Annotated in this window: 44 protein-coding genes and 1 other RNA gene (1 of these 45 cut by a window edge); 28 read left to right on the top strand and 17 right to left on the bottom strand. The window is 33.5% G+C overall.

Features of this window, described 5'->3' with window-relative positions:
- A protein-coding gene (locus C8P67_RS08620; RefSeq protein WP_245980403.1) for a putative LPS assembly protein LptD crosses the window boundary here: on the bottom strand, positions 1 to 2,065 show its 5' portion. It extends 620 nt beyond the left edge of the window; only the first 2,065 of its 2,685 coding nucleotides appear in the window; it begins with the start codon at positions 2,063 to 2,065; its stop codon lies beyond the left edge, outside the window.
- A 128-nt stretch (positions 2,066 to 2,193) separates the two neighbouring features.
- On the opposite strand from C8P67_RS08620, the gene C8P67_RS08615 reads away from it, so the two are divergent.
- From C8P67_RS08615 to bshA, 7 genes are all read left to right on the top strand, one after another.
- Positions 2,194 to 3,363, top strand: coding sequence for an N-acetylmuramoyl-L-alanine amidase family protein (locus C8P67_RS08615; protein WP_115812387.1), 1,170 nt, complete (start codon positions 2,194 to 2,196; stop codon positions 3,361 to 3,363).
- Positions 3,364 to 3,414: 51 nt separating this feature from the next.
- Positions 3,415 to 4,374 (top strand): MlaD family protein, encoded by a 960-nt coding sequence (locus tag C8P67_RS08610; RefSeq protein WP_115812385.1) that lies wholly within the window; start codon positions 3,415 to 3,417, stop codon positions 4,372 to 4,374.
- A gap of 4 nt (positions 4,375 to 4,378) precedes the next feature.
- Positions 4,379 to 5,710 (top strand): (Fe-S)-binding protein, encoded by a 1,332-nt coding sequence (locus tag C8P67_RS08605; RefSeq protein WP_115812384.1) that lies wholly within the window; start codon positions 4,379 to 4,381, stop codon positions 5,708 to 5,710.
- Between the two features lie 105 nt (positions 5,711 to 5,815).
- Positions 5,816 to 6,607: a (Fe-S)-binding protein gene (locus C8P67_RS08600; protein WP_100430929.1), complete on the top strand. Its 792-nt coding sequence runs from the start codon at positions 5,816 to 5,818 to the stop codon at positions 6,605 to 6,607.
- Between the two features lie 90 nt (positions 6,608 to 6,697).
- Positions 6,698 to 7,180 (top strand): ABC transporter ATPase, encoded by a 483-nt coding sequence (locus tag C8P67_RS08595; RefSeq protein WP_115812383.1) that lies wholly within the window; start codon positions 6,698 to 6,700, stop codon positions 7,178 to 7,180.
- Between the two features lie 18 nt (positions 7,181 to 7,198).
- A complete protein-coding gene (locus C8P67_RS08590) occupies positions 7,199 to 7,813 on the top strand; it encodes a phosphatase PAP2 family protein (protein ID WP_115812381.1) in 615 nt (204 codons plus the stop codon).
- A 296-nt stretch (positions 7,814 to 8,109) separates the two neighbouring features.
- Positions 8,110 to 9,243, top strand: a complete 1,134-nt coding sequence (gene bshA / locus C8P67_RS08585; RefSeq protein ID WP_115812379.1) for an N-acetyl-alpha-D-glucosaminyl L-malate synthase BshA — start codon at positions 8,110 to 8,112, stop codon at positions 9,241 to 9,243.
- 457 nt (positions 9,244 to 9,700) lie between these two features.
- Here bshA and C8P67_RS08580 read toward each other — a convergent pair whose 3' ends face one another.
- The 5 genes from C8P67_RS08580 to C8P67_RS08560 all read right to left on the bottom strand — a co-directional run bounded on the left by C8P67_RS08580 (position 9,701) and on the right by C8P67_RS08560 (position 12,819).
- A complete protein-coding gene (locus C8P67_RS08580) occupies positions 9,701 to 10,294 on the bottom strand; it encodes a hypothetical protein (RefSeq protein WP_115812377.1) in 594 nt (197 codons plus the stop codon).
- A gap of 196 nt (positions 10,295 to 10,490) precedes the next feature.
- Entirely contained in the window at positions 10,491 to 11,420 is a 930-nt protein-coding gene (locus tag C8P67_RS08575) for a hypothetical protein (RefSeq protein WP_147298210.1), read from the bottom strand.
- 179 nt (positions 11,421 to 11,599) lie between these two features.
- On the bottom strand, positions 11,600 to 12,001 hold the full coding sequence (locus tag C8P67_RS08570; RefSeq protein WP_115812373.1) for a DUF5958 family protein: 402 nt from the start codon (positions 11,999 to 12,001) through the stop codon (positions 11,600 to 11,602).
- Positions 12,001 to 12,282: a hypothetical protein gene (locus tag C8P67_RS08565; protein ID WP_115812371.1), complete on the bottom strand. Its 282-nt coding sequence runs from the start codon at positions 12,280 to 12,282 to the stop codon at positions 12,001 to 12,003. The genes C8P67_RS08570 and C8P67_RS08565 overlap by 1 nt, the downstream gene beginning before the upstream one ends.
- Positions 12,283 to 12,438: 156 nt before the next feature.
- Entirely contained in the window at positions 12,439 to 12,819 is a 381-nt protein-coding gene (locus C8P67_RS08560; RefSeq protein ID WP_115812772.1) for a DUF7668 domain-containing protein, read from the bottom strand.
- A gap of 668 nt (positions 12,820 to 13,487) precedes the next feature.
- Here C8P67_RS08560 and C8P67_RS08555 point away from each other — a divergent pair.
- From C8P67_RS08555 to C8P67_RS08540, 4 genes are all read left to right on the top strand, one after another.
- The gene (locus C8P67_RS08555; protein WP_147298209.1) at positions 13,488 to 14,075 is read left to right on the top strand and encodes a hypothetical protein; all 588 of its coding nucleotides are present in this window, start codon (positions 13,488 to 13,490) and stop codon (positions 14,073 to 14,075) included.
- 375 nt (positions 14,076 to 14,450) lie between these two features.
- Positions 14,451 to 15,512, top strand: a complete 1,062-nt coding sequence (gene aroC, locus C8P67_RS08550) for a chorismate synthase (protein WP_115812367.1) — start codon at positions 14,451 to 14,453, stop codon at positions 15,510 to 15,512.
- A 300-nt stretch (positions 15,513 to 15,812) separates the two neighbouring features.
- A complete protein-coding gene (locus C8P67_RS08545) occupies positions 15,813 to 17,069 on the top strand; it encodes a dicarboxylate/amino acid:cation symporter (RefSeq protein ID WP_115812365.1) in 1,257 nt (418 codons plus the stop codon).
- A 192-nt stretch (positions 17,070 to 17,261) separates the two neighbouring features.
- Positions 17,262 to 19,469 (top strand): tetratricopeptide repeat-containing hybrid sensor histidine kinase/response regulator, encoded by a 2,208-nt coding sequence (locus C8P67_RS08540; RefSeq protein WP_115812363.1) that lies wholly within the window; start codon positions 17,262 to 17,264, stop codon positions 19,467 to 19,469.
- A gap of 81 nt (positions 19,470 to 19,550) precedes the next feature.
- Here the strand turns inward: C8P67_RS08540 and C8P67_RS08535 are convergent, their stop codons facing one another.
- Both C8P67_RS08535 and C8P67_RS08530 read right to left on the bottom strand, forming a co-directional pair.
- The gene (locus C8P67_RS08535; protein WP_115812361.1) at positions 19,551 to 20,801 is read right to left on the bottom strand and encodes a DEAD/DEAH box helicase; all 1,251 of its coding nucleotides are present in this window, start codon (positions 20,799 to 20,801) and stop codon (positions 19,551 to 19,553) included.
- A gap of 110 nt (positions 20,802 to 20,911) precedes the next feature.
- Positions 20,912 to 21,952, bottom strand: coding sequence for a formimidoylglutamase (locus C8P67_RS08530; protein WP_115812359.1), 1,041 nt, complete (start codon positions 21,950 to 21,952; stop codon positions 20,912 to 20,914).
- A gap of 87 nt (positions 21,953 to 22,039) precedes the next feature.
- On the opposite strand from C8P67_RS08530, the gene C8P67_RS08525 reads away from it, so the two are divergent.
- A complete protein-coding gene (locus C8P67_RS08525) occupies positions 22,040 to 22,915 on the top strand; it encodes a hypothetical protein (RefSeq protein ID WP_115812357.1) in 876 nt (291 codons plus the stop codon).
- Positions 22,916 to 22,992: 77 nt separating this feature from the next.
- Here C8P67_RS08525 and hutI read toward each other — a convergent pair whose 3' ends face one another.
- A complete protein-coding gene (hutI, locus tag C8P67_RS08520) occupies positions 22,993 to 24,231 on the bottom strand; it encodes an imidazolonepropionase (protein ID WP_115812355.1) in 1,239 nt (412 codons plus the stop codon).
- Between the two features lie 94 nt (positions 24,232 to 24,325).
- On the bottom strand, positions 24,326 to 25,378 hold the full coding sequence (locus tag C8P67_RS08515; protein WP_115812770.1) for a glutaminyl-peptide cyclotransferase: 1,053 nt from the start codon (positions 25,376 to 25,378) through the stop codon (positions 24,326 to 24,328).
- Positions 25,379 to 25,465: 87 nt separating this feature from the next.
- On the opposite strand from C8P67_RS08515, the gene ffs reads away from it, so the two are divergent.
- The 3 genes from ffs (at position 25,466) to fsa (ending at position 27,326) form a co-directional block, all read left to right on the top strand.
- Positions 25,466 to 25,563: signal recognition particle sRNA small type (gene ffs / locus C8P67_RS08510), an RNA gene on the top strand.
- Between the two features lie 161 nt (positions 25,564 to 25,724).
- The gene (locus tag C8P67_RS08505; protein ID WP_115812353.1) at positions 25,725 to 26,528 is read left to right on the top strand and encodes an SDR family oxidoreductase; all 804 of its coding nucleotides are present in this window, start codon (positions 25,725 to 25,727) and stop codon (positions 26,526 to 26,528) included.
- 141 nt (positions 26,529 to 26,669) lie between these two features.
- Positions 26,670 to 27,326, top strand: a complete 657-nt coding sequence (gene fsa / locus C8P67_RS08500) for a fructose-6-phosphate aldolase (protein WP_115812351.1) — start codon at positions 26,670 to 26,672, stop codon at positions 27,324 to 27,326.
- Positions 27,327 to 27,580: 254 nt separating this feature from the next.
- Here fsa and C8P67_RS08495 read toward each other — a convergent pair whose 3' ends face one another.
- The 3 genes from C8P67_RS08495 to C8P67_RS08485 all read right to left on the bottom strand — a co-directional run bounded on the left by C8P67_RS08495 (position 27,581) and on the right by C8P67_RS08485 (position 31,106).
- Positions 27,581 to 29,056 (bottom strand): MFS transporter, encoded by a 1,476-nt coding sequence (locus C8P67_RS08495; RefSeq protein WP_115812349.1) that lies wholly within the window; start codon positions 29,054 to 29,056, stop codon positions 27,581 to 27,583.
- Positions 29,057 to 29,374: 318 nt separating this feature from the next.
- Positions 29,375 to 30,076, bottom strand: coding sequence for a LytR/AlgR family response regulator transcription factor (locus C8P67_RS08490; RefSeq protein WP_115812347.1), 702 nt, complete (start codon positions 30,074 to 30,076; stop codon positions 29,375 to 29,377).
- Positions 30,066 to 31,106: a sensor histidine kinase gene (locus C8P67_RS08485; protein ID WP_115812345.1), complete on the bottom strand. Its 1,041-nt coding sequence runs from the start codon at positions 31,104 to 31,106 to the stop codon at positions 30,066 to 30,068. Before C8P67_RS08485 ends, C8P67_RS08490 begins: the two co-directional genes overlap by 11 nt.
- Positions 31,107 to 31,387: 281 nt before the next feature.
- On the opposite strand from C8P67_RS08485, the gene C8P67_RS08475 reads away from it, so the two are divergent.
- From C8P67_RS08475 to C8P67_RS08450, 6 genes are all read left to right on the top strand, one after another.
- Positions 31,388 to 34,450, top strand: a complete 3,063-nt coding sequence (locus C8P67_RS08475; protein ID WP_115812341.1) for a SusC/RagA family TonB-linked outer membrane protein — start codon at positions 31,388 to 31,390, stop codon at positions 34,448 to 34,450.
- Between the two features lie 12 nt (positions 34,451 to 34,462).
- The gene (locus C8P67_RS08470) at positions 34,463 to 36,025 is read left to right on the top strand and encodes a SusD/RagB family nutrient-binding outer membrane lipoprotein (protein WP_115812339.1); all 1,563 of its coding nucleotides are present in this window, start codon (positions 34,463 to 34,465) and stop codon (positions 36,023 to 36,025) included.
- Between the two features lie 523 nt (positions 36,026 to 36,548).
- The gene (gene nagB / locus C8P67_RS08465) at positions 36,549 to 38,486 is read left to right on the top strand and encodes a glucosamine-6-phosphate deaminase (RefSeq protein ID WP_115812337.1); all 1,938 of its coding nucleotides are present in this window, start codon (positions 36,549 to 36,551) and stop codon (positions 38,484 to 38,486) included.
- 114 nt (positions 38,487 to 38,600) lie between these two features.
- Complete coding sequence (locus C8P67_RS08460) at positions 38,601 to 40,673, top strand: beta-N-acetylhexosaminidase (protein WP_115812335.1); 2,073 nt, start codon at positions 38,601 to 38,603, stop codon at positions 40,671 to 40,673.
- A gap of 188 nt (positions 40,674 to 40,861) precedes the next feature.
- Complete coding sequence (locus C8P67_RS08455) at positions 40,862 to 41,950, top strand: glycoside hydrolase family 18 protein (protein WP_115812333.1); 1,089 nt, start codon at positions 40,862 to 40,864, stop codon at positions 41,948 to 41,950.
- A gap of 108 nt (positions 41,951 to 42,058) precedes the next feature.
- Positions 42,059 to 43,678, top strand: a complete 1,620-nt coding sequence (locus C8P67_RS08450; protein WP_115812331.1) for an ABC-F family ATP-binding cassette domain-containing protein — start codon at positions 42,059 to 42,061, stop codon at positions 43,676 to 43,678.
- Between the two features lie 49 nt (positions 43,679 to 43,727).
- On the opposite strand, the gene C8P67_RS22095 is transcribed toward C8P67_RS08450, so the two are convergent.
- Positions 43,728 to 43,901: a hypothetical protein gene (locus tag C8P67_RS22095; protein WP_170141434.1), complete on the bottom strand. Its 174-nt coding sequence runs from the start codon at positions 43,899 to 43,901 to the stop codon at positions 43,728 to 43,730.
- Positions 43,902 to 44,124: 223 nt separating this feature from the next.
- Between C8P67_RS22095 and C8P67_RS08445 the strand changes: the two genes are divergently transcribed.
- The 7 genes from C8P67_RS08445 (at position 44,125) to C8P67_RS08415 (ending at position 49,785) form a co-directional block, all read left to right on the top strand.
- Complete coding sequence (locus C8P67_RS08445) at positions 44,125 to 45,321, top strand: DUF418 domain-containing protein (protein WP_115812329.1); 1,197 nt, start codon at positions 44,125 to 44,127, stop codon at positions 45,319 to 45,321.
- A gap of 145 nt (positions 45,322 to 45,466) precedes the next feature.
- Complete coding sequence (gene pyrR / locus C8P67_RS08440; RefSeq protein ID WP_115812327.1) at positions 45,467 to 46,006, top strand: bifunctional pyr operon transcriptional regulator/uracil phosphoribosyltransferase PyrR; 540 nt, start codon at positions 45,467 to 45,469, stop codon at positions 46,004 to 46,006.
- A gap of 46 nt (positions 46,007 to 46,052) precedes the next feature.
- Complete coding sequence (locus C8P67_RS08435) at positions 46,053 to 46,979, top strand: aspartate carbamoyltransferase catalytic subunit (RefSeq protein WP_115812325.1); 927 nt, start codon at positions 46,053 to 46,055, stop codon at positions 46,977 to 46,979.
- A 9-nt stretch (positions 46,980 to 46,988) separates the two neighbouring features.
- Entirely contained in the window at positions 46,989 to 47,321 is a 333-nt protein-coding gene (locus C8P67_RS08430; protein ID WP_115812323.1) for a ribonuclease Z, read from the top strand.
- Between the two features lie 155 nt (positions 47,322 to 47,476).
- The gene (locus C8P67_RS08425) at positions 47,477 to 48,382 is read left to right on the top strand and encodes a ribonuclease Z (RefSeq protein WP_115812321.1); all 906 of its coding nucleotides are present in this window, start codon (positions 47,477 to 47,479) and stop codon (positions 48,380 to 48,382) included.
- Between the two features lie 91 nt (positions 48,383 to 48,473).
- On the top strand, positions 48,474 to 49,118 hold the full coding sequence (pdxH, locus tag C8P67_RS08420; protein WP_115812319.1) for a pyridoxamine 5'-phosphate oxidase: 645 nt from the start codon (positions 48,474 to 48,476) through the stop codon (positions 49,116 to 49,118).
- Between the two features lie 160 nt (positions 49,119 to 49,278).
- Positions 49,279 to 49,785, top strand: a complete 507-nt coding sequence (locus C8P67_RS08415) for a CAP domain-containing protein (RefSeq protein WP_245980402.1) — start codon at positions 49,279 to 49,281, stop codon at positions 49,783 to 49,785.
- A 57-nt stretch (positions 49,786 to 49,842) separates the two neighbouring features.
- Here the strand turns inward: C8P67_RS08415 and C8P67_RS08410 are convergent, their stop codons facing one another.
- The 3 genes from C8P67_RS08410 to C8P67_RS22090 form a co-directional block, all read right to left on the bottom strand.
- On the bottom strand, positions 49,843 to 51,789 hold the full coding sequence (locus C8P67_RS08410) for an OmpA family protein (RefSeq protein ID WP_115812315.1): 1,947 nt from the start codon (positions 51,787 to 51,789) through the stop codon (positions 49,843 to 49,845).
- Between the two features lie 118 nt (positions 51,790 to 51,907).
- On the bottom strand, positions 51,908 to 52,819 hold the full coding sequence (locus C8P67_RS08405) for a PorP/SprF family type IX secretion system membrane protein (protein ID WP_115812314.1): 912 nt from the start codon (positions 52,817 to 52,819) through the stop codon (positions 51,908 to 51,910).
- A 123-nt stretch (positions 52,820 to 52,942) separates the two neighbouring features.
- Positions 52,943 to 57,671, bottom strand: a 4,729-nt coding sequence (locus tag C8P67_RS22090) for a DUF7507 domain-containing protein (RefSeq protein ID WP_211319898.1), incomplete at its 5' end; no start/stop codon positions are given.

The raw sequence follows: 57,671 nt of genomic DNA, 5'->3' as shown, positions 1-57,671 counted from the left end.
CAAAATTTGCACTCAATTTATTGTCGAAAAATTGTGTTCCGCCGCTTATTCTCACGGGTGCCCATGCAAGTGTTTTAGCATCGGCATTATAACTTGTTGAGAAATTCAAGTTATTCAGCAGCATTATTTTTTTTGCTTCAGTTTTGGTCGTGTCCTTGTCAGTAACTTTTGCTTCAAATGTATTGCTTAAATTGAAACCAATTGAATTTGACCTATTCTGCCCTGGTACGCCATACATTCCTCCTTCAAAACGGGTATAATATTTATCAGTCTGCATGTTACCGCTGCCATCTATAGCATATGTGTCATAATATTTTTCGAAACTGGGAGTGTAGCTATGAGAAACTGCTGGCCTCATCACGTGTCTGATAGATTGTATTTTTTTATCGGCGCCAAAATTAAATGTACCATAAATAGTTGTTCCGATACTGGTTGAAGAGCTATAAGTTCTAAAAGCATCAAAACCTTTTACATCGTTAGTTACAACAGTTGCTAGTTGATCATCATAGTGTTTTTCGATAGTTTTAAAATACCATACTTCATCATAGTTCAAAGATGTAGAGACACTAAAATGTTTAAAAACTTTAAAGTTAGTGCTTAAAGGAATAGAGTGCTGGAATCCAATATCAGCATCTTGAAACATTTCGGGTTTAAAAAATAATGAATCGGTCGTTATAAAGCTGTTTTTTCCATTTAAATTATACTGCAGGTTAATGTTCTTGAAAAAACCTTTTTTAGCACCATCATTTATTGCAAAAGGATAAATACGATCTACACTAAACTGCAGTGTAGGCAGTGTCATATTGATCACTTTAGTATTAGTATTTTGAGAGTGTGTTGCTGTAAGCGATAGTCTGCTTTCCGGTACCGAATGGAAGACTGTACTATAAGATATAGAGGAACTCAATGTATTGTTTAATGAAGATCCTACATTGACCTGATTAATAGTTTGTTTAAAATATTCACTGCTTCCTAAATTCACTGAGGCAGAAAATGTTGAATTTGGATTGGCTTTTGAGTCTTGTGAATGCGACCATTGAATGTTGTATATCCTTGTTTTAGAATAATCTGGATAGCCTCTTTCACTTATAATATTATTCTCAAATCTAATATTAACGTTTCCTTGAAAATTATATCTTTTTGCATATGATGACTGCATTCCTAAAGCATAACTTCCGTTGGTATAATAATCTCCGACCACGGTTAAATTATAATGATCACTTAATGCAAAGTAATATCCTCCATTCTGCAGGGAAAAACCTTTTGTATTTGAATCGTTGTATGAAGGAAGGATAATTCCCGAAACACTTGTTTCCTTTGATAATGGAAAATAAGCAAAAGGTAAGTATATTGGAGTTGGAACTCCTGCAATTACCATGTAAGTTGAGCCAGTAACAATTTTTTTGCCGGGAATAAATTTTATTTTATTGGTCTGAAAATAATATTCTGGGTTATCAACGTCTTTTGCAGTTGTAAATCGTGCCCCTTTAAGGAAGTAAACTGAATCATTTTCTTTTTTTGTAATTGCGGCTTTTACATTAAATTCGCCTTGATTTGTCCTGGAATTCCATATTAAAGCTTTTTTAGTTTTGAAATTAAAACGGATAGAATCTGGTTCAATAACATTCGAACCTTGCTTAAAATTCGGGAATTGGGTGTAATTACCAAGAGAATCTTTAATTCGGCCTGCATAGACCTCATTTTTTTCATAATCCATGACTATAATACCCGATTTTAATTCAACGTCCTGGTAATATAGTTCTGCTTTATCGTATAAAGTAATAAGTTTTTTCTTTTGCTGGATTTTAGCATAAGTCTCTGCTTTGTACTTTACCTGTCCGTTTAAGAAAGCTTTTTTTACTTTGATTGTATCTAATTTGACTGTGTCAGCTGGTGTTTCGGCAACTGGGTTAGTGTCGAGCGGTTTCTCAGCACCTTTCTTAACATCTTGTGTATTAGGAGTGACAGTCGGCTGTTTCTTTTTTATATCTTGGGAATATAAAGCAGAACAACCTAATGACAGGAAAATTGATATTAAAACGATATTAAATAAGTTTGTATGCAAAGGTTTAAATACTATTTTTGTAAAGTGAAGACTCGAATATATTTGGGCCAAAATTACTATATTTTTTTGGCAAAAATAATCAAAACATAAATTTATACTAGAACTCTTGTAATAAAATTAACTATTAGATGGATATATCTAAAAAAATAAAAATTGCATTAATATTTTTAATAGCAATGTCAATAGTCGATAGTTATGGACAATCCAATAATTTTAAAGTTACTTTAGATGCTGGTCACGGCGCTCATGATTTTGGTGCTGTTTACAGCGGAAGAATCGAAAAAAATATTGCCTTAGCTATTGTATTAAAAGTTGGAAAAATTTTGGAAGCATATCCTAAAATAGATGTTATTTATACTAGAAAAACTGATGTTTTTATAGATTTAGTCGAACGGGCTAATATAGCTAATAGAGCAGATTCACATGTTTTTGTTTCTGTACATTGTAATGCAAATAAAAATTTGGCTGCTGATGGTACTGAAACCTATGTGATGGGTATGAATAAAATTGCATCTAACTTGGAAGCTGCAAAAAAGGAAAATGCTGTAATTACTTTAGAGAAAGACTACAAGCAAAAATACGAAGGATTTGATCCTAATTCCCCAGAAACAATGATAGGCATGACTTTGATGCAGGAGGAATATTTAGAAAATAGTATTTCTCTGGCGACTAAAGTTGAAGAAGCTTTTGCTGTTTTAGGAAAAAGATTGCGGCAAGGCGGCGTGAAACAAGCTCCTTTTATGGTTTTGCATAAGGCCTATATGCCTAGAGTTTTAATTGAGACTGGATTTGTTTCTAATACGGTCGAAGGAGAGCAGCTCAATTCAGAACAAGGTCAGAATGATATTGCGAAAGCTATTGCCAATGCAATTATAAGTTACAAAAATGAATATTTTGGAGATGGCGGAGTAGAAACTTACGGAGAAAAACCTTCGGAAATACTGAAGGACAATCCAGTAAAGGGTGCCGAAACTCCTGTAAAAACTCCTGAGGCTCCTGTAAAAAGCCAAGAAACTAATAAGACAATTGAAAAGAAAGATACTTTAGGCCTGATTTTCAAAATCCAGCTTTCAGCAAGTAAAAAGAAGTTAGCTTTGGAACCCAAAAATTTTAAAGGATTAAAAAATGTATCTTCCGTTTATGAAGATAATATCTATAAGTACACTTACGGAGAAACTGCTGATTATGAAGCGGCAAAAAATCAATTGCAGGAAGTTAGATCCAAAGGATATGATTCTGCTTTTATGATAGCCTTTAAAAACGGCAAAAAAATAAGCATCCAAGAAGCAATCAAATAATTTCAGTTCGAATATTTTACATTAAATTTACACATTAAAAAAAGAAAAATTTTGAAAATTACAAGAGAAATAAAAACTGCTATATTAGTTATTACATCAATTTTATTATTCATTTGGGGATATAGTTATTTAAAAGGAAAAGATCTTTTTAATAGTTACAAAACTTTCTATTCAGTATATGAAAATGTAGAAGGACTTGCACCATCAGCTCCTATAACGATTAACGGACTTATTGTTGGGAAAGTAAAAACAATAACAATTACTGAAAATGGTACTTTACTAGTTGAGTTACAAGTTAACACCGATTTTCCCATATCTAAATCAAGTACAGTAGCAATTTATGATGCCAGCCTTATTGGAGGAAAGCAATTATCGATTCGCCCTAATTATAACGATAAAAATATTGCCGAAAGCGGCGATTATTTAAAAGGTGTCGTACAGGTAAGTCTAATGGACTCGTTAGGAGATAAAGTTAGTCCGGCTCTTGCCAAAGTCGAAAAATTAATGACCAGTGCTGATCAATTAGTTATTAGTTTCAATGAAGTTTTAGATGCCAAAGGAAAAGCAGATTTAAAAAAGAGTTTAGCTGAACTTAGTGCTACAATGGAGCAGTTTCATAAAGTTGCAGCAAATGCAAATGTAATTTTGGAAGAAAATAAAGGACAGCTGAAAGGCGTAGTTTCTAATTTCAATAAAGTTTCGGATAATTTTGTAAAGATATCAGATTCTTTGAACAAGGCAGATTTAGGTCTTACAGTTAGAAATCTGAACGCAACATTAGCTAAGGTTGACGGAATAATGAAAGGCATAGAGTCTGGTAAAGGCACAATGGGTAAGTTAATGAAAGACGATGCTTTGTATGCTAATTTGTCCAAAACTTCAAAAGAGTTAGAACTGCTTTTACAAGATGTGAGACTAAACCCAACCCGATATGTAAATGTTTCCGTTTTTGGTAAAAAGAACAAACCATACGTTGCTCCAAAAGATTCTATTACAAACGTAAAAAACTAATTTCATGAGTTATCTTAGTAATGTTTTATTTGCCATTGTATTGATTATTGGATTCGGATATTTTTATTTGAATGTAAAAAAAATCATTAGGAATATTAATCTTGGCATTGATATAAATCGTAAAGATAATGCAAAAGCAAGATGGCGAAATATGGCTATGATTGCTCTTGGGCAGTCCAAAATGGTAAAAAGACCAGTTGCCGGAATACTGCATATTATAGTTTATGCAGGTTTTATTATCATCAACATAGAATTGTTAGAAATAATTATTGACGGCTTGTTTGGAACTCATAGAATATTTGCTCCGATTGGAGTTGTGTATGATATTTTAATTGCCTCTTTCGAAATCCTTGCTGTCTTAGTTTTATTTTCGGTTACCGTTTTTTTGATAAGAAGAAATATCATTAAGCTGAAAAGATTCATTCATTCGGATTTGAAAGGCTGGCCAAAAGGGGATGCCAATTACATTTTATATTTTGAAGTTACATTAATGACTTTATTTTTATTAATGAATGCTTCTGATCTGCATTTGCAGAATGTACCTGGAGGGTTTTCACATTTCATAAAAGCAGGTTCTTTTCCCATTAGCCAATTTATAGCTCCAGTTTTTAACGGTCTGTCAAATGAATTGGTAATGCTGCTGAATGAAGCTTTCTGGTGGCTGCATATTGTTGGAATTTTGGTTTTTATGAATTATTTATATTTTTCGAAACACCTCCATATTTTATTGGCTTTTCCAAATACTTATTTTGCCAACTTAAATCCACAGGGACAATTTGACAATTTGGCTTCGGTTACTGCGGAAGTAAAACTGATGATGGATCCAAATGCTGATCCGTTTGCAGCAGCGCCGGTTACGGAGAATGAAGTTCCGAGTAAATTTGGCGCCAGTGATGTACAGGATTTAAATTGGGTTCAGTTATTGAATGCCTATACTTGTACCGAATGCGGACGCTGTACGTCATCCTGTCCAGCAAATCAAACTGGTAAAAAATTGTCTCCTCGTAAAATTATGATGGATACAAGAGACAGACTGGAAGAAGTTGGAAAGAATATCGATGCTAACAAAGGTGTTTTTGTACCAGACAATAAAACGCTATTAAACGATTATATTACTCCAGAGGAATTATGGGCTTGTACTTCCTGTAATGCTTGTGTTGAAGAGTGTCCGGTAAATATCAGCCCGCTTTCTATTATTATGGACATGAGACGTTATCTGGTAATGGAACAAAGCGCAGCTCCGATGCCTATAAATGCGATGATGACTAATATCGAAAATAATGGCGCTCCTTGGCAATACAGCCAGCAGGACCGTTTGAATTGGAAAAATGATTAGTGGTTTAATCGTTGATTTGGTTATTTGTTTAACCGATTTGAAAATCAACGATTAGGAGATTGACCAATTCAACAAATAAACAGATCAACGATTAAACATAAAAAAATGTCAGAAAATTTAATAGTGCCAACAATGGCCGAAATGCTAGCCCAGGGAAAACAGCCAGAAGTTTTATTTTGGGTAGGTTGTGCAGGAAGTTTTGACGATAGAGCAAAGAAAATCACTAAGGCATTTGTGCGTATTTTGAATCGTGCCAATGTCTCTTTTGCCGTTTTAGGAACAGAAGAAAGCTGTACTGGAGATCCCGCAAAAAGAGCAGGAAATGAGTTTTTGTTTCAAATGCAGGCCATGATGAACATTGAAGTTTTGAATGCCTACGAAGCCAAGAAGATTGTAACTGCTTGTCCGCATTGTTTCAATACTTTAAAAAATGAATATCCAGAACTCGGCGGTCACTATGAAGTAGTACACCACACCGAATTTCTCAAATCATTATTAGATTCTGGACGATTAACGATTGAAGGAGGACAGTTTAAAGGAAAAAGAATTGCTTTTCACGATCCTTGTTATTTAGGCAGAGCCAATAATGTATATGAAGCGCCAAGAGATTTAATTCAGAAACTGGATGCCGAATTAATTGAAATGAAACGCTCAAAAGCAAATGGTTTATGCTGTGGTGCCGGCGGAGCACAAATGTTTAAAGATGCTGAACCTGGAAATAAGGAAATCAATATTGAAAGAACAGAAGATGCTCTGGAAACCAAACCAAACATTATCGCAGCTGGTTGTCCTTTTTGCAACACGATGCTGACAGACGGCGTTAAAAATAAAGAAAGAGAAGATGACGTTAAAGTAATGGACATCGCTGAGTTAATTGCAAATGCTCAAGACCTATAAATCAATAACGAATTAGGAATTACGAATACTAGCCAAGTTCTAATTCGTAATTACAAATTCATAATTTACAATTCATAATTCATAATTAATATGTACGTTCCTTTTGAAAATTTACCTGGAGAATCTAGAATTTGGATTTATCAATCGAATAGAAAGTTTTCGGATGCAGAGTTTTCCGAAATTGAAACTGATCTGCAGTCTTTTCTTAACGAATGGGCGGCGCATGGGACAAGTTTAGAGTCCTCTTATTTACTAAAATACAATCGGTTCGTTATAATCGCAGTTAATCAGGAAGTTCAGGCAGCTACAGGCTGTTCTATTGATTCTTCTGTAGAATTTATCCAAGGGCTGGAAAAAAAATACAATGTGGATTTATTAGATAAAATGAATGTAACCTTCAAGCAGGGAGATCATATCGCATATAAACCATTGATAGATTTCAAAAAAATGGTAAAAGATAAATCAGTTACCGAAAACACAGTTGTTTTTAATAATCTGGTTAATAATATCGAAGAGTTCAACGAATCTTGGGAAGTTCCCGCTTTGGACAGCTGGCACAGCCGTTTTTTTTAACTGAATAAAGAATCGAAAATGGCTAAACTTATTTATTTTATTGTATTCCTGTTTTGCTTTTCGATTTCAAATGCACAAAATGCAGATATTGATCTTTTAAAAAAAATCAATCTCAATAGAAATACTAATCTCGAATCAGCAATGATTGGGATTACAAATAGTGCAATGCCTGTCAGTGTTGGTACTCCGGTGATTATCTATGCCGTTGGATTGATTGAAAAGGATAGTACTACAAAGAAAAAAGCGATATTCATGGGTGAGTCTTTGGCCGCTTCGGTATTCATTTCTGTAGCTTTAAAAAGTATTACCAAAAGAGACCGCCCTTATGTAACCTATACAGAAATTGAAAATGTTACTGAGGAATCCAGTTCTTCATTTCCTTCGGCTCATACTTCTTCGGCTTTTGCGACTGCAACATCATTAAGTATGGCATATCCTAAATGGTATGTAATTGCTCCATCCTTTGTATGGGCAGGCGCAGTTGGATATTCGCGCATGTATCTGGGCGTGCATTATCCAACTGATGTTTTGGCGGGTGCGCTTGTAGGAAGCGGTTCCGCTTTTTTGTGTTATAAACTGAATAAGTGGATTAACAAAAAAAGAAAGCCATATCAAAAAAAGCTTTGGGAGTAATATATGTAATTTAAACTTTTATATGCGGGTCGGGTTTTCCTTTCCCGCTTTTTTTTTATCAATTGTTTCGGTCGAATACTTAGTTCTACTGCAAGTTAAGTTGTCAATAAAGAGAATTGAAAGTAACTTTAAAAATGTTAAAATTTAACTTTTTTTTCATAGAAAACCGCTCCTAATCTGCTTACATTCGTTACGCTTAAAAATAGATATTAAATCGGCATAAAATTGATGTGAAGGAAGTATTCATATTGATATGCAGATTAAATAGAATCAATAAAAAACAATCAAAAACATATATGAAAATAGCAATTGTTTGTTATCCAACTTTTGGCGGAAGTGGTGTAGTTGCAACAGAATTAGGTTTGGAATTAGCTAGAAGAGGACACGAAATACATTTCATAACTTATAGTCAGCCAGTACGTTTGGCACTTCTTAATCCAAATGTGCATTATCACGAAGTAATCGTTCCTGAATATCCATTATTCCATTTTCAGCCTTATGAGCTGGCTTTGTCAAGTAAGCTGGTCGATATGGTTAAATTGTACAAAATAGAATTGCTGCATGTACATTACGCAATTCCGCATGCGTATGCAGGCTATATGGCAAAACAAATGCTCAAAGATGAAGGAATTGACATTCCTATGGTGACAACACTGCACGGAACCGATATTACTTTGGTAGGGAATCATCCATTTTACAAGCCTGCTGTTACTTTTAGCATTAATAAATCAGATTATGTGACTTCGGTTTCCCAAAGCCTGAAAGATGATACTTTGAAGTTATTCAATATCAAAAATAAGATTCAGGTCATCCCTAATTTTATTGAATTGGACAAAAATAATTATGATCCGACGATTCCGTGCCGTCGTTCTGTTATGGCGCAGCCCGAAGAAAGAATAATTACACACATCAGTAATTTCAGGAAGGTAAAGCGAATTCCAGATATCATTAAAATCTTCTATAAGATTCAAAAAGAAATTCCGTCTAAGTTAATGATGGTAGGGGACGGGCCCGAAAAAGAAAAGGCTGAAAAATTATGCAGAAAGTTTGGTATACAGGACAAAGTCATATTTTTTGGTAACAGTAATGAGATTGACAAGATTCTGGGGCTTACCGATTTGTTTCTTCTGCCTTCCGAAACAGAAAGTTTTGGTTTAGCGGCTCTTGAAGCAATGGCCTGTGGAGTTCCCGTGATATCCAGTAATTCAGGAGGTTTGCCGGAAGTAAACAGTGATGGTGTTTCGGGTTATTTGAGTGATGTTGGAGATGTAAACGAAATGGCAGAAAATGCATTGAAAATAATAAAAGATGATGCAGTTCTTGCCGAGTTTAAAAAGAATGCTTTACACGTAGCCGAAAGTTTTGACATAAAAAACATTCTGCCAATTTACGAAGCGTTATACCAAAAGGCAATTAATAAATACAAATAGTTGATTACTAATAATAATTAAGAGCGGGATGATGAGGCATTTTTAGTGAGCATCGTCCCGCTTTTCGTTACACACGAGCGATAGCGAACTGACGAAGTAATCTTGTTACCCGAACTCCAGGCAACAAGGATTTTCACCGCTATCGGGGCTAAACGGGGAAGATTTCGCTTTTTTGTATTCATAATAAAGAATTCAACAGGCACGTATTATAAATCCGTAAGAGGAAGCTATAATCACACTTTTTACACCCAATATTGTCATTCCGAGGTACGAGGAATCTCTGGTAGTAGCTCGACAAAGATTGAGGATTTTGATTGTGGCATTACTTGCGGAGATTCCTCCTCCGTCGGAAGGACAAACTTTATGAGTTTAGGATTTGCTAAATCATTCAAATACAAAGCCATCTTTCCATTATGTCAATTGCCCAAATCCGTTGTAGCTGTTGGCGGTAGTGTCTTTATTCAAAACGTGAATATTGTAAGCGAATTAGATATTTTTTATTATCCTCTACAATTTCATATTTCAATTCCATTTCTAAGTTTTCTTCATTTTTAAAGTACCATTTTTCACTACATCCAACTAATCTTTCTTCTAAATCATTTTCTTCCTTTACAAAATTCTGAAAGTGATATGGTTTTTCTTTGCAAATTTCGCTTATCTGTTTCTTAAATTCATTGTATAGATTTTTAGCAGATATACTGTCACTGGTATAATAGTAACTCCAAAGAATTAATAATTCATTTGATTCTTTTTCGTTTTCATTTGATGTTCTTCCTGTTGATAGTTGAATTTCTACAGAATCAATTTTTCTTTTCATTAATTCGGGATTTAGTTTTTTCAGATACCCACTAAAAACTTTTATTTTTTTTCCTTTTTTTGTGATTTCATATTTAGACTCTTCTTTTATAAAAAGATTAGATTCAACACAATACTTATAAATTAAGTCTCTTGATTCGTTAAGCGGAATTTTAAAGAAAAGATTATTTGTTTTAGTATTTTGAGAATAGCTCAAATATGTAATTAAGAAAAATAAAACTTTTAGGTATTTCATTTTGGTTATAGTTTTTTGTTATGAAATTGCGTTAGATTATTGACTCTGCGTGACAATGACCACTAACGTCTTGGTACTACAGCGGGTTTGGCACTAAATTAAGCCCATTCTTCGGATTTGCCAAATCATTCAAATACAAAATCATTTTTCCATTAAGCCAATTGTCTAAATCCGTTGTAGCTGTTATGAGACGTTTCTACTTGGTAAGAAGATATTCCTCAAAGTTGTTTGTTACATCGTAATAATCATAACCAAATTTTCCTACCCAACAACTTATAACACCACCTTTAACTTTTTCAGAATTTTTGAATATCTCCGCAATACGTTGATTATCTTTTTTATCTAGATGAATCTTCTGTTTCTTTTCTATATGCTTCAACGTATTTGCAACAAATAATCGTGCTGTTGGACTTGGTGAATAAATTAATTTTTTAAGAGAGTCAATATCATTTGATACAATGAGATACCTAATTAGATCAAATGTTGGATAACCAATTCCATTTAGGATATAAAAAGGCTGTTGAAGTGGACTACCGCTCAAAACATCAGCGAAGAAATCAAAAACATCTTTTCTTTTAGTATTGTTGTCCGCTATTTCCAATGAAAGTGCGCCAAATTTTGATTCGTATTCTTTCAAGTTATCTTCGATGATTTTGTCATAGATAAGATTATTGTATTTACACTTTAATGGAAATTGAACCACCGAGGAAAGAGAGTTGTAAACTATTTGTCCAGGACAGTTTATTGTGAATCGTATTTTAATAATCTTATCTTCAAAATATAATGCACTTACATGAACCGTACCATATCCTCCATAAAATTCATGATCTGTAGACTTTAGATTATATCCGCAATCATAAGTTGTACTTCTACAATTTCCAATTGGCTTAATAAAACCTGGGAATATTTTTTCTATGTCCGCAATAGAATTAGATCGTTTGTTAAGTTGATTTAATTTTTTTACGTTTTCAATATCAGTATTTACCCAATCTAATTGTATCGGTTTTTCTACATTCCATGTCTCATTATTACAAGCAAGAACATTTTGCATAGTGATTGTATCCGATTTGGTTTGGGAAAATCCAGTATTTAAAAACACCAATAATAACAAGGTCAAATATTTCATAATTCTTAGATAATCAATTACGGTCTTAGCCGAAATGTCGCATAACGTTCTGGCACTACAGCGGGTTTGGGACTAAATTAAGACCATTCTTCGGATTTGCCAAATCATTAAAATACAAAACCATCTTTCCCTTAAACCTATTGCCCAAATCCGTTCTAGTAGCTGTTACTGTAGTGTTTTTAGTCAGTGTTATGCCAATAGTGTCCACAACCATTTTTACATTCTGTATTTCTTCTTTCAGTGTCTGTTATTTTGAAAATCCAAACAAGTGAAGTTATTGTTTTTTTATTTTCACTTTTTGGAAGTTCAACTAATTTATTAAATGCAATTTTTGTAGAATAGCTTTTTAGAATTACAATTGGAGTGTATGTTGGTTTTAACGGAATTGTATTAATAGCGTTTTTATATGCTTCTGAATTATAATCTGTTTTGTTTGGAATAGAGTTAAATATATAATTTCTTAAAGTTATAAAAAGTTCATCAAAATTATATTTTTCATCTTCCAATAATAACTTTATACCAAGACTAAAAACTATTTTATCTTGTGATATTCTATTGATTGTTTTTTCTGTTAGATTCATCAGTAAATTACAAAAAAGTCATCAATTATTTTGCCTTCGCAATCATATAGTAAAGCATAATACCCAATTTCATTTTCGCCGTTATTTATTGAAGTTTGAAAAGAATGAAAATCAACTTCAGTTAGTTTATATTTTATATTTTTGGGGTCAATAGATATGTTTTTGATATTTATATTTAATTCCTCAGAAGTATTATCATTAAGTAAACATTCAAAAGACCTTTGTATTTCATCTTCGATTTTCTGAATTCTAATAAATTGGTTTATCTGTTCTTCTGTCATAATATTGCAGGGAATTTTCTGGTACTAGCGGGTTTGGGACTAAATTAAGCCCATTCTTCGGATTTGCCAAATCATTCAAATAAAAAACCAACTTTCCATTAAACCAATTGCCGAGATCCGTTGCAGTAGCTGTTAGCAAACGTTTTTTTATTTGTGTTATGGAACGTAAACCAAGTTGACGTAAACAACATAATTATTGTCTATTTCCCTTACCTCAGCGTTAAGTACTAAATCACTTAAGCCCTCATTTTTAGTGAAGAGGTCAATTAACACATTCCAATAGCTACCATAACAAATGTAAACAGAAGTATCCCAAGTTTCTTCGGATAAATCAATGAGTTCTTCTCCATAGTCCTCGATATATTCTTGTATTTGTTCCGCAGTTTTATCTGAAACAGGATTTACATTATTTACTCCTAAGCTTAGATGGTAATCCTTATTTACAAATGCCTTAACTATGTTTTTAAAAATTGGTCTCCAAACGTGTGGTATTGGAAGTTCTTCTTCTTCGTTTTTTTCTACTTGGATTTCAGTCATTGTCTTTAATGTTTGCCAACTCATTTATATACGTAACAAGCCCATCATAATACACCCAAATTCAGATGAGTAGGCGTGATAAACCGTCGCATTTCATTTAATCCAAATATAAAAAATAATAATTATAATCCTATAAAATGCTTATTTGTTCGTACTGCTATTATTTTGTGTTCTAAAAACTAGTCCACAGCCTCAGAAGATTACAATTTACAGTCAGAAGACCGTAATTGGCTGTTAGTTGACCTAAATCCGCAGTTAGTTATGATAATGTCAGTGACTTTACTACATCTAACTGCGGATTTAGGTCAACTAACTAAGGATTTAGGTCATCTAACCGAAGATTTAAGTCATCTAACTGAGGATTTAAGTCAACTAACTACGGATTTGCCTCAACTAATCGTGGAGTTCTTACAACTAACTCAATAATTCGTACAACATAAGATGATTTTAGATAATTTCTATGCCTTTTGTCATATCTAAATAAATAGTATATTTGAAAAAACTAGATTTTTCTTTCTTTTAATTTCAATGATATAAAATTTATCTTATTCAAATTTATACTGACCTAACAAAAAAGCTATTCTACCATGGGAAAACAGAATGTTTTGAGAAAATATCAACTTACGGATGCTGATTTGATAGTAAAGGGGAAGGAAAAGATACGTTTTATGCGAAGGGACAAAACTGCTTTTGCTAAATTTGGTATTACTGAAATAATGATTGCAGAATTAGAGACTGCGCTGACCGCTTTTGGCAACAGTATAACCGATATAGAAGCCAAAAGTGACCAGACGGCTGTAACGAAGACTAAAAATGAAAAAGGCGAGGAGCTTCGCACTGCCATTCGGGAGGTGATGAAACGCGTTGAGCTGGTGTTTGGGGTAAACAGTGCCAGATACCGATTGTTTTGCACCAGCGGGATTAGCAAAAAAAACGATTCGGACTTAATGATAACTGCAAAAGTTGTGGCACATGCAGGCAAAAGATACTTGGAGGAGCTTATTGAGACTGGGATTACGGCTGCTAAGCTGGACGCCATTATTGCATTAAGCATTGATTTTGAAGAACTGGTGCACAGGCAGCATGATAAAATATGGGAGCGCAGTTTCCTGAAAGAGAATCGGATCGAGCAGGGCAATTCAATTTATGAAGTATTAACTAGATATACTGCCGTTGGGTTTGCAATCTGGGAAACGAGCAGTGTCGCCAAGTACAATGATTATATCATTTATAATCGGGCCAGCCGTGCATTGTAAAGATGTAGTTTATAGATAAACCCCTTTGTTTTTATTGATTTTCGGCACAGACCTAACAGGTTTTTAAAACCTGTTAGGTTTTTTCAATAGAACAGCAGTGTTTTATTTCAGCTTTTGATAATCTCTAAAAAAGCAGGAATCCTGTCATTTAGCCCCGATCGAAGTGGAAATCTCCCGATTTAGAAAAACAAGGCTTTTTAGCCGTAGTTTTACTTAAGCGGGAATTGCAGCGGAGAGCGGGAGGAAACTTGTAAAAAAAGCCAACATTTCTGCTCCAAAAAATTAGTATTAAAGTTTTGAATTATTATGAATATTACCAACTTATAATTTTTAGTTTAATTCATAAAACTTACATTTGCCAAAAACTTTAAAACAATGGCAGGAAACAGCTACGGAACACTATATAGAATAACCACTTTTGGTGAATCACACGGAGAAGCATTGGGCGGAATTATTGACGGCTGCCCCTCAGGAATACAGCTGGACTTAGAGGCAATTCAATTTGAAATGTCGAGAAGAAAACCAGGTCAGTCCGCAATAGTTACACAGCGCAAGGAACCAGATGATGTACAGTTTTTATCTGGAATTTTTGAAGGAAGAACCACAGGAACTCCAATTGGTTTTATTATCCCGAATACCAATCAAAAATCAGACGATTATTCCCATATCAAAGATAATTACCGACCAAGTCATGCTGATTATGTGTATGATAAAAAATACGGTTTCCGTGATTACAGAGGCGGTGGCCGTAGTTCGGCACGTGAAACAGCAAGCAGGGTAGTAGCAGGTGCAATTGCAAAGCAGATGCTGCCTGAGATTAAATTCAATGCTTATGTTTCTTCTGTTGGTCCGATTTTTTTAGATAAAGAGTATCACGAATTGGATTTTTCTAAAATTGAAAGTAACCCAGTTCGCTGTCCAGATGAAGAATCGGCAGCAGTTATGGAAGAATATATCCGTCAGATTCGTAAAGAAGGAGACACAGTAGGAGGAACGGTTACCTGCGTGATTCAAAATGTGCCTATCGGTCTTGGTGAGCCAGTATTTGATAAACTGCATGCCGAATTAGGAAAAGCGATGCTTTCTATCAATGCCGTAAAAGGTTTTGAATTTGGAAGCGGTTTTGAAGGCGTTAAAATGAAAGGAAGCGAACATAATGATTTGTACAATCCTGACGGAACTACTAAAACCAACCTTTCGGGAGGAATTCAAGGCGGTATAAGCAACGGAATGGATATTTATTTCCGAGTAGCCTTCAAGCCGGTGGCGACTATCATGCAGACTCAGGATTCATTAGACAATAAAGGAAATATTACACCAATGACAGGAAAGGGGCGTCATGATCCATGTGTTGTGCCGAGAGCAGTGCCTATTGTAGAAGCAATGGCAGCAATAGTTTTGGCTGATTTCTTTCTTTTGAATAAAACATATTTGTAACTGAAAAAATAATTTCAAAAACAAATCACAGTATTTGCTTTAAGAAAAAGTTAGCCACGAATTACACCTATTGTCACTAATTATTATCCAAATTGAAATCTAATTATACGAATTCTATCATTTTTAATAATTCGTGTAATTAAACACAATTATAATTTGTGTTTATTTGTGTAATTCGTGGCGAAAACTTTTAAAGCAAATGTTACTTCCCGCTGCATTCTGAAATGATGCTGTGAGAGGAAAAATATCTTCAGTATTTTGACGAGCTAAATATTGAATTTTAACCTTGAAATTAATTAAATGACTACAATTGAAACCAAAAAACCATCTTTTTTTAAAGGATTAACTGGTCAAATTCTTATTGCAATGCTCTTAGGAGCGGTATTAGGTATTATAATTCATAATTCGGTAGCATTAGAAACTACCAAAGAATTTAGTACCAAGATAAAAATGCTGGCTACTATATTTATCAGGCTTGTGCAGATGATTATTGCACCGTTAGTCTTTACCACTTTGGTAGTAGGAATTGCAAAATTGGGTGATATAAAAGCAGTTGGGAGAATCGGCGGAAAAGCGCTGGGATGGTTTTTTACAGCATCTTTCTTTTCATTGTTAATCGGAATGCTGTATGTGAATTTATTACAGCCGGGTGTTGGGTTAAATCTATCCAATGTTGATATGGCAAGTGTTACAGATGTAACTGCTAAAACCCAGAGTTTGTCTTTTGAAAATTTTATAGAGCATATTGTTCCTAAAAGTCTTTTTGAAGCATTGGCTACCAATGAAATTTTGCAGATTGTGATATTTTCAATATTCTTTGGATTAGCAGCGGCTTCAATGGGAGAGCAGGCAAAACCTGTTATAGATTTTTTGGACAGAAGTTCGCACATTGTTTTAAAAATGGTGAATTATGTAATGAAATTTGCGCCAATTGGAGTTTTTGGAGCAATTGCAGGTGTTTTTGCTGTTAGGGATTTTCAAGAATTAGCTATTACTTATTTCAAGTTTTTTGGTTCTTTTCTTATTGGAATCAGTACGTTATGGGTAGTTCTTATTGCAATAGGATTTATTTTTCTGGGCAATAGAATGAAAACATTATTAAAACATATCATCAGTCCTTTGATTATTGCTTTTGGAACTACAAGTTCTGAGGCAGTTTTTCCAAAACTTACTGAAGAGCTGGAACGATTTGGAGTAAAAGATAAAATAGTTTCTTTCATGCTGCCGCTGGGATATTCTTTTAATCTTGACGGAAGTATGATGTACATGACTTTTGCAGGTATTTTTATCGCTCAGGCTTATGGAATTCACCTTGATTATCCAACCCAGTTTACCATGCTTTTTGTATTGATGTTAACCAGTAAAGGAATTGCCGGTGTTCCAAGAGCGAGCTTGGTAGTGGTTGCAGCGACCTGCGGTATGTTTAAAATCCCTGTTGAAGGTATTGCATTAATATTGCCGATAGATCACTTTTGTGATATGTTCAGGAGTGCTACAAATGTTTTAGGGAACGCTTTAGCCACATCTGTAGTTGGTAAATGGGAAGATGAAAAATAGATTTTAGTTAGATATCTTATTTGATTTTTAATGTTTTTATAAAATCATATTTGTTGAAATAATAAAAGCAGTTACTTCTTAAAAAAGTAGTTGCTTTTTTGTTTTAAGAGTAAAGTTAAATTTCAAAATATTCTTAACAAAAGTGTCACAAAAATTTATAATTTGATGTATATTTGAAAAAAAACTTCTATTATGCCCCGAATAAGGATAGTTTTATTATTTGCTTTGTGGTTAAATGTTTTTGGTTCAACTGTAATTGGGCAAACTCAGCTATCTCCCAAAAAGGAAATTTTAAAATTAAATTCATCTGCAGTTAGACATAGAGAATCTGGTGATTTTGAGAAATCGCTGCTGATCTCTAGAATAGCTTTGCGCAAGGCAATTTTTCTTAAAGACAATATTCTTATTGCTGAAAATTATAATAATGTCGCCGCTAATTTTAATGCGTTGGCTCAATTTGACAAGGCTGTTTTTTACTACAGAAAAGCTTTAAGTTATGCTGATTTAACTGAAAATGATACCATAAAGCAAAGGATAAATAACAACCTGGGCAACATGTATTGTTTTGAAAAAAGAAAATTTTCTACTGGTATTATTTATTATAAAACCGCTATTGAATACGGTAAAAAAATTTCAGATTCCACACAGCTGGCTTTTACTAATCTTAATTTAACCTGGGCTCTTTTTGATACAGGCAAGTTTAATGAAGGAGAAGAAAGCTTGAAACTCATTAATTCCTATTATAAAAATCATAAAAATGGATCTTTAGCTGTAGTGCTGAATATGCTGAACGGCATGTATTATAATTTTAAAAATGAAGATTCAACAGCTGATTTTTATTTTAGAGAAGCTATATGGCTGGGAAATGACAAGCAGGGAAAGTCAGATTTGTCCTATTCGCATTTAGAGTACTCAAAGCTACTGATGAAGCTAAAAGATTATAAAAATGCTTATGATCATCTGGAGATTTATACCCGTCTTAATGATGAGCTTTATGCAGAGGAAAAATTAGAAAAAGCGAATATTGAGGGAATTAATTTTCAGTTAGATGAATATAAAAGAACTATTGATAAAATTGAATATGAAAAAGATCTGCAGTTTCAGAGTTTAAAAAAATCCCGAATTATTGTTCTGCTGTTTATTATTGCCATTTTTGTTTTATTGCTTTTTCTGAATTCATTAATCAAAAACAATAAATTTAGACTAAAATCTAATTCTGATCTGTTAACAGCAAATAAGGAGCTGATTATTGCAAATAAAAAAGCCGAAGAATCAGCCTTATTGAAAACACAGTTTGTATCTACAATAAGCCATGAATTGAGAACACCGCTGTATGGAGTTGTCGGTATAGCTGATCTGCTTTTGGAAGAACACAAAGAACTATCCCATAGTCCGCATTTAAATTCACTCAAATTTTCTGCACGCTATTTATTGTCATTGGTGAATGATATTCTGCAGATTAATAAAATTGAAGAAAATAAAATAGTTTTGGACAGATTGATATTCAATTTAACTGATGAGTTTCATATGATAAAAGATTCATTGTCTTTTATTGCAAAAAAAAATAATAACATCATAAACATACACGTTGATCCATTAATTCCAGAAAGTCTTATTGGGGATAAACTTCGATTTGCCCAGATTTTGATGAATTTGGTGAGCAATGCCTTGAAGTTTACTAAGGATGGAAAGATTGATATTATAGCTAAACAAATTGCAGTAGAAGGAGAGATGCATTCTATTGAGGTTAAAATAAAAGATAATGGGATAGGTATTGCCGATGTAGATCAAAATAAAATTTTTGATAAGTTTGTTCAAGTAGGTAGGAAAGAGCTTGATTATCAAGGAACAGGTTTGGGATTGTCTATTGTAAAAAGATTGTTAGAACTTTTTGGCAGTGATATTACTGTTGAAAGCGAATTGGGATCAGGAACTGTTTTTGCTTTTTGTATTAATTTTGAATGTAATTTTATGGTAACTAATGAAATAATAAACAATATACAAGTGGATGTAACATCTAATGAAATATTTAAAGTGCTTGTGGTCGAAGATAATCCTATTAATCAATTGATCACTAAGAAAACTATCGAGAAAAATGGCTATTCCTGCCAAGTAGTTGATGATGGTTTTAAGGCTTTGGAAATTTTGGCACAAGAAGAATTTGATATTATTTTAATGGATATCAATATGCCTGTGATAAACGGATTTGAAACTTCAAGGCGAATAAGAGCAGAAGGAATTGATACTCCTATAATAGCGTTAACAGCTTTTGACAAAAACGAAATAACAGATGAAGCTATAATGGCTGGAATGAATGATATTATTGTTAAACCATTCGAATCCATTCAGTTGTTTAAAATTATGAACAGCCTCATTTTAAAATCAAAAAGCCTTGTTTGATTGATTTGATTTAAATGGTTAACATAAAAAAAGCATCTTTTAAATGATTTTAAAAGATGCTTTTTTAATTATTGTATAGTATTAATACCAGCGTTTTTTGTTTTGTTTCGATGCATTTGATTTTCTCGATTTGTGGGCACCTCCGCTGCGATTTGAATTTTTAGGCGGACTGCTCTCAGCTGCTGGATTTCCGGAATGCCACGGATATGGATGATTATCTACAGTTGCTACATCTACTTTTATCAGCTTTTGAATGTCTTTCCAATAGTCTTTTTCATCTTTACTGCAGAAAGAAATTGCTATACCACCGTTTCCTGCACGGCCCGTTCTTCCAATACGGTGTACATATGTTTCAGGAATATTAGGCAGATCAAAATTAATAACAAAAGGCAATTGATCAATATCTATACCGCGGGCTGCAATATCCGTTGCAACGAGAACGCCTACTTCTTTATTTTTGAATGCATCTAAAACACGCTGTCTTGCATTCTGTGATTTATCTCCATGTATGGCTTCGGCAGGAATATCTTTCTTTCTCAAAGCTTTAACTACATTGTCCGCGCCATGTTTTGTTCTGGAGAAAACTAGAACATTTGATAAATTTTCATTTTTTATCAGATGATAGAGTAAATTTCTTTTTTCGGTTTTTTCAACAAAATAAACGCGCTGTTCGACATTTTCTGCTGTTGATGAAACAGGCGATACTGTTACGGTTTCTGGATCTGTCAGAAACATTTCGGCCAATTCTCTGATTGCTATCGGCATTGTTGCTGAAAAGAAAAGAGTCTGTCTGTTTTTTGGCGTAAGCTTTACAATTTTTTTGACATCATTTACAAATCCCATATCCAGCATCTGGTCAGCTTCATCTAATACTAAAGTATGTAAATGATTAAGATCAAGAAAGCCTTGCTTGTGCAGGTCTAATAAACGTCCTGGCGTTGCTATTACGATGTCAACTCCATTTTTTAATGCATCAACCTGCGGGTTTTGTGATACACCGCCAAATAGAGTTAATTGAGTCAAATTGGTGTATTTGCCATACGTATCAAAACTCTGTCCGATTTGAACAGCTAATTCTCTTGTAGGAGTAACAACAAGTGCTCGAATCACCTTAGCTTTTTTTGTAGAACCTACAATTCTATGCAGCTGATGAATAATTGGAATGGCAAATGCTGCCGTTTTTCCTGTTCCTGTCTGTGCGCAGCCAATCAAGTCTTTTCCAGCCAATACAATTGGAATGGATTGTTCTTGGATAGGTGTTGCTTCTGTATAGCCTTCTTCAAATACGGCTCTTTGTATACTTTTTGAAAGTGATAAATCTTCGAATAACATATTTTTGATATTAAAATATCTTGTATTTAGTACATAGATAAGGGCGCAAAGATAGTGTTATTATTTTGGATGAAAATTATTTTGATTTTAGCAAGTGTTCTTTGCTGAAATTATAATTCAATTGAATTATGTGATTTCATAAAATCGGTTACTAAATAGCCTATGAGCTTTCCAATTAAATGATTGTTTTTTTCTTCTCCTAAATCTGGAGCTCCCTCACAAATATGCAGGTAGGCAGCATTTCTATTCTTAGCAAAAAAAGAAACAAACTGACGGAGTTCTTCAATCGAAAAACCGCTTAGAGTCATTGCGCTGCTTGCAATATTAGGAATTGCATCTAAATCAATTTCAATCCCGAAAGGATCATTTTTAATGAAATCAAGAGCAGTAACCATTTCTTCAGAAAAGATTTTTTCTTTTCTGATGTTAACGCTGTCGTAGGTATTGTATCGAACCCGATCTTCGATCTTTTTTATAATATCCAAAACACTTTTCGAAGTGTAATTTTCATGAAGACCAAAAATGAAATATTTTTTTAAAAAACCTTCCTCAAATGCATATGAAAAACCATTACCGCTATGTCGTCCTTCTAAAATCCTAAAATCAGAATGAGCGTCAAAATTGACAGCATTGATGGCTTTGCCTTTTGCCAAAGCGGCACCTTTGATATTTCCGTATGAGTTATTGTGCCCTCCTCCAATTACTATAGGAATTTTTCCGGCTTGAATAATTTTGCAGATAATATGTGAAACTTCTTTGTCAATTTTTTCAACTAATTGACTTAATTTTGATCGGTCATCAATATCATTAAAGTCAAGATTTTCGACTTCTTTCATTTCTTGTTTTAGATCCAGATGGCCTAAAACAATAATTTGATTTCCTTTTGAAAAACGATTATGCTGTATATTGGAAATGCTTTGGATTGCGCTTTGCCATGCAGATGCGGCTCCAGGCCTTCCATAATTAGCCCTAACTCCTATATCTTCCGGTATCCCAAATAAAACGAATTTTGCTTCACTGTTTTTTATAAAATTAAATGGTTCTGCATCTTTGGGTACAACAAGTATTTTTTCTCCAAATTTAATCTCACCGCTTCTATGGCTTGTTATTTTTGCTAGGTCGTTAATATTGAATGTAATAAGTTTTTCCATAAAAAAAATATTTCTCAAAAATAATATAATTGATTTAAGTTGCGTTATATATATTATTAAATTTGTAAAAAACAATTATATTTCAACATGGAAAATCAAAAAAACAATTCAAGTCTAAAAGCTGTAATAGCTGTTTTGGCAATATTATTAGTAGGGAGTTTAGTTTATATTTTCAAAATGTCTTCAGAGGTTGAAACTGTTCATACTGAAATTGTGAAAGTAGGTTCTGAGAAAGAGTCTGTGATGAAAGATCTTCAGGATCTTAAAGCAACTTATGATGCTGCATTATCAGAAAACACTTCTATGTCTGAGGAGTTACTTCAGGAAAGAGATAAAGTAGTAAATTTGATGGATGAGCTTAAAAAATCAAATGGTGACATGTCAAAATACAGAAACCAAGTGAAGTCTTTACAAGGTCATATGAAAGAATTGATGGCTGAGAATGAAAGTTTAAAAAAGCAAAATGTTACATTAACTACTCAACGAGACAGTACTGTTGTTGTTTTAGGAGAATCAAAAAAATTCAATGAAGTTTTGGTTGGTCAAAATGAAGAACTATCTAAAACGGTTGAAAAGGGAGCTAAATTATCTGTTTTAAATCTGCAGACTGCTGCTTATAAATTAAAAAGCTCTGGAAAAGAAATTGCGACAGACAAAGCAAGCAGAGCAAATGTTCTTAAAATAAGCTTCACTATTGCTGAAAATTCAATTGCAAAATCAGGTGATAAAGATTATTATGTGCAGGTAATTGATAGTAAAAACAATGTTTTGGGCGAAGCTAAAAAAGTTACTTTTGGAGAAAAAGAATTGTCTTATAGTTTTATTTCAAGTGTAAAATATGAAAACAAAACAGTTCAGGTTTCTCAGGATTTAGCAGGAAAAGATTTTGCAAAAGGTCTATATGCGGTAAACGTTTTTGATAAAGATCAATTAGTTTCATCTACAAGTTTTTCTTTGAGATAATATAAAACTAATATTCAAAAAAAAGCGGTATTCAACTAGAATACCGCTTTTTTTATGCTTTAAATTTTTTTATAAAATTAAATAAAAATTTTTCCGTCCAGAATTACAGTATCAATTAAATTACTGCCAAAGGCATAGGGTAATTGGTAGTAAGAAGGGATTTCTTTGGTAATGATTAGGTTTGCTTTTTTTCCAATTGTAATGCTTCCATGCGTATTGGAGATTCCCATTGCATAAGCGCCGTTAATTGTTGCGGCATTTATAGCTTCTTCAGGAGTCATTTTCATTTTAATACAAGCTGTGGCCACTACAAAATTCATATTGCCGGATGGAGTAGTGCCGGGGTTAAAATCGGTTGCAAGTGCCAATGGAAGCCCTGCAGCTATCATTTTTCGTGCCGGAGTATATGGAATACTAATGAAGTATGAACAAGAAGGTAAAGCTACCGGCATTGTTTCGGTGTTTTTTAGAGCTTCAATGTCCTCGGGATTCATAATTTCTAAATGGTCTACAGAAAGCGCATTGTATTTTACTCCAGCTTGAATTCCTCCAATTGAATTAAACTGGTTAACATGGATTTTTGGCTTTAAGCCAAATTGAATTCCCGCTTCCATAATCTGTTCTGTTTCTTCGACTGAGAAATACCCGCTTTCGCAAAAGATATCAATAAAGTCGGCTAATTTATTTTTAGCAATTTCGGGAAGCATTTCGTTTATGATGCAGTCAATATATCCTTTTTTATTGTCTTTAAAAGCACTAGGGAAGGCGTGTGCGCCAAGAAAAGTTGCTTTTATTGTTACAGGGTAATTTTGAGATAATTGTTGAATAACACGAAGCATTTTGAGTTCTCCTTCAACAGTCAAACCATAGCCTGATTTAATTTCGACTGCTCCAGTTCCTAAGCGCATCACTTCTTCAAGTCTTGCTTTTGATTGCTTGTAGATTTCTTCATCGGAGGTTTCGTTCAGCTTTTTGGCCGAATTTAAAATTCCGCCGCCACGATTGGCAATTTCTTCATAACTCATTCCGTTAATGCGGTCTACAAATTCCTGTTCGCGATTACCAGCGTAAACAATATGCGTGTGGCTGTCGCACCAAGACGGCAGTACTATTTTGCCAGTGGCATCAATAGTTAGATCAGCAGACAATTTCGGTAAATTGTCCATAGAGCCAAAATCGGCAATCAAATCGTTTTTAATGAGTAAAAATGCATTTTTGATTGTTGGTAAAACAGCCATTTCTGCTCCAGAAACTTTTAAAACTGAATTTTCACGAATTTGGAGCAGTTCTTTTATATTGGTAATAAGAGTAGTCATTTTTGTTGAATATTATATAAAAAACAAATTTCACAAATTTTCATTTAGAAATGTATGAAAACTTGTGAAATTCGTAAAATTGCTTGGTTTTGTATTATTCCGAAACAGTTATTTCAAACATTTTGCTCCAGTTTTTACCCGTAACAAAAATGGTTTTAGTTTTTGGATTGTAAGCAATTCCGTTTAAAACATCATCAATGGTAATATCTTTCATGAATTTACGAAGACCCGACATGTCCAATATTCCTTCAACAGCACCAGTAACTGGATTTACAACAGCAATTGCGTCTTTCTGCCAAACGTTGGTGTAAATTTTTCCGTTAATCCATTCTAGCTCGTTGATAGCTTTTATTTTAGATTCTCCTGAATATACATTGATATAATCTATCATCTTTTGAGTTTTTGGATCCATTTTCCAAATTTTCTCTGTTTTATCTGTTTGATAAATATAAGTACCGTCATTTGTCATTCCCCATCCTTCAATATCTTTCTCATACGTAAAGGTTTTTTCTAATTTCAATGTTTTGGCATCATATACAAAACCTGTTCTTTCCTGCCATGTCAGTTGGTATAATTTGCCATTAATAAAGGTAATCCCTTCACCAAAATATTTTTTATCTAAATCAATCTGTTTGTAAATTTTTCCTGTTTTATAATCGTATTTTCTAAAATAAGATGTTCCATGTTGACCTGTGCTTTCGTATAAAGTATCATTATGGAATTCTAAGCCTTCGGTAAATGAAGCGGTATCGTGTGGAAATGTATTAACGATTTTATAGTTCAGTAATTTTGGAGTGACATTAGATACAACTTCAATTCTTTTGGTTGCATCTGATGAATCTGAACCAAAATAAACAGTTGCTTTCAGGAATTGATATCCTAATATTTGGTTTTTCAAGTCAAACTTGAATTTTTCAGTCCCTTTAGTACTTCCAACTTTTTTATCGTTTACAAAATAAGTAATACTGTCAATTTCTTTCGATTTTGGATTTAAAATACCGATTGAAATCGATTCTGGAGATGTAAAATGCGCAGGAAAAGCAGAATCATCAATAGTAAATAAAGAATTTTCACCTTTTTTTGTGTCTCCACATCCAATTAATGCTATTCCTAATGAAATGGCAATTAAGAAGTTATATTTTTTCATGATTTGATTTTTAAAAAGACCAATATACAACGTTATTTTATTAGAGCAAAGCGCTTGCAAAAATATAAAAAGGTTGTATATTTGCATCGGCAAGTCCTACACGACCAGCTCCTGCAGACTCCCCCAGGATGGGAACATAGCAAGGGTACGTGGTTGAGCGGTGCGATGTAGATCGCTTGCCATTTTTTCTTTTTTTAATCCAATAATTTTGTGAATATAGTCTTCCCTCGGGAGGATTTTTTTATTTTTACCCGTTGCCAAAATTCAAAAAAGCAAAATTCAAAAGACAAAAGGCAAAGAGCGAATAACGCTGGCTGTGAATAATTCACAATTAATAAATTTAATAATGAGCAAAGTAGTATTAATTACAGGAGGATCATCAGGAATAGGGAAGTCTATCGGTGAATTTTTGCATCATAAAGGTTTTGTGGTGTATGGAACGAGCAGAAACCCAGAACGAGTACTTAATTCGGTTTTTCCATTAATTGCTTTGGATGTGAGGGATGCAGATTCTATTAATTCGGCTGTAGCCAAAGTTATTGAAGTATCAGGAAGACTTGATGTTGTAATTAATAATGCAGGTGTTGGTATTACAGGTCCTTTGGAAGAAATTCCGATGGAGGAAATTAAAAATAATTTTGAAACCAATTTTTTTGGACCAATAGAAGTAATGAAAGCGTCGCTGCCACAAATGCGGGAACAGCAATCGGGATTGATTATTAATGTTACTTCCATCGCGGGATATATGGGTCTGCCGTATCGCAGTGTTTATTCAGCATCAAAAGGAGCTTTGGAATTAATAACCGAAGCTTTGCGTATGGAAGTAAAGCCGTTCGGAATTCAAATTACAAATATTGCGCCGGGTGATTTTGCTACTAATATTGCAGCCGGACGTTTCCATGCGCCAGTTATAAAAGGTTCAGCTTATGAGATACCTTACGGTAATAATCTAAGAACTATGGACGAACATGTAGACAGCGGAAGCAATCCAAATGAAATGGCAGAAGCTGTTTATGCGGTTATTCAAAATCCAAATCCAAAAATTCATTATAAAGTTGGTGCTTTCATGCAGAAGTTTTCTATTGTATTAAAGAGGATTCTGCCCGACAAGGTATATGAAAAAATGCTAATGAATCATTATAAACTTTAGCTGTTCAAAATAAAGAAACAATGAGAATTTGAATTTTGTTTTTTGAAATTGAAATTGCCATTGAAATTACCGCTGTTATTGATATTGATTTCGTAATTTTGCACCGAATTTTTTAAACACACAATTAAACAATACTATATTATGAAATTTTTTATTGATACAGCTAATTTAGCTCAAATTAAAGAAGCACAGGCATTAGGCGTTTTAGACGGAGTTACTACTAATCCATCATTGATGGCTAAAGAAGGAATTACAGGGAAAAACAATATTCTAAAACATTATGTTGACATCTGTAATTTGGTTGATGGTGATGTAAGCGCTGAAGTAAATGCTTTGGATTTTGAAGGAATGGTTAAAGAAGGTGAGGAGTTGGCTGAATTACATGACCAAATCGTGGTAAAATTGCCTATGACTAAAGAGGGTGTAATGGCTGCTAAATATTTTTCTGACAAAGGAATTAAAACAAATGTAACTCTTGTATTCTCTGTAGGTCAAGCTTTGTTGGCTGCTAAAGCAGGTGCAACTTATGTTTCTCCTTTTGTTGGCCGTTTGGATGATATTTCAACTGATGGTTTGAATTTAATCAGCGAAATTAGAGAGGTTTATGATAACTACGGTTATGAAACTGAAATATTAGCTGCTTCTGTGCGTCATACTATGCACATTGTAAACTGTGCTAAACTTGGTGCAGATGTAATGACAGGACCTTTATCTGCAATTTACGGTTTGTTGAAACACCCATTAACAGATATTGGATTGGCTCAGTTTGTTGCTGATTTCGAAAAAGGAAATAAGTAAAAAGTATTCAGTTTTCGGACTGCAGTATTCAGTCAGGATAACTTATAAAAAAGTCCCATTTCATTGTGAAATGGGACTTTTTTTGTTTTTACATTAATTTTTAAAAATTCTGTATTTGATTATAGATTCAATAAAAATATTATATGTGATTCTCAGCGATTTGAATCAGAGATATGAAAAAAGTCCCATTCTGGTTTTAGAATGGGACTTTTTTGAATTCATTTTACTGAATACTGCAGTCTGAAAACTGAAGGCTAGTGTCCTCCGCCTTCACTTACAACATGACTCACGCCTTGTTTTTTTAATATTTTAGGGCAGTAGAAACCATAAAATGCTAAATAAGCAAAGCCAAGAAGCGGAACTATATATGAGAAATGTGTATAAGTAATACCAAATATTCCATTTGGATTAGTTAAGTCTAAATCACATATTTTTCCTTGCAAAAGCGGAACTACTCCACCGCCAAGAATCATCATAATTAAGAAAGATGATGCCTTTCCAGTGTTTTTTCCAAGACCCGCAATGGCTAAGTCGAAAATAGATGGCCACATGATAGATAAAAATAATCCGCCAGAGATAAAAAAGAATTTAGCAATTTCAGGATTTGGCCAAACTAATCCGGCAACCATCATTAATAAACCAAATACACCGAAAAGCATTAATGTTTTTCCAGCATTTTTACCACCTGCAAAGCTTACTGCTATAAATAATAATATCCAGATTGGATAGATATAAAATGAAGAAACATCATGAGCTGCAAAAATGTTTGCACCAATAATAACTCCAAAACCTAAAGCAGGCACTATGAATTTAAGAGCGATATTTACTAAATTAGAGGTATTAAAAACATTCACTCCGCCATTCCAGCGTCCAATCATTAAACTTCCCCAGTACAGAGCAATAAATGGAGCAATAGCATCTTCTAAGATATTGCCAAATTCATTTGTGTGCAGTAAAGCCGGGAGATTACTTATGATAGTAACTTCTGTTCCAACATAAATAAAGATTGCTAACATTCCAAGATACAATTGAGGGTAATCCAAAATGCTGAATTTAGCATGTTTGTGTTCAATTATAGCTTCTTCTTCATCAGCTTTAGCAGGGTCTTCAATTTTAGAAAAATTCATGAAAACCGCAACTATGATAAATGCAAGACCTAAGATTATAAATGGTAATTTGATGTCTTCTAATGAAAGAGTTGTTTTTTTATTGTCTCCCATTCCAAAAAGAGCAATTCCTAATAAAATTGCACCAATTGTTGTACCGAAAGAGTTTACACCTCCAGCTAATGTTAAACGGTGAGCTCCAGTTGTTGGACTTCCCATTTTAATGGCTAGCGGATTAGCAACAATCTGTTGAATAGAGAATCCTAAACCAACAGTAAATAAAGCTGTTAGAAAGAAAGGGAAGCTTTCCATTGTTGCAGCGGGAACGAATAAAAAGGAACCTACAGCAGAAAGTAATAAACCAGCAGAAAGTGTTTTTTTATATCCGAATTTTTGTAAAACATCGGATTTTAAAGAAATTAGGAAGAATATTATTGATCCTACAAAATAAGCAGCATAAAATGCCCAAGCAACTAATTGTGACTGCACTTGAGATAATGTAAATACTTTTTTAAAAACAGGAATTAGGATGTCATTGGCAGATCCAACAAAACCCCAAAAAAAGAAGACGATTATCAATGAGATAAACTGTCCCCATTTGGTTTGCACATTTTCTGAACTCATAATTTAAAATTTAATTTTTTTGGTTATTATTAATTTTTTGATGCTGCAAGACTGTAAATATATTTGTTAAGAATTTCAAAAAAAAATTTTAAGATATAAAGTTTTTTACTTTTATATAAACGACATTATTTTGTCAACAAATGGCGTTTTTATTGCTTTTTTGTAGGTGAAAAATCGTTGTAGAATGTACTTTTTGTAACGAAAATTGATGTTTTTTATTAAAAAAATAAATGTAAAATACACATTTATGTAAAGGCTTTAGGTAGTAATTTAGATATACTTTTTAACCTGAGTTAAGTAATATTTTTAATGCGAATTTTATTCTAGGATTTTTGTTTTTACTTCTTTGCTGTAATTCCTTCCGATGGGGATCGTATAAGAAAAAATTTGAATTCTGTTTCCTTCTATTGATTTAACTTTGTTTAATGCAATTGTATACGATTTATGAATACGCATAAAGCGATCAGATGGCAGCTCATCTGTCAAGGAGGTTAATGATTTGTGGGTGATATAGGTTTTTTCAGGGGTGATAACTTTAATATATTCTTTCATTCCTTCCACAAAAAGAATTTCATCAATATTAATTTTAACCATTTTTTTATCCACCTTGATAAATAAGTGTGGCTCGATACGATGATTTTCAATTTTAATATTGTTTTTTAAATTGTATTCAGCTTCAATTTTGTGGATACATTTTATGAAGCGCGGTAGTGGAATTGGTTTTACTAAATAATCAAGTACTTCAAGATCGTAGCTTTCGGCAGCAAATTCTCTAAAAGCAGTAGTAATAATAATTCTAGTCTTTTTTTCTAATAGGCTTATTAATTCAAAACCAGTCATCATTGGCATATTTATGTCAAGAAATACTGCATCAACAGTATTCGAATTAATAAAATCAAGCCCTTCTAATGAATTATTGAATGTTCCAATTATCTCAAAATCCGTAAAATTAGCAAAGTAATTTAGCAGGACTTTTATAGCCAAAGGTTCATCGTCTATTAATACACATTTAATCTTCATTATATAAAGGTATTTGCATTTTGATACTATAAAAGTTGAATTTTATTTTTTGCTGAATAATAAAATTGTTTTTGAAAATAAGTTTTAATCTTTTTTTGGTATTCGATAAACCTATTCCTTTTTTGTTTGTTATTGGAGGTGAAATTACAAAATTATTTATTATTTCAAATTCGAGCTGGGAATTTCTGACTCTGAAATTGATTTTAATTTTGAGTTTTTCGTTATTTATTCCACCATGCTTAAATGCATTTTCTATCAGTGAAATGAATAATAAGGGAGGAACATTTATATTGTCGATATCGGATTCGAGATTAATCCTAACCTCTACATCTTGAAAACGAAGCTTCTCAATTTCTATATAATTTTGAATATAATCGATTTCTTTAATTAAAGGAACAAATTTATCATTATCAACATCGTATAATACATATTCCATCAGATTTGAAAGTTTAATGATAACATCAGGAACTTTATCTGAAGCTTCTAGAGAAAGAGCATAAAGATTATTTAAGGTGTTAAAAAAGAAGTGTGGCTGAATCTGATTTTTTAAATACTTCAGTTTTATTTTATTCTGATTTTCCATTATAGCTTTGTTGCGGTCCCTTTCTCTTAGCCATGTTAACATCAAATAGATTGACGAAGCAATTGCTAATACATAAAGTTCTCCTATACAGACCGCTACAATATGGTTAATCTCGAATGGGCTGTAATCTCTATTTGCTTCTGGCCATATATTTTTTGAAATGATGTAATAAGTCAGTCCTGTTTTTAGCAAGTAAACAACTCCTAAACTTGCAATAAGCGAGAATGTATATTGTATGTATTTCGATTTTAATACAAACATTGGAATCAGTATCAATAAATTGAAATAGACCAGCGGTATGTGCAGGGCAAACTCAATCAAATTCGATTTGAAAGAATACTTATAGTCATTAAAATAAGCTCCCCATCTTAAAAAATTCAGCATGAAATAAATCAGCCAGAACCATATATGGTTTTGAAGTTTTATATGGAAATTTATTTTCTTCATTTTAATCTTGTTTTAATTTTTAAAGAATTAAAAAGTCATCTGTTAGGCATAATATTTTGCAACAATAATCATTTTGTCATTAAAAATGGTCTTTTGGTGAATAAAAAAATGCAAAATTGGAATAAACATGAATATTATATATTAGGAAAACGTTTTCGGAAAACGCATTATTGAATGAAACATGCTGTTTGTTTAAAAAACAATGCCGTTGGTTTAATTTATTTTTTTTAACAATACGTTAAGAATAATTTTACGCTATAACTAACAAAAATAATTTAAAAATGAGAAAAATTTTTTTAATCGTAATGGTTATTTTTACTGCGCAGATTACTCTTGCTCAGGTAAAAACAATCAAGGGTTTGGTTTCTGATGCTACGGGGACACCGATATCGGGTGCGAATATTAACGTAAAAGGCGAAGTAAACGGAGTCTCAACAGATTTTGACGGTAAATTTTCGATAGAAGTTAATTCTGGAGCAACATTGGTGATTTCCTATTTAGGGTATGTATCGCAAAACGTTGTAGTAGGAGAGTCTTCTACAGTCAATGTAAAGTTGAATTCAGCTGAGTCTACAGCTTTGACAGAAGTTGTTATAACTTCATTAGGTTTAAAAAAATCTAGAAAATCACTTACTTATTCGGCACAAGAATTAAAAGCGGAAGAGTTGACAAGAGTTAAAGATGCCAACTTAATGAATACTGTTGCTGGAAAAATTGCTGGAGTTGCAGTAACGAGAAGTTCTTCTGGTGTTGGAGGTTCTACTAAAGTGGTAATTCGTGGAAACTCTTCTGTGAGTAATAATCAGCCGCTTTATGTAATTGACGGGGTTCCTTTTATTAATATTTCTGCAGCACAGCCAAATGATCCGTTTGGTAGTACAGCTGGTGGAAATAATGATGGAGGTGATGTTGTGTCTTTATTGAATCCAGATGATTACGATGGCATGACTGTTCTTAAAGGAGCTTCTGCTTCTGCTTTGTATGGTAGTTTGGGGGCTAGCGGAGTTGTAATGTTAAACTCTAAAAAAGCTAAAGATGGTGTTGCAAGAGCGAAATTTTCTTCGGTTACTTCTGTTGAAAACGCTGCTTATTTACCTGAATTTCAAAATTCTTATGTAGCTGGAGATAAAAGTCCTGTAACATGGGGGAAAAATCCAGACGGAACTTATAAAAAAGGCGCTAGCGGAATTGATGTGGAAGATTTTTTTAATACAGGTGTAACTCAGATATCTTCATTAGGTTTTTCTGTAGGGACAGATGTTGCTTCAACTAATTTAACTTATGCTAATACAACTGCAAGCGGGATTATCGAAGGAAATAAGTTGAATAAAAACAACTTTGGGATTAATCAGACTGCTAAATTTTTTGATAAAAAATTAATTGTAAATGCATCTGCAAATTACGCTTCACAATCAATTAATAATAGACCTGTGAATGGACTTTATTTTAACCCATTACCTGGATTGTATGCTTTTCCTAGAGGAAATGATTTTAATGAATTTAAAAATAATTTTGAAGTTTTTGATGAAGCTAGAAATATTTATAAGCAAAACTGGGTAAACGGTTTGGTTACTGAATATACACAAAACCCATATTGGTTAATCAACAGAAATAAATCAGTTAATGAAAATACTTTTTTCAAAGGTACTGTTGCTGCTGATCTTAACGTTAATAATTGGTTAACTCTTACTTCTAGATATAGTTATAACTCTAGCGAAAGTGTTTTTGATAAAGAAATGTATGCCACTTCGGCGGCAGCACTTGTTCATCAAAATGGTAGATACGTTCATACAAATAGTTTGAGTACATTTAATTATGGTGATTTTTTAGCAAAAGTTAATACTAAAATAAATTCTGATTTTAGTTTCAATGGTATTTTTGGTACAAGTTTCTCAAAACTTTCATCTACTAATGGTACTATTCTTGATTCAGGAATTAATTCAGGAGGATTGAAATATACTAACTGGTTTACATTAGGAAACTTTATTAATAATGCTTCAAATCAGCAGGTTTCAGGTGGGAATAAAGAAATTCAATCCGTTTTTACAGCTTTGACTTTTGGATATAAAAATTACTTATATCTTGATGTAACAGGTAGAAATGACTGGTCATCTTCATTATCAAATACAGACACAAACTCTTATTTTTATCCATCTGTAGGTCTGTCAGGAATTGTAAGCGAAATGGTTGCGATGCCAGATTGGATAACTTACGGAAAAGTTCGTGCTTCTTATGCTCAAGTTGGTAATGATATTGATGCTAATATTACTTCCCCAGCAAATACAATTCTTGGAGGAAACATTGTAGCTCCGCCAATTGGTCCTAGACCAGGAGAATCTTTGAAACCAGAAAATCAAACAGCAATCGAATTTGGTACAGATTGGAAAATGTTTGATAACAGACTTGGTTTTGAATTGACTTATTACGATTCAAAAACAGATAATCAATTAATTACTGTTACAGCTCCATCTTCAGATCCTAACGGTTATCTTAATTATGCTTTTAATGGAGGGACTGTTCAGAATAAAGGTTTTGAAGCAGTAGTATATGGTACAATTGTTAAAAACGAAAAATTCTCATGGGATGCAACTTTGAATTATTCTCATAACCGTAATAAAGTTACTGGAATTCCAGAAGGTTTAGATGATGTATTGGTTTTGACTCCTTCTGGATCAAATAGCTATCAGTACGCATTAATTGAAGGACAGCCATTTGGACAAATAATGGGTAAAAATATTGTAAAAGATAGTCAAGGAAGAATTTTATTAAATGAAGCTGGTGATGTTCAATTAACTGATTTTGAAAAAGTAGGATGTGCAAATCCTGATTTCTTGATGGGTCTAGAGAATTCATTTAATTATGGTTCTTTTAATTTAAGGTTCCTTATTGATGCTAGATTTGGTGGTGAAGTAATGAGTGTTACTCAAGGTATACTAGATCAGGCAGGTGTGTCAAAAGCATCTGGCGATGTTAGAGATGCAGGTGGTTTTGTTGCTGTTAATGCACTTGCTTCTGACGGAGTAACTGCTGTTACTAAAATGGATGCGCAGAAATATTATGATAAAGTTGGAGGTAGAAGCGGTGCAAGTGGTGAATATGTATATGATGCAACTAATGTGAGTTTGAGAGAAATATCTCTTGGGTATACTTTTAATACAAAAAAGCTGCCTTTTGTAAATTCAGCTAGTTTGTCATTAATCGCACGTAACTTATTCTTTTTCTATAAAGACGCTCCATTCGACCCTAATGTTTCATTAAGTTCAGGAGAAGGTTTGCAAGGTGTTGATATCTATGGAATGCCATCTACAAAAAGTGTTGGTCTTAATTTAAATGTAACTTTCTAATATAACAAAATCATGATAATAAATAAATTAAAAACATCAGCAATCTGTATTTCTTTGCTTACCGCAGTAAGTTGTACAAATGATTTTGAGAGTATAAATAAAAATGAATACGGTGCTTCAAACAAAGATCTGGAGCAGGATTATAATAATATTAAGGCACCTTTCGGTCCAATGTTTTCTAATGTGCTTGTTCTTACGGCTTGGCCTTATCAATATCAGCAGAATCTGCAGGCAGACGTATGGTCTGGTTATATGGCATCTGGTTCGGGATTTGCAACAGGTAATAATCACACCTATTCATTTCGTGATGATTGGAATGTTCTAGCTTGGGATACTGCTTACAGAGAAATTATGGCAAATGCTTTGAGAGTTGAGCAAAGAGCAAAAGGTAAATATGATCAATTTTATTCTATTTCATTAATTATAAAAGTTGCAGGAATGAGTAGAATTACAGATATCTACGGACCAATTCTTTATTCAAAATACGGTACTCCCGGCACAGCATGGGAGTATGATTCTCAAGAGTCTGTTTATAATCAAATGTTTACTGAATTGGATTATGCAGTAAACGATTTGACTAAAAGAGTAAATGCTAACGAAGCAACTTTGTTTGAAGCAACTGATGTTTCTATATATAAAGGTAGTTATGAAAAATGGGCAAGATATGCAAACTCATTGCGTTTAAGATTAGCAATGCATATTGTAAAGATAAACCCAGCTTTAGCTAAAACTCAAGCAGAAAAAGCGGTTAGCCATCCTATTGGAGTAATGAAAGTGGCTAGTGATGCATTGATTTTAAATGCTGCAAATTATAGTAATCCAGTTACCGCTATTAGTCAAGTATGGACAGATATTAATATGTCTGCAGATATGGAATCCATTATGGGAGGATATAACGACCCTAGACTGGCTGCATATTTTAAAACAGCGCCAGCTTATCCTGGTCAATATAAAGGTGTCCGTAATGGAATTGATATTGTTGATGCACATTACAGAGATTTTGCAAAAGTAGATGCTAAACAAACCGTATGGATGACGACTGCTGAAGTTTATTTTTTACGTGCAGAAGGTGCGTTGAGAGGCTGGAATATGTCAGGTACTGCTCAAGCTTTGTATGAAGATGGTATTGCTGCTTCTTTTAATCAGCACGGTGTTTCAGGAGCTGCTGCCTATATTGAAACCACTGCTGTTGCAAAAGACTATGATGATCCTACTTCTACTGTAAACGATGCGGTGGCTGTCAATTTAGTTCCTGTAAAATATAATGCAGCAGGTACGAATGAACAACAACTTCAACAAATTATTACACAAAAATGGATTTGTGGTTTTCCAGAAGGCCAAGAAGCTTGGACAGAATGGAGAAGAACTGGATATCCTAAATTGTTTAAGATTGTTAAAAACACTAGTCCAGATATAATACCTACGAATCTTGGTGTTAGAAGAATAAATTTTGTTTCTTCTGAAAAAAATGGTAACCCTGTTGGTTTTGCTTCTGGTGAAAAATTAATTGGAGGCAAAGATAAAGACAATGGTGCAACTAGACTTTGGTGGGATACTACCGGACCTAATTTCTAATAATTAATAATAGTTATTTTTTATTCCAGACAGGCATACCGCCTGTCTGGATATAAAAATGAAAAATTGAAAATGATACTGCAAGATTTTTTAATTGATTAAACGTTTAAAAAAGAAATAGATTATCATTAAAACCACATCATTGATTGAAAGATGTCGTTGGTTTAAAAAAAAGGGGTGTTGGTTTAATTTATTTTTTTTAAAAATGCAGGACTTATACTTTTGTATAAGAGTTTAAAAATGCACAAAATATAATTACAGAATTAAAAAGGCTATAAAGCTATCTGCTCCGATTTGTAAAGAATTCTACTTTGTTTCACGGGCTTATTACTATCGAAATTTCTTTTATTTTCTAGAAAATAAAATTTATATATAAACAAAGCTTAGCCGTTTTGTTTCAAAAAAACCTAATTAAGAATTAATAAAAAATGAAATAGATATGTGTATCTTTATAAAAATTAACACTAAATTTTAGAGATACGGTAACTTTTTGTACAATTTAAAATATATAATAACAAAAAACATGAGAACTACATCAAACTTAGGTAATGACATCAGCTTCAAAAAAGCAGGTCAGTTTGAAGATACCCGCTTTGAAAAAATCCATAACGTAATTTTTAAAAATGCAGCAGATGCTTCCATAATCGTTGCTCAAGAGATTGCGGATTTAATTCATTCCAAACAAGAAAAGAATAAAAAATGTGTATTAGGTTTGGCTACGGGATCATCTCCAATAAAAGTGTATCAGGAATTGGTTCGTATGCACAAAGAAGAAGGTTTGAGTTTTGATAATGTTATTACTTTCAATTTAGATGAATACTATCCAATGCCAAAGGAAAGTAATCAGAGTTACCATTATTTCATGCACCAGCATCTGTTTAATCATGTGGATATCAGACCTGAAAATGTGAACATTCCTGACGGTACTGTCGCATTAGAAGACTTGAACCAGTTTTGTGTTGATTATGAAATGAATATTAAAAACGCAGGAGGTCTGGATTTTCAGTTATTAGGAATTGGCCGTACGGGTCATGTTGGTTTTAATGAACCAGGATCACACATCAATTCAGGAACTAGAATTATTACTTTAGATCACATTACAAAAGTAGATGCTTCTGGGGATTTTAACGGAATAAGCAATGTTCCAAAAAAAGCAATTACGATGGGAGTTTCAACAATTCTTAGATCTAAAAGAATTGTATTGATGGCTTGGGGACAAAATAAAGCTTCTATTATAAAAAGAACCATTCAGGGAGATATCAGCTCCGAAGTTCCGGCTACTTTTCTGCAGAATCACAACAATACCACTTTCGTTTTAGATGAAGGCGCAGCTTCTGAGTTGACTCGTTTGGAAACACCTTGGTTAGTAGGGGAATGTATTTGGACAGAACAATTAAAAAGTAAGGCAATTGTTTGGCTTTGTCAGCATACAAACCAATCGATTTTAAAACTGACTGACAGAGATTACAATAACAACGGAATGTCTGATTTATTAGCTTCGGGCAGTTCTTCTTATGATTTGAATATTAATATGTTCAATGTACTGCAGCATACTATTACAGGATGGCCAGGCGGTAAACCAAATACAGATGATTCGCACCGTCCAGAGAGAGCTAATCCAGCTAAAAAGAGAGTAATTCTTTTCAGTCCGCATCCGGATGATGATGTGATTTCTATGGGAGGAACTTTTGCAAAATTAATAAAACAGGGACATGATGTTCACGTAGTGTATCAGACTTCTGGGAATATCGCAGTTACAGATGATGAAGCATTAAAATTTGCCGAAGTATGTAATGATTTTGCAGAAGGGAAGAACTCAGGAATTAATTTCCAATCCGTAATTGATTCTATTAATTCAAAACCAATAGGGCAAAGCGACACTTTGGAAGTCCGTAAATTAAAAGGACTGATAAGAAGACGCGAGTCTTATGCAGCTACTAGATATATTGGTTTAAAAGATGAAAACACACACTTTTTGGACATGCCATTTTATGAGACTGGAATGGTTCAAAAAAAGCCTTTAGGACCAGATGATATTGCAGTTGTAAAAGAAATTATTGAGAGAATAAAACCACACCAGGTTTTTGCTGCGGGAGATCTTGCTGATCCGCATGGTACGCATGAAGTGTGCTTGAATGCTATTTTCGCAGCTATGAAAGCATTAAAATCTAAACCATTTATGAACGATTGTTGGTTGTGGCTGTACAGAGGTGCCTGGCATGAATGGGACATACATGAAATTGATATGGCGGTTCCATTAAGTCCAGATGAAGTGCTGTTAAAAAGACAAGCAATTTTATACCACCAGTCTCAGAAAGACAGGGTAATGTTCCAAGGTAATGACTCAAGAGAATTTTGGGTTAGGGCTGAGGATCGAAATAAACATACAGCCAAGTTATATGATGATTTAGGTCTTGCAGAATATGAAGCAATTGAAGCTTTTAAACGATTTGAATACTAGTACTGTAGTTTTTGTTTTGTGTTAAATTCAGTGCTAGGCTTTAAGTTTTTTATAAACTTTAAAACTTAGGTTTAGCACTTTTCACATTTTTATTAATTTACTTTTTCCCATCAAATGAAATATATCCTTTTTTTCTTGTTTGCCTCTTTTTTTTCTACAGCTCAAGTTACTAAAGAGCAGTTGAATGTTATGCCTTGGCCTCAAAATATTAGTCTTAGCGAAGGTTCTTTTGCACTAACAAAGAATTTTAAAGTAAATATTACTGGTGCTCCAAACGAGAGAATATTTGTTGGTGCGACAAATTTTTTGAGACGATTGGACGGAAGAACAGGTATGTTTTTTAACCAAGGATTTATAACTGGTTTAAATGAAGTTCCAGAGGCCCAATTACAGATTAATTGTGTGAGAGGCGGAAAAATTGATTTGTATGAAGATGAAAGTTATTCATTGGATATAACCCCAAATAAAATTACTCTAAATGCTACTACCGATGTTGGAGCATTGCATGGTATGGAAACCTTATTACAGCTTTTGCAGAACACTAATAATTCATTTTATTTCCCAGTTTCAAAAACTTCGGACTTTCCAAGATTTACCTGGAGAGGTTTAATGATTGACGGAGCAAGACATTTTATGCCTGTTGATGTTATCAAGAGGAATCTGGACGGAATGGCTGCGGTAAAAATGAATGTTTTTCACTGGCATTTGGTGGATGATCAAGGCTGGAGAATCGAAATGAAAAAACACCCGAAGTTAATCCAAATGGCATCGGATGGAAATTATTATACTCAGGAAGAAATTAAAAACATAGTAAAATATGCAGCGGATAGAGGAATTTTAGTAGTTCCCGAAATTGATGTTCCTGGTCATGGATCGGCAATTTTAACTGCTTACCCAGAAATAGGAAGTAAAGTTGAAATTTTGAATGTTGGCAATGGGGAAAAAGGACAACAATTGAAACAAATACAAAAGTATGATTTAGAAAGAAATGCGGGAATTTTTACGCCTACGCTTGATCCTTCAAATCCGAAAACTTATGAGTTATTGAGTTCTATTTTTGATGAAGTCTGCCCGCTCTTTCCTGGGAAGTTTTTCCATATTGGAGGAGATGAAAATGAAGGCAAAGACTGGGATTCTAATCCAAAAATTCAGGAATTCAAAAAGAAGCATAAATTAGCCAATAATCACGAACTGCAGACTTATTTTACAATGCAGTTAATTCCGATGCTGAAAAAGCACAATAAGGAATTAATGGGATGGGAAGAAATTATGACTAAAAATATGTCCAAAGATGCTATAATCCATTCTTGGAAAGGAGCAAATGAAGGACAGATGGCTGGGCAATCATTAGTAGATGCAGTAAAAGGAGGGTACAAAACCGTTTTGTCCAATGGATACTATATTGACTTGATGTATGAAGTTGCAGATCATTATGCTGTAGATCCAATGCCTAAAAATGTGGCTCTGACTAATGAAGAAAAAGCAAGAATTCTGGGAGGAGAAGCACCAATGTGGACCGAATTAGTTACACCTGCTACAATAGACAGCAGAATTTGGCCAAGAACGGCAGCTATTGCAGAACGCTTATGGTCCAGTGAAAATGTAACTGATATTAACAGCTTACGCAAAAGACTGAAAACCGTTTCTTTTAGATTGGAAGAGTTAGGGCTGACACATCTAAAAAGCAAAGAAGGATTATTGAGAAACATTAGCAACAATCAAAAAAGTGATGCTTTACTTGATTTGTCTAACGTTTGTGAACCGCTAAAAGGCTATACAAGAAACAGCGATGGAACTGAATATAAAATGTATTCTCCACTGACTTTATTTGCAGATGTCTGTACGCCGGATGCATCAGATGCGGTAGATTTCGATCAGGCAGTTTTAAACTTTTTAAAAGACAAATCAGCTGAAAATCAATCTGTGGTTATTAGTTATTTAAACAAATGGGTTAAAATGGATTCTGATTTAAATGTTTTGAGTAACAATGCACCGCTTGTTCAACCGTTATTGCCGTTGTCCAAAAAATTAAAAGATATTTCACAGCAGTTATTGCTTAAAATTGATAAAAAAGAAAATGTAGATTCTTCAGTATTAAATAATTTACTTGAAAAATGTAATACAAAAGAACATGCTGATGTTGAATTGGCTGTATATAACAGCTTGAAAAAATTAGTTCAGGCATAAAATTAAATTCAAAAATTAAAGTTGTATTTGTTAAGATTGAGTTTGGTTATTTATATTTTACTACGATCTCTTTATTTTGAATTAATATTGTTTTTTCTGTGAAAACAATAATCTTAACCTGGTAATTTTTTACCAGGTTTTTTTAGTCTTTTTGTTTAAAATAGTCATTGATAATCTAATTTAAAAATATGAAAAGTTTAAAACTCCTTTTTTTAGCCATTCTTATTCCGGTATTTGCTTTAGGGCAAAACAATAAAAAAATAGCTGTTATTGCTTATTATATGGGTGATGACAAACAGATTAATGAATTCGATTCTTCAAAATTGACGCATATTATTTTTAGTTTTTGTCATCTGAAAGAGGGGAAGTTAAGTGTAGACAGTGCAAAGGATTCTTTAACAATTAAAAAACTGGTTTCTTTAAAAGGTAAAAATCCTGATCTGAAAATTATGCTGTCTCTAGGTGGCTGGGGCGGTTGCGAACCTTGTTCAGCCGTTTTTGCTTCTGCTGAAAAAAGAGCCATTTTTGCTAAATCAGTAAAAGATATTAATACTTATTTTAAAACAGATGGCTTAGATTTGGATTGGGAATATCCTGCTATTGAAGGTTATCCGGGGCATTTATACCAAAAGGCGGACAGGGAAAATTTCACAGCACTTGTTGTATTACTTCGTAAAGAATTAGGAACAAAAAATGAACTCAGTTTTGCAGCTGGCGGTTTTCAAAAATACCTGGATGAAGCCATTGAATGGAAAAAAGTAATGCCATTGGTAGATCGTGTTAATATCATGAGTTATGATTTGGTGAATGGTTTTTCAAAAGTTACTGGGCATCATACCCCTTTGTTCAGTGCCAATGCTGCTGACGAATCTACAAATCGTGCCGTTGAATATTTATTAAAATTGGGAATTCCTTCAAGTAAACTTGTGATTGGAGCCGCATTTTATACCCGTGTTTGGAAAGAGGTTGCAAATGTAAATAACGGACTGTATCAGTCTGGTGAAGCAGAAAATGGAATTGATTTTAAAGATTTTGAAACAGCTTTTACTAAAGAAAAAGGCTGGAATTATTACTGGGATGACAAAGCCAAAGCTCCTTATTGGTACAATGAAAAAGAAAAATTATTTGCCACAGGTGATGACATTGCTTCTGTAAAAGAAAAAACAAATTATGTAATACAAAAGAAATTAGGAGGAATTATGTTTTGGGAACTTACCTTGGATAAAAAGCAAAATGGATTGGTAGATGTGATAAACGAGATTAAGAATTCGAAGTAAATGTTTCTTTCAAATATTCAAACCTGATAATTTTCATCAGGTTTTTTTTGTATAAAAAATACCATTATTTTTTGTACTTTTGCGCAAAATTTTAATAAAGAGACATTCATGTTAACAGTCAATAATTTATCAGTTCAGTTTGGCAAAAGAATTTTGTTTGACGAAGTAAATACAACCTTCACACACGGAAATATTTATGGAGTAATTGGAGCCAATGGTGCTGGAAAATCTACTTTTCTTAAAATAATATCAGGTGATATTGACCCAACTTCGGGACATATTCATCTGGAACCAGGAAAACGTATGTCGGTTTTAAATCAAAACCACAATATGTTTGACGAACATACAGTACTGGAAACTGTGATGATGGGGAATAAAGTTTTGTATGCTGTTAAAACAGAAATGGATGCGCTTTATTTGGATTATAATGATGCGAATGCTGACAGAATAGGGGAATTACAAGTACAGTTTGAAGAAATGAACGGATGGAATGCCGATTCAGATGCGGCTTCAATGCTTTCAAATCTTGGAATTACTGAGGACAACCATTATACAATGATGGGTGATTTGGAAGGGAAAATTAAAGTGAGAGTACTTTTGGCTCAGGCTCTTTTTGGAAATCCAGATTTGTTAATCATGGATGAGCCTACCAATGACCTGGATTTTGAAACCATTGCTTGGTTAGAAAATTTCTTGGCTAACTATGAAAACACTGTAATTGTAGTTTCTCACGACAGACACTTCTTGGATTCTGTTTGTACACATATATCGGATATTGATTTTGGAAAAATAAACCATTATTCAGGGAATTATACTTTTTGGTATGAGTCCAGCCAATTAGCAGCAAAACAGCGTGCGCAGCAAAACAAAAAAGCAGAAGAAAAGAAACAGGAACTGGAAGAATTTATCCGTCGTTTTTCTGCGAATGTGGCGAAGTCTAAACAAGCGACTTCCCGTAAAAAAATGATTTCTAAATTAAATATTTCAGAAATCAGACCTTCAAGCCGCCGTTATCCTGCCATTATTTTTGATCAGGATCGTGAAGCGGGAGATCAAATTTTGAATGTACAAAACTTAAGTGCTTCTATTGATGGAGAAACTTTGTTTAAAGGAGTTGATTTGAATATGGCCAAAGGCGATAAAATTGTTCTTTTCTCAAAAGATTCTCGTGCTACAACAGCATTTTATGAAATATTAAACGGTAATCAACAGCCGGATTCTGGTGAATTTGACTGGGGAGTTACTACAAACCAAGCGTATTTGCCGGCAGAAAACCATTCTTTTTTTGAAAATGATTTGACTTTGGTAGATTGGTTACGTCAATGGGCGAAAACTGAAGAAGAGCGTGATGAAGTTTTTATTAGAGGTTTCCTTGGAAAAATGATTTTCTCTGGAGAAGAAGCTTTAAAAACGAGCCGTGTGTTATCTGGAGGAGAAAAAGTTCGCTGCATGCTTTCCCGTATGATGATGGAAAGAGCAAATATATTGATGCTTGATGAACCAACCAATCACTTGGATTTGGAATCCATCACGGCTTTCAACAATTCATTGAAAAATTATAAAGGTTCGGTTATTTTTACAACACATGACCACGAATTTGCACAAACCGTTGGTAATAGAGTAGTGGAATTAACGCCAAACGGAGCTATCGACCGTTACATGACTTTTGATGAATATCTTGATGATGAAAAAATTCAGGAACAAAGAAAGAAAATGTACAATCTATAAATTGAAATTTTTTAATCCCGTTATTTTCATAACGGGATTTTTTTTTCGTCTATTTTTTTCCTAGAAATTTACTGATGATATAAATTACGATTGCAATTATAATAACGACTATAAATATTCCGAAACCCATTCCAGCCTTAAAAATGTCGCCTATGACTTCGCAGCTTGTAAATGAAAATAGTACTATTGTAAGTGCTAAAATTCTGTTTAATATATTTTTCATTGGAAATTTGATTTAGTTTATCGAAATCAAAATTAATTGATTTGCATACTTTTAGAATTATACAATTGAGCAAAGTTGTTACATCATTTCAATTTTAAATTACAAGTAAAATATTTCGAGATTCATTTTTAATTTAGAGTAAAGTTTCAGAGTATTAAAAATAATTTTTAATATTTGTTAGAAAATTAAGATATTTAATCAAAATGATTTTTCTATTATAACTATGTCAAACAGTACTTTAAATTTAAAAGCGCCCCGCATTGAAGTTGTAGATGCTTTAAGAGGATTTGCTATCATGTCTATTATGTTGCTGCATAATATTGAGCATTTTGATTATTATAATTTTCCCGAAGCATTACCGGAATGGATGAAAGTTTTGGACAAAATAATCTGGGAAACTTTGTTTTTTCTATTTGGCGGAAAATCGTATGCGATATTTGCGCTGCTGTTTGGTTTTAGCTTTTACATCCAAAATGATAATCAGGAGAAACTGGACAAGGACTTCAGAGGACGATTTTTGTGGCGTTTAATACTTTTGTTAGGATTTGGATTCATAAACACAATTTTTTACGAAGGTGATATTTTGATGATTTATGCTGTGTTGGGGATCATTCTGATTCCAGTCTGTAAATGGAATGATAAAACAGTTTTTATTATAGCTGTTATATTGATGTTGCAGCCTGTGGAATGGTTTAGATATTTTTACGCGCTATTGCACCCGGAGTATGTATTTGGACCCAACCTGTCTGATAGTTTTTTTGGGAGTATGGGGGCATATCTCACAAGCAGTTCGTTTCTGGATTATGTAATTGGTAATCTTAGTATTGGCAGGTTTGCATCTATAGCGTGGTCTTGGGAAAACGGGCGTTTTTTTCAGGCACCCTCCTTATTTATGCTTGGAATGCTGCTGGGACGCAAGAAGCTTTTTATTACTTCAGCCGAAAGTAATCAGTTTTGGAAAAAAGCACTGCAGTATGCTGTTATTCTTTTCATTCCTTTATTTGTCCTGAAAACTTTTTTGCCCGAAATTGTACTGCGAAAAGCAGAACTGACAAGTCTTTCGATAATTATATCCTCTTGGTCAAATTTTGCTTTTATGGCTGTTTTGGTTTCTGCTTTTATTTTGATTTATCCAAAAGAGCGAGTGAATAAACTCTTGTCAAAACTTATTCCTTTTGGAAAAATGAGTCTTACTAATTATATCATGCAATCTGTAGTGGGAGCTTTCATTTATTACCGATACGGATTGGGAATGGTTGAGTATACTGGTGCAACTTACAGTTTATTAATTGGAATCACTTTATTTATTTTGCAAATATCGTTCTGTACATGGTGGATGAAAACACATAAACAGGGACCATTAGAATATATTTGGCATAAAGCCACATGGATTTCTTTTGGGAAGAATAAAAATTTTTAAAGACTATTAATGAAGAAATCCTAAATCGGAATTTGTATATTTGCTTGACCAAATTTGCGGATGTTTTAAAAAGGCACAAATTGAAAAAGACATTTTTAAAACGATACTAAATCCGTAAACTTTTAAAAACAAATAATTGCTGTGTATGAACCAAAAAGTGTTACTCAATTCAAAAGAAGTCAATATTATTTTGAATCGATTGGCTTGTCAGTTAATTGAAAAACATCTTGATTTTTCAGATACGGTTTTGATAGGAATTCAGCCTAGAGGTACTTTTCTTGCAGAACGTTTGAAAGAATTATTAGAAAAAGAATATCATTTGCCTAACGTAGCTTTAGGCTATTTGGATATCACTTTTTTTAGAGATGATTTCCGCAGAACCAATAAACCTTTGGAGGCCAATAAAACACAAATTGATTTTTTGGTAGAAGATAAAAAAGTCATTTTTATTGATGATGTACTATACACGGGCAGAAGTATTCGGGCAGCTTTAACAGCGATTCAGTCTTTTGGCAGACCTTCTGGAATTGAATTGTTAACACTAATTGATAGACGTTTTAGCAGAGATTTACCCATTCAGCCTGATTTTAGAGGACGACAGGTAGATGCTATTAACGGCGAAAAAGTAAAAGTCTGCTGGGCAGAACAAGATGGAGAAGATGGCGTTTATTTATTGACCAAATAAATCCAGAAAAATCCTTATTAATAATAAAATCTGAAAATAAATTATAATGAGCGAATTAAGTGTAAATCATTTATTAGGTATTAAATATATTAATGAAAATGATATTAACCTGATTTTTGAAACTGCCGATCATTTTAAGGAAGTTATTAATCGACCTATAAAGAAAGTGCCTTCATTACGCGATATTACAATTGCTAATATTTTTTTTGAAAACAGTACACGTACCAAGCTGTCTTTTGAATTGGCGCAAAAAAGATTATCAGCTGATGTAATTAGTTTTTCAGCAGCTCAGTCTTCAGTGAAAAAAGGAGAAACATTAATTGATACTGTAAACAATATTCTCTCGATGAAAGTCGATATGGTTGTCATGAGACATTCAAATCCGGGAGCAGCTTATTTTTTATCCAAAAATGTTAAAGCAAGTATAGTAAATGCTGGAGATGGAGCTCACGAACATCCTACGCAGGCTTTATTGGACAGTTATTCTATCAGGGAGAAATTAGGAGATGTAGCTGGAAAAAAAGTGGTAATTGTTGGAGATATTCTTCATTCAAGAGTGGCACTTTCAAATATATATGCTTTGCAGATGCAGGGTGCCCAAGTAAAAGTGTGCGGACCCAAAACACTTATTCCGAGATATATTGAATCACTTGGAGTAACAGTTGAGCCTAATTTACGTAAAGCGCTTGAATGGTGTGATGTAGCTAATATGCTAAGAGTCCAAAATGAACGTATGGATGTTAATTTTTTTCCTTCAACCAGAGAGTACGCACAGCAGTATGGAGTCGATAAAGCTTTACTAGATTCATTAGACAAAGAAATTGTTATTATGCATCCTGGTCCTATAAATAGAGGTGTAGAAATTACAAGTGATGTTGCCGACTCGCAACAATCTGTGATTTTAAATCAGGTGGAGAATGGTGTTGCCATCAGAATGGCAGTTATCTATCTTTTAGCTTCAAAAATTCAATAAAAAGCGCATATGAAAGTGACTACTAAAGGGCATACCATAATAATTAAAGATACCGAAGGAGATATTGCTGCGTTTCTAGAAAAGATAAATAATCAATACAGCAGTTTTAAAGAGCATAATCTTATTTTAGATATTACTCAAGATAAAACAGTTGATGTGAAATCAATTAAAATTTTTTCTGATTTAGCAAAAAAGCATAAAAAAGAAAAAAAGTCATTAGTCTTGGTTGTTGAGAATATAGATTTTAACAAAGTTCCTCAATCTATTATTGTTGTTCCAACTCAATTGGAAGCTCATGATTTGATAGAAATGGACGAAATTGAAAGAGATTTAGGTTTTTAAATTGTTTAAGACGGTTAATCGTTTAACTGGTTATTTGTTTAATCGTTTTTTGGCTACATTCGTTTTGAGTATGATTTTACAATTAAAAAGGCTATAATTTTATTTTTAAACAGACTTTTAGGCGATTAAACATATAAACGATTAAACAAAAAAAATTGAAACTCACCATTCTTGGCTGTTATGCCGCTACTCCCCGCACTTTAACGAACCCGACTTCTCAGGTTTTAGAAATAAAAAACAGATTGTTTTTAATTGACTGTGGAGAAGGAACTCAGGTACAGCTGCGTAAAAACAAATTAAAGTTTTCAAAAATTAATCATGTCTTTATTTCTCATCTGCACGGGGATCATTTTTTTGGTCTAGTTGGTTTGATATCAACTTTTGCACTTTTGGGAAGAACGAATGATCTGCATATTTACGGTCCAAAAGGAGTTAAAGAAATAATTAACCTGCAATTAAGATTGTCAAATTCATGGACTAATTATCAATTGTTTTTTCATGAACTGGAATCAAAGCAAAGTGAAATTATTTTTGAAGATGAAAAAGTAATTGTCAAAACGATTCCGTTAAAACATCGTGTTTATACCAATGGATTTTTATTTCAGGAAAAAATAGGAGAGCGTAAACTTGATCTGAATGCCGTTCAGGATTTTGAAATTGACACCTGTTATTACCAGAATATAAAAAATGGCAAAGACATCACTCTTGATGACGGACGGGTTATTGCAAACAGTAAATTAACTTTTGATCCTGATCCCGCTTTGAGTTATGCTTTCTGTTCGGATACCAAATACAATGAAGACATAATTCCAATCATTGAAAATGTTTCTGTGTTGTATCATGAATCTACATTTTTGGATTCAGAAGAAAGCCTGGCTTCGAAAACAATGCATTCGACGGCCAAAGAAGCAGCTAGAATTGCTTTGAAAGCCAATGCACAGCAATTAATTTTAGGACATTATTCCACACGTTATGATGGTATTGAATTATTTAAAGAAGAAGCTGAAACGATCTTTAAAGAAGTAGAATTAGCTGATGACGGCAAAAGTTTTGAATTTTAATTTTTAAAGCTGCTTAGTTCCTAAGTTCCTAACATTCTAAGTAACTTAGAGACTTAAAACCTTAGTATCTAACAATAAGTAATCAAAGAAAATGAGCGATTTAAGCAATTATAGAAAATCATATGAAAAAAGTGAATTATTAGAATCTTCAATTCCTGAAGATCCGATAAATCTTTTCAACAGATGGTTTCATGAGGTCGAGGATTTTGAAGGAAGCGGCGAAGTTAATGCAATGACAGTTTCTACGATTGGATTGGATGGATTTCCTAAATCGCGTGTTGTTTTATTGAAAAAATTCAATGAAGAAGGATTTACTTTTTATACTAATTATAATTCTGAAAAGGGCAGGGCTATAGCCAATAATCCAAATATATGTCTCTCTTTTTTTTGGGAAAGCATGGAGCGTCAGGTGATTATAAAAGGAGTTGCCCAAAAAACGGCTGAGAATAATTCTGATGGTTATTTTGAATCCAGGCCTGACGGAAGTAAACTTGGAGCAATAGTTTCAAATCAAAGTGAAGTTGTGCCTTCTAGAAATTATCTTGAAGAGAATTTAAAACAGCTAGAAAAAGATTTTGAAGGAAAAGAAATAGTACGTCCTAAACATTGGGGAGGATTTTTGATAGTACCATTAGAAGTCGAATTTTGGCAGGGAAGACCAAATCGTCTGCATGACCGCATTCGATACAGTCTGGAGAAAGATTTTTCGTGGACGATTTCTCGATTAGCTCCATAATATAAGAAAAATATATATTGTTTATTTGTTTTGATGTATTTCATCGGTTTTATTTTGTAGTTTAAGGAATTGTTAGTTAATTTAAAAGATAAATTTACTAAAGTCCTAATATTAAAGAAGTTTGCCCCACAATCTGCTTTAAATTTAACTGCTAGATACTATGAAATTGAAGTGTTTTTGTTCTCCTTTTTTTGTTCTCCTTTTTTGTTTTATGATTTCTTGTGCTGCTGAAGAGGATTCCGCAATGACAGAAACTGCTAAGACACCAGAAATTGTTTTGAAATATGATTATAGTCAAGTCGAATTAGAGACGATGACTTTAATAAATAATTATAGAGTAAGCATTGGTTTAAATGCTTTGGAGAGAATCAATCATATTTCATATAAATCAGAAGAGCATGATCAATATATGATTGCAAATAATGTTGTAAATCATAATGATTTTGAATCTCGATCATCCAATTTAATAAAAGTTTTAGGTGCAAAAAATGTAAGTGAAAACATTGCTTACAACTATAATAGTGCCAAAGGTGCCTTTGATGCCTGGATGAAAAGTAAAGGCCACAAAGAAAATATTGAAGGAGATTTTACTCATTTTGGTATTTCAATACGAGAGAATCCTGCAAACGGTAAAAAGTATTATACTAATATATTTGTAAAAATTTAAAATAATAAATAGCGAAAAACTGCCCTTGGGCAGTTTTTTTGTTTTTAGGGTTATATTTTATAAAGCAGTTATTATAAATTCGCTGCGTCTGTTTTTTCCATGTTCTTCTTCAGTGCATTTCACCCCGTTTTTGCATCTGTTAATTATTTTAGTTTCACCATAACCTTTAGAACTAAGCCTGTTTGGGTTAACACCATTTTGAATTAGCCAGTCGTGAGTTGATTTTGCTCTTCTGTCAGATAGACTTTGATTGTATTTCGCAGAAGCACGGCTGTCTGTATGTGAACGAATATCTATTTTCATGCTCGGATTTTGATTTAGAACATCTAATATTTTGGCTAAATCTAATGCTGCTTCTGGTTTTATTTCTGATTTATCCAGATCAAAATAAATCCATTTTATACCAAAGCAAGGCCCTAAATCATCACCAACAGCTACTTTGCATATCGTTTTTTCAATATCTAAGTCTAATTGAGTTTGGCAGTCTCCAATTTGTATTGTTTTGGTTTTTTCTGCAGGAGTATAATTATCTTTTTCAGCTCTTACACTATATGTTTTTTTCTCATCCACATTAAATGAATAGTTTCCATTTTCATCTGATTCCGTAGAATTTATTACATTATGCAGATCATCATAAAGAGTTACTTTTGCATTGACGATGATTACTCCGGAGGCTAATTCTTTAATTGTCCCTTTCAATTCGGGTTTACACTTTGGAGCAAGTCTTTTAGTTTCTAAAAATTGATAGATATCATCAAATCCTTTTCCGCCATCCCTATTGGAAGAGAAAAATCCAATTCGGTTTTTTGTATTAATTAAATAAGCAAAATCATCTTTAGGTGAATTTACCTCTGCACCCAAATTTTGTACTTCGCCAAATGTTCCATCAGCATTTATTTTGGAAACAAAAACATCTAAACCTCCAAGTCCTGCATGTGTATCTGAGGTAAAGTAAATTTCATTTTCATCGCTTACAAACGGAAAGGTTTCTCTCCCAGGAGTATTTATAATATTTCCCAAATTTACGGGTATTCCATACGATCCATCATCATTAATACTGACTTTGTAAATATCTGATTCACCAATGCTTCCAGGCATATCCGAAACAAAATATAAAGTTTTTTCGTCAGGGCTAAGCGCTGGATGTGCAGTTCTATAATTATTGCTGTCGAATGGTAATTCCTTAATGTCTGTCCAATCATTCTCTACAAAACTGGCTTTGTATATTTTAATTAGAGTAATTTTATTTTCGTTTTTTCCTTTTTTTCCGTCCAAATAGTTGTTTCGGGTAAAATACATTGTTTTGCCATCTTTAGTAAAAACAGCACTTGCTTCATGAAATCTTGATCTGACACTTCTAGAAAATTTAACTGCTTTTTCAGGAGTTAATGAATCACCTGTTAAATTTGATTCATACAAATTTGTAAAGTACTGATCGTTCCATGAGTGTCTTCTTTGGCCGAGACCTCCAGTATCCCTTGATGTTGTAAATACTAATTTGTTACCATAAAATGCACTTCCGTAATCGGAATATTTAGAATTTATTTCTGCATTTTTTATTTTGTATCTTCCAGAATTTGCTTTTATTTTCTCCAGATAATTAACTTCCTTTACATAATATTTTCCTTTCCCGTTATTTTGAGTCTTTTCATTGTAAATTTTTAGTATTTCTTCTGCTTTTTGATTTTGCCCGTCAGATTTAAGACAATAGGCATATCGATAATAATATTCGGGATCAACATCAGTTGTTAATGCGAATAGAAGGTCATACCATTTACAGGCTTCTGTCAACTCTGAATTGAAGAAGTATGAATTGCCAATTTTTTGATACATATCCGGTGACTCATACCCTTTTTTAGCCACTCTTTCATACGTTTTTATAGCATCTATATAGGCATATTTATCGTATTTTTTATCTGCTCGGGCTATTTTTGCCTTTTGAGCACATAGAGATAAAGCAAAAAGATGGAGTATAGTCAGGTAAAGTAAAGTAATGTTTTTCATAATATTTATTTTTATAAATCTATCAATCGACTTAGATCTTTCAGTAAAATTATCTAGAGTTAATACCAGATAATTGATGTTAGTTCTCTTACTCTTTAAAAAGACAGACATTTTTATTTTAGAAGAATCTCGGAGTTACCATTCGGCTGTTTTTATGGAATATTTCATATCGTAAGAATAACTCATGTGTACCAGAATTATAATTGTTCAATGCTGTAGTTTCAAAGTCATACGAATATCCTACATAGAAAGCATCGGAAATTTGAAAACCGGCCATAGCACTCATCGCAGCGCTCCATCTGTAACCTAAACCCAATACTACTTTATCTATAAGCATAAAATTTGCAGAAAGATCAACCTGCAGCGGAGAGCCTTCTACCAGTTTAGTCATAAATGCAGGTTTGAATTTTGCTGAAGGCGATAGCTCAAAAACATAACCACCAATTAAATAATAATTTATTTTTTCTTTATAAATTGCTACATCATTATCATTATAAGCATTTGTTTCAATAAAGTTAGGAATAGAAAATCCTACATAAGCTTTACCGGAATGCAAATAAATACCTGCACCTATATTTGGAGAAAATTTATTATCATAATTTTGAAATTGTTCATCTGTCTGATCCCCAGGATTTAATTTATTAACATCAATATTAAAAAGATTAGCAGTTCCTTTTACTCCAAATGATAATCTATATGATTCAGATACTGAAATAGTATATGAAATATCAGCAGATATGGAATTGGATGTCGATGGGCCTATTTCATCATTAACAATTGAAAGACCAGCTCCCAGATTAGTGTTATTGAAAGGTGTATTTACAGAAATTGTATTTGTTACAGGAGCTCCGTCAAGGCCAACCCATTGTGTACGATGCAGAGCAAAAAAACTTAATGCTCCCCTTGAACCCGCATATGCTGGATTTACATTTATTGTATTGTACATATATTGAGTATATTGTGCATCCTGTTGTGCAAAACTTGCAATAGCTGTAAACATTAAAACGAGTGAAAATAATTTTGTTTTCATAGTTAGCAGTTTGTTGGTTAAAAATGGCTATTTTGCAATAGCTTAGTTTTGAGGCTTTATATTGAAATTGAAATGTTTTAAGGTTTAAATTCTAGGGGTATTGTTAGCCTAGAGCATTCTTCGTTATTTATTTACTAAATATAAATAACCGTCTTTTTTAATGCTTAAGGTTTTGCCTACTCCGTCAACGGTGTCGTAACTCACTATGTAAAAGTAAGTTCCTGTTGGTAAGCCTTCATTTTTATTAATTGTAGTTCTGCCTTCGGATCGTCCTCTAAAGGCATTAGCATCGTTGTTGTAATTTTCTCTTTCAAAAACTAAGACTCCCCAACGGTTAAAGATTTCGACTTTGAAATTTTTATAACAATCATTGCTTTCTAAGTTCTCAATTTCGAAATAATCATTTTTGTTATCTTCATTTGCAGAAACTGCATTGTGAATAATAATAGCTTTGCAGGCAAGAGGTGTACAATCATCATTAATTTCTACGTTCAAGAATATGCTTCTGGGACATTCGCCTTCCAGTTTATATTCGAATTTGTATGTGCTGATAGGTATTCCAGCTGTGCTTAATATATTACCAACCAGTCCTCTGGTATTATCACTGTCATTCCAAGTACCAGTTGTAGGAGTTCCTTCGGGTAAAAATTTAGATAAATCAACAGGAGTTGTATCACCGTTACAAGCAGCAGGACCAGCAATAGTAATTGGTTCTATCGGAGCAACATTTATTGTGATAGTGGCTGTCGCACAATTTGCAGGGTTTATAGCTTCACAGACTTCATAATCAAATATGTATTGACCAGCCGCAACACCGTTTAAAAAAGATATACTTCCTGTCTCATCAATACTGATATCTATATCTTGAGGTAAACTTGTTAATAACTTAAATTTGAATGCGCTAATTGATGCTGGTAATCCATCAAGTAAATCGTTAGTTACCGCATTTCGAATTTCATCTGCTATGGAACATTGCGTAACATTATAAACATCATCTACAGCTTGGATATTAGCAAACATTTTGCAGCTAATGCCAAAGTCTAAATCTAGATGAACAGGATCAACAGCAGTAACAACAGCAGTTTGCGGGTTTTCATTTGTAAGGCCACATATTTCAACACTTGCTGGTTTAGCAATTTTTGATAATCTAGTTTTTTTAGAATCACTTGGCAGAACTTTTACTAATCCCGTGGCTCCCATAGCAGATGCTTGTGCCTCTAAGTTAGCATCCATTTTTAATTCTACAGTATAATCACCATAAGCTCCAGCGTCTGGTCTGTTTCTCCAAAAACCTTGAATACCTATAATAACCTTGTCAGAATAACTGTTTGGACCTGTTACAAATATATTTTCAGATTTTGCATTGCCAAAACCAGCTGCATTTAATTCCCCAACATTAAGTGTTCCGGTGTAACTTCCGTCACCATTAAGATCAATCCATTCCCATTTGCTGTAATCGAATGAACCATCTTGATTCGGAATGTTTTTAGTAACCAAATTATCATTATTAGCATCAAACCACTCATCTTGAATGCCATTGTTATTTACGTCATACCATACAAAATCACCTAAGACTGGTAAATCAGATTTATCATATCCAAAATCGTGTGATTGATATTTACATGATTCTAAAGCTGTAAAAAAGAGACTGGAATTTACAGGATATAATCCGTAAGCGCTATTTAAATTGGCATCTTGGACTTGTACTAAATAATCACCAGGAATCATTCCTGTAAAATTATAATATCCTCGCGCATCTGTAATTCGGATAAGAATTGGCCCAGTTGTGTTTTTTTGCGGAATTAAAGTCACTGGAACATTTGCCAAAGGTGTGTTTGTTCCTAAATTTAAAACATGTCCGGAGATTTTTGCAGTATTGTTACAAATAACTGTTATGGTTACAGCAGCGGTATCGCAATTTCCTAAGTCTGCATTTTCACAAATCTGATATACTAGTGTGTAAATTCCTGCCGGTGTACCGTCTTTTAAATCTATTGAACCGTCTGTGTTCATTGTCATAAAGCCTGCAGCATCAGGTGTTACCAAAGTCAATTTAACATCAGCTGGATTTACTGCGATTGCATTTAAAGTATCATTATTAAATACATTAAGGACATTTACTGCACCATTTATGCCGTCTATTGGTCCTGCAGAATCATCAACTGCATCGATTTGATTTGTTTTTTCTTTTACTATTTCATCATCGGAAGCACTTATAGGAGTGCCGTTTGGCGTTAAACCATCTGCAGTTGCTACGTTAGTTACCGAACCTTTATCCAGATCATTTTGAGTTACTAAATAGCTTTGTGAATATTCGGAACTTGCATTTGGCTCTAAAATTGCTATAGTTGTGTTTAAACCTGTAAGCGGGTCTTTTACAATTATTTGATGTAAAGTTTGATTGCCAGTATTTTTTACAATAATGGAATAATTAATTATGTCTCCAACTTTACTATAGCTTTCGGTTACTGCTGTTTTTATTACTATTAGTCCCGGAGATTGAGTTAAAGGAGTGATAGTGCAATCTGGGCACTTAGGATCGATTGGACATGTAGTACAGGGTGTTGGGTCTGAAGAAGTATCTGTAACGGGATTGTCATTTGGGTCTTTGGCAGTAACAATTGCCAGATTGTATACATATCCAATATTAATATCGTCTTGAGTAATAGCATGTGAACCTGAAAATGTATTTGTATCTATTGCTCCAACAGCCAATGTAGTAATGGAACCTGTCGTAATTACTGCATTATTATCTGTAACGGTAATATTGGTCAAAGGTACATTTCCAGTATTTTCAATTACAAAATTATAAGAAACGATATCTCCCACATTAGTTATTCCATCTTGGTTGCTGTCTACATAGTTACCATCTTTAGTAATTTTTATACTTGGAGATTGACATAATTCTGTTATTGTTGGATTATGGTTACTTATATCTGTTCCAGATAAACTGCTTATATTGTTAGTTCCTAAAACCATTCCGTTTACAGCAGCTTGATTGATAATTTTTCCAACATTAATATCTGACTGATTTACAGAATAATCAGCTTTGTATGTCCATGTTTCACTTGAATTTAGACTATCATCACTATCTGTATCTCCACTGACATAAAGTATAGGAACATTTGGGTTAGGCGAGGCTAATAATGGATCAGTAATTGTGATATTGGAAATAGGTGTAGTCCCAGGATTAGTAATAGTAAAGGTGTATGTTATTTTATCTCCAACAGCGGTACAGTTTCCTGTATTATGTAATTCTGATTGTTTTACCAATGCAATTGAGCATGCATTTATAGACACTTCTACTGGTTTTACAATAAAGCATCCATTTGTAAATTCACTTCTAATGTAATAGATACCGCTGCTGTTAATAGCAGATGGAGTGGTTAAATCAGAAACACCTCCCAAATTGGCTAGTTCTAAAGTGGTGTAATATTTGGTTGTTGTTCCATTATTTGTTGTTTGAATTTTATTACTAGTAATATCCACAGTAGCGGGTGAACATACTACAAGAGGGTTTGATATTGTTAATGTCGGAATAGCAGTATCCATCTTTACAGTTACACTTGCAGTTGCAGTACAGCCACTGGTGGAATTTGTTTTAAAGACAGTGTATATAGTAGTCTGATCTGGATTTACCATAGGGTTAGCTTCAGTAGAAGTAAATCCTACAGGAACGGAAGTCCAGGAATAAGTATTTTCTTTTACGGCAGTTTCCCCGATGGAAGCCCCCGCAATATTAGTGATACAGGTTTTCGTAAAAGGATTTCCTGCGCTTACGGTTATTGGACTGTTGTCCACGGTTATGGTCACGCTTGCAGTTGCAGTACAGCCACTGGCGGAATTTGTTTTAACCACGGTATAGACAGTTGTCTGATCTGGATTTACAATTGGGTTAGCTTCAGTAGAAGTAAATCCCGCAGGAACGGAAGTCCAGGAATAAGTATTTCCTGTTACGGCAGTTTCCCCTATAGAAGAACCCGCAGTATTAGCAGTGCAGGTTTTAGTAAAAGAATTTTCAGTACTTACTGTTATTGGGCTGTTGTCCACAGTTACAGTTACACTTGCAGTTGCGGTACAGCCACTGGTGGAATTTGTTTTAATGACAGTGTATATAGTAGTCTGATCTGGATTGACTATCGGATTAGCTTCAGTAGAAGTAAATCCCGCAGGAATGGAAGTCCAGGAATAAGTATTTCCTATCTCGGCAGTTTCCCCTATGGAAGCACCCGCAGTATTAGCAGTGCAGGTTTTAGTAAAAGAATTTCCAGCACTTACTGTTATTGAGCTGTTGTCCACAGTTACGGTCACGTTTGCAGTTGCAGTACAGCCACTGGCTATATTTGTTTTAACTACAGTATAGACAGTTGTCTGCTCAGGATTAACCGTTGGGTTAGCGTCACCAGAAGTAAATCCCGCAGGAACGGAAGTCCAAGAATAGGTGTTTCCAGTTACGGCAGTTTCTCCTATTGAAGCACCCGCAGTATTAGTGGTGCAAGTTTTAGTAAAAGGATTTCCTGCGCTTACGGTTATTGGACTGTTGTCCACAGTTACGATCACGTTTGCAGTTGCAGTACAGCCACTGGCGGAATTTGTTTTAACGACAGTGTATATAGTAGTCTGATCTGGATTGACTATCGGATTAGCTTCTGCAGAAGAAAATCCCGCAGGAACGGAAGTCCAGGAATAAGTATTTCCTGTCACGGCAGTTTCCCCGATTGAAGCACCCGCAGTATTAGTGGTGCAAGTTTTAGTAAAAGGATTTCCTGCGCTTACGGTTATTGGACTGTTGTCCACGGTTATGGTCACGCTTGCAGTTGCAGTACAGCCACTGGCGGAATTTGTTTTAACG

The sequence above is a fragment of the Flavobacterium aquicola genome, from assembly GCF_003385115.1.
Taxonomy (GTDB): Bacteria; Bacteroidota; Bacteroidia; order Flavobacteriales; family Flavobacteriaceae; genus Flavobacterium; species Flavobacterium aquicola.
The sequence above is the reverse complement of the archived record's forward strand: the minus strand, read 5'-3'. Positions and strand labels throughout refer to the sequence as shown.

Bases quoted from the DNA above. Each gene is read 5' to 3' on its own strand.
- C8P67_RS08615 (WP_115812387.1), top strand. From the start codon at position 2,194: ATGGATATATCTAAAAAAATAAAAATTGCATTAATATTTTTAATAGCA.
- C8P67_RS08605 (WP_115812384.1), top strand. From the start codon at position 4,379: ATGAGTTATCTTAGTAATGTTTTATTTGCCATTGTATTGATTATTGGA.
- C8P67_RS08600 (WP_100430929.1), top strand. From the start codon at position 5,816: ATGTCAGAAAATTTAATAGTGCCAACAATGGCCGAAATGCTAGCCCAG.
- C8P67_RS08595 (WP_115812383.1), top strand. From the start codon at position 6,698: ATGTACGTTCCTTTTGAAAATTTACCTGGAGAATCTAGAATTTGGATT.
- C8P67_RS08590 (WP_115812381.1), top strand. From the start codon at position 7,199: ATGGCTAAACTTATTTATTTTATTGTATTCCTGTTTTGCTTTTCGATT.
- bshA (WP_115812379.1), top strand. From the start codon at position 8,110: ATGAAAATAGCAATTGTTTGTTATCCAACTTTTGGCGGAAGTGGTGTA.
- C8P67_RS08580 (WP_115812377.1), bottom strand. From the start codon at position 10,294: ATGAAATACCTAAAAGTTTTATTTTTCTTAATTACATATTTGAGCTAT.
- C8P67_RS08575 (WP_147298210.1), bottom strand. From the start codon at position 11,420: ATGAAATATTTGACCTTGTTATTATTGGTGTTTTTAAATACTGGATTT.
- C8P67_RS08570 (WP_115812373.1), bottom strand. From the start codon at position 12,001: ATGAATCTAACAGAAAAAACAATCAATAGAATATCACAAGATAAAATA.
- C8P67_RS08565 (WP_115812371.1), bottom strand. From the start codon at position 12,282: ATGACAGAAGAACAGATAAACCAATTTATTAGAATTCAGAAAATCGAA.
- C8P67_RS08560 (WP_115812772.1), bottom strand. From the start codon at position 12,819: ATGACTGAAATCCAAGTAGAAAAAAACGAAGAAGAAGAACTTCCAATA.
- C8P67_RS08555 (WP_147298209.1), top strand. From the start codon at position 13,488: ATGCGAAGGGACAAAACTGCTTTTGCTAAATTTGGTATTACTGAAATA.
- aroC (WP_115812367.1), top strand. From the start codon at position 14,451: ATGGCAGGAAACAGCTACGGAACACTATATAGAATAACCACTTTTGGT.
- C8P67_RS08545 (WP_115812365.1), top strand. From the start codon at position 15,813: ATGACTACAATTGAAACCAAAAAACCATCTTTTTTTAAAGGATTAACT.
- C8P67_RS08540 (WP_115812363.1), top strand. From the start codon at position 17,262: ATGCCCCGAATAAGGATAGTTTTATTATTTGCTTTGTGGTTAAATGTT.
- C8P67_RS08535 (WP_115812361.1), bottom strand. From the start codon at position 20,801: ATGTTATTCGAAGATTTATCACTTTCAAAAAGTATACAAAGAGCCGTA.
- C8P67_RS08530 (WP_115812359.1), bottom strand. From the start codon at position 21,952: ATGGAAAAACTTATTACATTCAATATTAACGACCTAGCAAAAATAACA.
- C8P67_RS08525 (WP_115812357.1), top strand. From the start codon at position 22,040: ATGGAAAATCAAAAAAACAATTCAAGTCTAAAAGCTGTAATAGCTGTT.
- hutI (WP_115812355.1), bottom strand. From the start codon at position 24,231: ATGACTACTCTTATTACCAATATAAAAGAACTGCTCCAAATTCGTGAA.
- C8P67_RS08515 (WP_115812770.1), bottom strand. From the start codon at position 25,378: ATGAAAAAATATAACTTCTTAATTGCCATTTCATTAGGAATAGCATTA.
- C8P67_RS08505 (WP_115812353.1), top strand. From the start codon at position 25,725: ATGAGCAAAGTAGTATTAATTACAGGAGGATCATCAGGAATAGGGAAG.
- fsa (WP_115812351.1), top strand. From the start codon at position 26,670: ATGAAATTTTTTATTGATACAGCTAATTTAGCTCAAATTAAAGAAGCA.
- C8P67_RS08495 (WP_115812349.1), bottom strand. From the start codon at position 29,056: ATGAGTTCAGAAAATGTGCAAACCAAATGGGGACAGTTTATCTCATTG.
- C8P67_RS08490 (WP_115812347.1), bottom strand. From the start codon at position 30,076: ATGAAGATTAAATGTGTATTAATAGACGATGAACCTTTGGCTATAAAA.
- C8P67_RS08485 (WP_115812345.1), bottom strand. From the start codon at position 31,106: ATGAAGAAAATAAATTTCCATATAAAACTTCAAAACCATATATGGTTC.
- C8P67_RS08475 (WP_115812341.1), top strand. From the start codon at position 31,388: ATGAGAAAAATTTTTTTAATCGTAATGGTTATTTTTACTGCGCAGATT.
- C8P67_RS08470 (WP_115812339.1), top strand. From the start codon at position 34,463: ATGATAATAAATAAATTAAAAACATCAGCAATCTGTATTTCTTTGCTT.
- nagB (WP_115812337.1), top strand. From the start codon at position 36,549: ATGAGAACTACATCAAACTTAGGTAATGACATCAGCTTCAAAAAAGCA.
- C8P67_RS08460 (WP_115812335.1), top strand. From the start codon at position 38,601: ATGAAATATATCCTTTTTTTCTTGTTTGCCTCTTTTTTTTCTACAGCT.
- C8P67_RS08455 (WP_115812333.1), top strand. From the start codon at position 40,862: ATGAAAAGTTTAAAACTCCTTTTTTTAGCCATTCTTATTCCGGTATTT.
- C8P67_RS08450 (WP_115812331.1), top strand. From the start codon at position 42,059: ATGTTAACAGTCAATAATTTATCAGTTCAGTTTGGCAAAAGAATTTTG.
- C8P67_RS22095 (WP_170141434.1), bottom strand. From the start codon at position 43,901: ATGAAAAATATATTAAACAGAATTTTAGCACTTACAATAGTACTATTT.
- C8P67_RS08445 (WP_115812329.1), top strand. From the start codon at position 44,125: ATGTCAAACAGTACTTTAAATTTAAAAGCGCCCCGCATTGAAGTTGTA.
- pyrR (WP_115812327.1), top strand. From the start codon at position 45,467: ATGAACCAAAAAGTGTTACTCAATTCAAAAGAAGTCAATATTATTTTG.
- C8P67_RS08435 (WP_115812325.1), top strand. From the start codon at position 46,053: ATGAGCGAATTAAGTGTAAATCATTTATTAGGTATTAAATATATTAAT.
- C8P67_RS08430 (WP_115812323.1), top strand. From the start codon at position 46,989: ATGAAAGTGACTACTAAAGGGCATACCATAATAATTAAAGATACCGAA.
- pdxH (WP_115812319.1), top strand. From the start codon at position 48,474: ATGAGCGATTTAAGCAATTATAGAAAATCATATGAAAAAAGTGAATTA.
- C8P67_RS08415 (WP_245980402.1), top strand. From the start codon at position 49,279: ATGAAATTGAAGTGTTTTTGTTCTCCTTTTTTTGTTCTCCTTTTTTGT.
- C8P67_RS08410 (WP_115812315.1), bottom strand. From the start codon at position 51,789: ATGAAAAACATTACTTTACTTTACCTGACTATACTCCATCTTTTTGCT.
- C8P67_RS08405 (WP_115812314.1), bottom strand. From the start codon at position 52,819: ATGAAAACAAAATTATTTTCACTCGTTTTAATGTTTACAGCTATTGCA.